Raw genomic sequence first — 56,412 nt, forward strand, 5'->3', positions numbered from 1 at the left:
GTGTCAGTGGAACTTTGGCAGCAGTGCGTGGAGCTTTTGCGCGATGAGCTGCCTGCCCAACAATTCAACACTTGGATCCGTCCACTACAGGTCGAAGCCGAAGGCGACGAGTTGCGTGTCTATGCGCCCAATCGTTTTGTTCTGGACTGGGTCAACGAAAAGTACCTGGGGCGTGTTCTCGAATTGCTCGATGAACACGGCAATGGCATGGCGCCTGCGCTTTCCTTATTAATAGGTAGCAAACGCAGTTCGGCACCCCGTGCCGCGCCCAATGCTCCCCTGGCTGCCGCGGCTTCCCAGGCGCAGGCTGCTCAAGCGCCCGCCAGTCCGCCGCCGGCATCTGCCGCCGCGTCGACCAAACGTGCGACGCAAAAAGTGGCCGAGGTCACCGAGGAAGAACCTTCCCGCGACAGCTTCGACCCGATGGCCGGCGCCAGTTCGCAACAGGCTCCTGTGCGCGCCGAGCAACGTACCGTGCAGGTCGAAGGTGCGCTCAAGCACACCAGTTACCTGAACCGCACCTTTACCTTTGAGAATTTCGTTGAAGGTAAATCCAACCAGCTGGCGCGTGCCGCCGCCTGGCAGGTGGCAGACAACCCCAAGCACGGTTACAACCCGCTCTTCCTTTATGGTGGCGTCGGCCTGGGTAAAACCCACTTGATGCACGCTGTGGGTAACCATCTATTAAAGAAGAACCCGAATGCCAAGGTCGTATACCTGCATTCCGAGCGTTTCGTGGCGGACATGGTCAAGGCCCTGCAACTGAACGCGATCAACGAGTTCAAACGCTTCTACCGTTCGGTGGATGCGTTGCTGATCGATGACATTCAGTTCTTCGCCCGCAAGGAGCGTTCCCAGGAAGAGTTTTTCCACACCTTCAACGCCCTGCTTGAAGGTGGCCAGCAAGTCATTCTCACCAGTGACCGCTACCCGAAGGAAATCGAAGGCCTTGAAGAACGTCTCAAATCCCGCTTTGGCTGGGGCCTGACCGTAGCGGTCGAGCCGCCGGAGCTGGAAACCCGCGTGGCGATCCTGATGAAGAAGGCCGATCAGGCCAAAGTCGAGCTGCCGCACGACGCCGCGTTCTTCATTGCCCAACGCATTCGCTCCAACGTCCGTGAGCTGGAAGGCGCGCTCAAACGCGTGATCGCCCACTCGCACTTCATGGGCCGCGATATCACCATCGAGCTGATTCGCGAATCCCTTAAGGACTTGTTGGCGTTGCAGGATAAACTGGTCTCTGTGGATAACATTCAGCGCACTGTCGCCGAGTACTACAAGATCAAGATCTCCGACCTGCTGTCCAAACGCCGTTCGCGTTCGGTCGCTCGTCCGCGTCAGGTCGCCATGGCGTTGTCCAAGGAACTGACCAACCACAGCCTGCCGGAAATCGGCGATGTGTTTGGCGGTCGCGACCATACAACGGTCTTGCACGCGTGCCGCAAGATCAACGAACTTAAGGAATCCGACGCGGACATCCGCGAGGACTACAAGAACCTGCTGCGTACGCTGACCACTTGATGAACACCAGCGCAGCTTATTAAGGCAAGGGACTAGACCATGCATTTCACCATTCAACGCGAAGCCCTGTTGAAACCCCTGCAACTGGTCGCAGGCGTCGTCGAACGCCGACAGACCTTGCCGGTACTTTCCAACGTGCTGCTGGTTGTCGAAGGCCAGCAATTGTCGCTGACCGGTACCGACCTGGAAGTCGAGCTGGTTGGTCGTGTTCAACTCGAAGAGCCGGCGGATCCGGGCTCTATCACCGTGCCGGCGCGCAAGCTGATGGACATCTGCAAAAGCCTGCCGAACGATGCGCTGATCGACATCAAGGTTGACGAGCAGAAGCTTGTGGTCAAGGCTGGCCGTAGCCGCTTCACCCTGTCGACACTGCCGGCCAACGACTTCCCTACCGTGGAAGAAGGCCCGGGTTCGCTGACCTGCAGCCTGGAGCAAAGCAAGCTGCGCCGTCTGATCGAACGCACCAGCTTCGCCATGGCCCAGCAGGACGTGCGTTACTACCTCAACGGCATGCTGCTGGAAGTTTCCGCTGGCGTGATCCGCGCCGTGGCCACCGACGGTCACCGTCTGGCCATGTGCTCGATGCAGGCCGATATCGGTCAGCCGGATCGTCACCAGGTCATCGTGCCGCGCAAAGGTATCCTCGAACTGGCACGCCTGCTCACCGAGCCGGACGGCAATGTCAGCATCGTGTTGGGTCAGCACCACATCCGCGCCACCACCGGTGAGTTCACCTTCACCTCGAAGCTGGTCGATGGAAAATTCCCGGACTACGAGCGTGTTCTGCCTAAAGGCGGCGACAAGCTGGTACTTGGCGATCGTCAGGCTCTGCGTGAAGCGTTCAGCCGTACCGCGATTTTGTCCAACGAGAAATACCGTGGTATCCGTCTGCAACTGGCCAGCGGTCAGCTGAAGATCCAGGCGAATAACCCGGAGCAGGAAGAAGCGGAAGAAGAAGTGGGCGTTGAATACAACGGCGGCTCTCTGGAAATCGGCTTCAACGTGAGCTACCTGCTCGACGTACTGGGCGTGATGACCACCGAGCAGGTTCGTCTGATCCTGTCCGACTCCAACAGCAGTGCGCTGGTGCAGGAATCGGATAACGACGACTCGGCCTACGTTGTCATGCCGATGCGTCTGTAATCATGCTCAGCAGAAGCTAGATGTCCTTAAGTCGCGTCTCGGTCACCGCGGTGCGCAATCTGCACCCGGTGACCTTCTCCCCCTCCCCCCGCATCAATATTCTTTACGGCGCCAACGGCAGCGGCAAAACCAGTGTTCTGGAAGCCATCCATCTGCTGGGGCTTGCCCGTTCGTTTCGCAGCACCCGTCTGTTGCCGGTCATTCAATACGAACAGCTTGCCTGTACGGTATTTGGCCAGGTTGAACTGGCGGAGGGTGGGCACAGCGCTTTGGGCATCTCACGGGATCGACAAGGCGAATTCCAGATCCGAATCGATGGACAGAATGCGCGCAGCGCCGCGCAACTGGCCGAGATTCTTCCACTGCAGCTGATCAATCCGGACAGCTTTCGATTGCTGGAAGGTGCGCCGAAGATTCGCCGGCAGTTTCTCGACTGGGGTGTGTTCCACGTGGAACCGCGCTTCATGTCAACCTGGCAGCGCTTGCAGAAGGCCCTGCGCCAGAGAAACTCTTGGCTGCGGCATGGTACACTTGACGCCGTTTCGCAAGCGGTTTGGGACAGGGAACTGTGCCAGGCCAGCGCTGAAATTGATGAATACCGCCGCGCTTATATCAAAGCCTTGAAACCAGTCTTTGAACAAACCTTGAGCGATCTGGTTGAGCTTGAAGGCTTGACGCTCAGCTATTACCGCGGCTGGGACAAGGACCGTGAACTGAGTGCCGTGCTCGCTGGGTCTCTTCAGCGGGACCAGCAAATGGGGCATACCCAGGCCGGACCACAACGTGCTGATTTGCGGCTCAGACTGGGCGCGCATAACGCTGCGGACATCTTGTCCCGTGGCCAGCAGAAGTTGGTGGTTTGCGCATTACGGATTGCCCAAGGGCACTTGGTCAGCCAGGCTCGACGCGGTCAGTGTATTTATCTGGTGGATGACTTGCCGTCCGAGCTGGACGAGCACCACCGTCGCGCGCTTTGCCGCTTGTTGGAAGACTTACGCTGCCAGGTCTTTATCACCTGTGTAGATCACGAATTATTGAGGGAAGGCTGGCAGACGGAAACGCCAGTCGCTCTGTTCCACGTGGAACAGGGCCGTATCACCCAGACCCACGACCATCGGGAGTGAAGGCATTGAGCGAAGAAAATACGTACGACTCAACGAGCATTAAAGTGCTGAAAGGCCTGGATGCCGTACGCAAACGTCCCGGTATGTACATTGGTGACACCGACGATGGCAGCGGTCTGCACCACATGGTGTTCGAAGTGGTCGATAACTCGATCGACGAAGCTCTCGCCGGCCACTGCGACGACATCAGCATCATCATTCACCCGGATGAGTCCATCACCGTTCGTGACAACGGTCGTGGCATCCCGGTAGACGTGCACAAAGAAGAAGGTGTTTCGGCAGCCGAGGTCATCATGACCGTACTGCATGCCGGCGGTAAGTTCGACGACAACTCCTACAAAGTATCCGGTGGCCTGCACGGTGTAGGTGTGTCGGTGGTGAACGCACTGTCCAAAGAACTGGTCCTGACCGTTCGCCGCAGCGGCAAAATCTGGGAACAGACTTACGTCCACGGTGTTCCACAAGAGCCGATGAAAATCGTTGGTGAGAGTGAAACCACCGGCACCCAGATTCACTTCAAGCCATCGGCCGAGACGTTCAAGAACATCCACTTCAGCTGGGACATCCTGGCCAAGCGGATTCGTGAACTGTCCTTCCTCAACTCCGGTGTCGGCATCGTCCTCAAGGATGAGCGCAGCGGCAAGGAAGAGTTGTTCAAGTACGAAGGCGGCCTGCGAGCGTTTGTTGAATACCTGAACACCAACAAGACTGCGGTCAACCAGGTGTTTCACTTCAACATTCAGCGCGAAGACGGCATCGGCGTGGAAATCGCCCTGCAGTGGAACGACAGCTTCAACGAGAACCTGTTGTGTTTCACCAACAACATTCCACAGCGCGATGGCGGTACTCACCTGGTGGGTTTCCGTTCCGCACTGACGCGTAACCTGAATACCTACATCGAAGCCGAAGGTCTGGCGAAGAAGCACAAAGTCGCCACCACCGGTGACGATGCCCGTGAAGGCCTGACCGCGATCATTTCGGTGAAAGTGCCGGATCCGAAGTTCAGCTCCCAGACCAAAGACAAGCTGGTGTCTTCCGAAGTGAAGACCGCGGTCGAACAGGAAATGGGCAAGTACTTCTCCGACTTCCTGCTGGAAAACCCGAACGAAGCCAAACTGGTCGTCGGCAAGATGATCGACGCGGCCCGTGCTCGTGAAGCGGCGCGTAAAGCCCGTGAGATGACCCGTCGTAAAGGCGCGCTGGACATCGCCGGCCTGCCGGGCAAACTGGCTGACTGCCAGGAAAAAGACCCTGCCCTTTCCGAACTGTACCTCGTGGAAGGTGACTCTGCTGGCGGCTCTGCCAAGCAGGGACGTAACCGTCGGACCCAGGCCATCCTGCCGCTGAAGGGCAAGATCCTGAACGTCGAGAAGGCGCGTTTTGACAAGATGATCTCTTCGCAAGAAGTGGGCACCTTGATCACCGCGCTGGGCTGCGGCATCGGCCGCGACGAGTACAACATCGACAAGCTGCGTTACCACAACATCATCATCATGACCGATGCTGACGTCGACGGTTCGCACATCCGTACCCTGCTGCTGACCTTCTTCTTCCGTCAGTTGCCGGAGCTGATCGAGCGTGGCTACATCTACATCGCCCAGCCGCCGCTGTACAAGGTCAAGAAAGGCAAGCAAGAGCAATACATCAAAGACGACGACGCCATGGAAGAGTACATGACGCAGTCGGCCCTTGAAGATGCGAGCCTGCACCTGAACGAAGAAGCACCTGGCATTTCCGGTGAAGCCCTCGAGCGTCTGGTGACTGACTTCCGTCTGGTGATGAAGACCCTCAAGCGTCTGTCGCGCCTGTACCCACAGGAACTGACCGAGCACTTCATCTACCTGCCAGCGGTGAGCATGGAGCAACTGTCCGATCACGCAGCGATGCAAGATTGGCTGGCTCAGTACGAAGTTCGCTTGCGCACCGTAGAGAAGTCCGGCCTGGTTTACAAAGCCAGCCTGCGTGAAGATCGTGAACGTAACGTCTGGCTGCCAGAGGTCGAACTGATCTCCCACGGCCTGTCGAACTACGTCACCTTCAACCGCGACTTCTTCGGCAGTAACGATTACAAGACTGTCGTTTCGCTAGGCGCTCAACTGAGCACCCTGCTGGACGACGGCGCGTACATCCAGCGTGGCGAGCGCAAGAAGCCGGTGACCGAGTTCAAGGAAGCCCTTGAATGGCTGATGGCTGAAAGCACCAAGCGTCACACCATCCAGCGATACAAAGGTCTGGGCGAAATGAACCCGGATCAGCTGTGGGAAACCACCATGGACCCAAGCCAGCGCCGGATGCTCAAAGTGACCATTGAAGACGCCATTGGCGCGGACCAGATCTTCAACACCCTGATGGGTGATGCGGTCGAACCTCGCCGTGACTTCATCGAAAGCAACGCCCTGGCGGTGTCCAACCTGGACTTCTGATCCCGGTCGATGCCAACGAAAAGGCCAACGCATTGCGTTGGCCTTTTTTATTGTCTGCGTTTTACTCGCTCGCCGGAGCAACGCGCGGTCCCGTTGCGGCTCCTGTCTCACGACCTGCGGGCGAATCGAGTGTCGGAGTGAGTTGGGTGGGATAGACATTCAGGCTGCAATTTCCGCTGTTTACAGAATGAAAGCGAGCGATTCAGGTAGACCTGTCATGTCGACAGTCTGCGATTGTTCCGGGCATAAAAAAACCGGCTATATCAGCCGGTTTTTTTACGTCCGAAAAAAACTTATGCACGCTTTTATGGTTTTTATCTCTCTGAGAAATATGTAAAAAAATCATAAAGTTACGTACAAATAACGACGTTTTTCAATGAAACGGTACACAGGTTATCCACAGAATCTCAGACAGCCACCCGATCGTTTGAAACCGGCGCTTGCGGAGCCGGTGGCAGCGAGCCCATTTCCCGTTGCATCTGCTCATTCCACGCCTGAACCCGGTCGTTCAATTCGGCAATGGCTCGCGGTCCGGTGCCTGCGGCATACATCGGCTCGCCAATGATCACAGTGATGACGCCCTGCTTCTTCGCCCAACCGGTTTTCGGCCAGAACTTGCCTGCGTTGTGCGCAATCGGCAGCACCGGCAATTCGGCGTTGACCGCCAAGGCGCTGCCACCGCGCGAGAACTTTCCGACGGTGCCGAAAGGAACGCGCGTACCTTCGGGGAAGATCAGCACCCAGACATTGTCCTTGAGCAACTCATCACCTTTTTGCGCCACATGCTTGAGTGCGGCTTTCGGGTTGCCGCGATCGATGGCGATCGGTCGCAGCATGGCCATGGCCCAACCGAAGAACGGCACATAGAGCAATTCACGTTTGAGCACCTGGCTCAGCGGCGAGAAGTAGGCCGAGAGAAAGAACGTCTCCCAGGTGCTCTGGTGGTTTGACTGAATGACGCAAGGCCGTTCAGGTACGTTCTCGGCACCCTTCACTTCGTAGCGGATGCCCAGGAACACTTTGCTCAGCCACAGGGCGCAGCGGCACCAGTACACGTTGATAAAGCGATAACGTGCCTTGAATGGCAGAAACGGCGCGATAAAAAAACTCAGGCTGCACCACAGCAAGGAGCTGGTGCCCAGCAGCAGGTAAAAGAGGAAGGTTCTGATGGCCTGCAGTATCGACATGGTGACGTTTACCGTTGCGGGCAATACCCGCCTGTATAAAGCGCACTCCTGATCAATCCTTTATCAGGAAATATCAGAAGCACTCTAATTGTGGATAAGTTCTGCGGCAATCGCCGCCAGATCGTCAAAAATCAATGTGCCAACCGGAAGGGTTTTACCCAAAGTCTTTTCGCCTTTCCCGGTCTTTACCAAAACTGGCTGTGAATCGACGGCTTTGGCGGCTTCCAGGTCACCAAGGCTGTCGCCGACGAACCAGAGATTGGTCAGCGACACGTTGTAATGAGCGGCGATGGTTTTCAACATCCCGGGTTTCGGCTTGCGGCAATCGCAGCCTTCGTCCGGCCCGTGCGGGCAGTAGACGATCAGCCCGACTTCACCGCCCTGCTCCGCCACCAGCGCGCGCAAGCGCTCGTGCATGGCATCCAGGGTGGCGAGGTCGTAATAACCGCGAGCGATGCCCGACTGGTTGGTAGCGACCGCTACCGTCCAGCCGGCCTTGCTCAACTGCGCGATGGCTTCGATCGAACCGGGGAGTGGAATCCACTCCTCCACCGACTTGATGTAAGCGTCGGAGTCGTAATTGATCACACCGTCCCGATCGAGAATCAGCAGTTTCAACAGCAATCCCTCAACCCAGCAGCGAAATGTCAGCGACGCCGAGGAACAACCCACGCAGACGCGCCAGCAACGCATAACGGTTGGCGCGAACCTTGGCGTCTTCGGCGTTGACCATCACGGCTTCGAAGAACGCATCCACCGGCTCGCGCAGTGCAGCCAGGCGTGCCAGGGATTCGCTGTACTGACGCGAGGCGGCCATTGGCTGTACAGCCTGGTCAGCCTGCTGGATCGCCGAGTACAGGGAGAACTCGTTGGCGTTGTCGAAGTACTTGGCTTCCACGACTGTCGGAACGGAGCCTTCGACCTTGCTCAGCAGGTTCGACACGCGCTTGTTCACGGCGGCCAGGGCGGCGGCTTCCGGCAGTTTGCGGAAGGCCTGTACCGCTTGCACGCGCTGATCGAAGTCCAGGGCCGAACCCGGCTTCAGGGCACGTACCGACAGGTAGGTCGCGACATCGACACCTTCGTCTTCGTAACGGGCACGCAGGCGGTCGAAGATGAATTCCAGCACCGATTCGTTCAGGCCGGCAGCCTTGACCTTGGTCCCGAATGCATTCACAGCGAAGGCCACGGCGTCGTTCAGGTCCAGATCCAGTTGCTTCTCGATCAGGATACGCAACACGCCCAGTGCGGCACGGCGCAGGGCGTACGGGTCTTTGCTGCCGGTCGGCAGCATGCCGATACCGAAGATACCCACGAGGGTGTCGAGCTTGTCGGCGATGGCCACGGCCGCACCGGTCAGGGTGCTCGGCAGTTCAGCGCCAGCACCGCGCGGCATGTACTGCTCGTTCAGCGCCAGTGCGACATCTTCCGGCTCGCCATCGTTGAGGGCGTAGTAGTAACCGGCGACACCTTGCATCTCCGGGAACTCGCCGACCATCTCGGTCGACAGGTCGCACTTCGACAGCAGGCCTGCACGGGCTGCCCATGCAGCGTTGCCGCCGATGCGCTGAGCGATGAACGCGGCGAGTCTGGAAACGCGCTCGGCCTTGTCGTAGACGCTGCCGAGTTTTTCCTGGAACACCACGTTTTGCAGGCGCAGGTTGAAGTCTTCGAGCTTCTGCTTCTTGTCTTGCTTGAAGAAGAACTCGGCGTCGGTCAGGCGTGGGCGAACCACTTTCTCGTTACCGGCGATGATCTGCTGCGGGTCTTTGCTCTCGATGTTGGCCACGGTAATGAAACGTGGCAGCAACTTGCCGTCGGCATCCAGCAGGCAGAAATACTTCTGGTTGTCCTGCATGGTGGTGATCAGGGCTTCTTGCGGCACGTCGAGGAAGCGCTCCTCGAACGAGCACACCAGTGGCACCGGCCATTCGACCAGCGCGGTCACTTCATCGAGCAGGGCTGGCGGAACGATTGCCGTGCCTTCCTGACGGGTGGCCAGCTCTTCGGTGCGCTTGCTGATGATCTCGCGACGCTCGTTGGCGTCGGCCAGAACGTAGGCGGCACGCAGGTCGGCCAGGTAGCTGGACGGCGAACCGATGCGCACGTTTTCCGGGTGATGGAAGCGGTGACCACGGGAGTCGCGGCCGGCCTTCTGGGCGAGGATGGTGCAATCGATGACCTGGTCACCGAGCAGCATCACCAGCCACTGGGTCGGACGAACGAATTCTTCCTTGCGCGCGCCCCAACGCATGCGTTTCGGGATCGGCAGGTCGTTCAGGGAATCTTCGACGATGGTCGGCAGCAGGCTCGCGGTCGCCTTGCCGGCGATGCTCTGGCTGTAGCGCAGTTTCGGGCCGCTCTGATCGATTTCGCTCAGCTCGACGCCGCACTTCTTGGCAAAGCCCAGTGCCGCTTGGGTCGGGTTGCCTTCGGCATCGAACGCGGCCTGACGTGGCGGGCCGTCGAGGTTGATGCTGCGATCCGGCTGCTGGGTGGCCAGTGCGGTGATCAGCACGGCCAGGCGGCGCGGGGCGGCGTAGACGGTTTTGCTCTCGTAGTTCAGGCCGGCAGCTTGCAGGCCCTTGTCGATACCGGCGAGGAACGCCTCGGCCAGGGTGTTCAGGGCTTTGGGTGGCAGTTCTTCAGTGCCCAGTTCAACCAGAAAATCCAGAGCACTCATTGTGCAGCCTCCAGCTTGGCCAGTACTTCGTCACGCAGGTCCGGGGTCGCCATCGGGAAGCCCAGCTTGGCGCGAGCCAGCAGGTAGGCTTGCGCAACGGAACGCGCCAGGGTGCGTACACGCAAGATGTATTGCTGACGCGCGGTCACCGAGATCGCCCGGCGCGCATCCAGCAGGTTGAAGGTGTGGGAAGCCTTCAACACCATTTCGTAGCTCGGCAACGGCAGCGGCTGGTCGAGTTCGATCAGGCGCTTGGCTTCGCTTTCGTAGAAATCGAACAGTTCGAACAGTTTGTCGACGTTGGCGTGTTCGAAGTTGTAAGTGGACTGCTCCACTTCGTTCTGGTGGAACACGTCGCCGTAGGTCACTTTGCCCATCGGGCCGTCAGCCCAGACCAGGTCGTAGACCGAGTCCACGCCTTGCAGGTACATGGCCAGACGCTCGAGACCGTAGGTGATCTCGCCGGTCACCGGGTAGCACTCGATGCCGCCCGCTTGCTGGAAGTAGGTGAACTGGGTCACTTCCATGCCGTTGAGCCAGACTTCCCAGCCCAGACCCCAGGCGCCGAGGGTCGGCGATTCCCAGTTGTCTTCGACGAAGCGGATGTCGTGGACCAGTGGGTCCAGGCCGACGTGCTTGAGGGAGCCCAGGTACAGTTCCTGGAAGTTGTCCGGGTTCGGCTTCAGGACCACCTGGAACTGGTAGTAGTGCTGCAGACGGTTCGGGTTTTCGCCGTAGCGGCCGTCAGTCGGACGGCGGCTTGGCTGCACGTAGGCAGCGTTCCAGGTTTCCGGGCCGATGGCGCGCAGGAACGTTGCGGTGTGGAAAGTGCCGGCGCCTACTTCCATATCGTAGGGCTGAAGTACCACACAACCTTGCTCGGCCCAGTATTGCTGGAGGGCGAGGATCAAGTCTTGGAAGGTACGCACGGCTGGCGTAGGCTGGCTCACGAAATTCACCTGTTTCTTGGGCTGCGATTTAAAGAGCGGGAGTATACCCGATTCATTGCTGCGCACGCCCCCTGGAGCCTTATGCCACGCTGCTTTTGGTGTTCCGAAGATCCGCTGTACATGGCATATCACGATCAGGAGTGGGGCACGCCGCTACGCGATGCGCAGGGTTTGTTCGAGTTGCTTTTGCTCGAAGGGTTCCAGGCCGGGCTTTCCTGGATCACGGTGTTGCGCAAACGCGAGCATTATCGCCAGGTGATGTTCGGGTTTGATGTCCAGCGCGTGGCGCAGATGAGCGATGCCGAAATCGACGAGTTGATGCTCGATCCGGGGATCATCCGCAACCGCCTCAAGCTCAACGCGGCCCGGCGCAATGCCCAGGCCTGGCTGGCGCTGGAGGACCCGGTGGAGTTTCTCTGGTCGTTCGTCGGTGGCGTGCCTGTGATCAATCATTTCAAGGATCGCAGCGAAGTCCCGGCCGTGACGCCGACCGCCGTGGAAATGAGCAAAGGCCTGAAAAAAGCCGGTTTCACGTTCGTCGGCCCGACCATTTGCTACGCGCTGATGCAGGCCTCGGGCATGGTCATGGATCACACCCGGGACTGCGACCGCTACGCGCAGTTGGCGAACGGCGGTTAGAATGGCCGCCTCGCGCACAGCACAAAATCAGGAGTGACCTGTGGATAAGTTGAAAGGCGCCTTGCTGGTAGGCGCTCTGCGGCTGTTTGCCCTGCTTCCGTGGCGGGCCGTGCAGGCCGTGGGCTCGGCGATTGGCTGGGTCATGTGGAAAACCCCGAACCGTTCCCGCGACGTGGTACGGATCAATCTGTCCAAGTGCTTTCCGGACATGGACCCTGCCGAGCGTGAACGCCTGGTGGGCCAGAGCCTGAAGGACATCGGCAAGTCCCTGACCGAAAGCGCCTGCGCCTGGATCTGGCCGGCCCAGCGTTCCATCGACCTGGTGCGCGAGGTCGAGGGCCTCGACATATTGAAGGACGCCCTCGCCTCCGGCAAAGGCGTGGTCGGCATCACCAGCCACCTGGGCAACTGGGAAGTGCTGAACCACTTCTATTGCAGCCAGTGCAAACCGATCATTTTCTACCGCCCGCCGAAGTTGAAGGCGGTGGATGAGTTGCTGCAAAAGCAGCGGGTGCAGTTGGGTAACAAGGTCGCCGCTTCCACAAAAGAAGGCATCCTCAGCGTTATCAAGGAAGTGCGCAAAGGTGGTGCAGTGGGCATTCCCGCTGACCCGGAACCGTCCGAATCCGCCGGGATCTTCGTGCCGTTCTTCGCCACCCAGGCGCTGACCAGCAAATTCGTGCCGAATATGCTCGCGGGTGGCAAAGCGGTCGGCGTGTTCCTGCACGCCCTGCGCCTGCCGGACGGTTCTGGCTACAAAGTGATCCTTGAAGCTGCGCCAGAGGCCATGTACAGCACCGATACGGCGCAGTCCTGTGCGGCCATGAGCCAGGTGGTCGAGCGCTATGTGCGGGCGTACCCGAGCCAGTACATGTGGAGCATGAAGCGCTTCAAGAAGCGTCCACCGGGTGAAGAGCGTTGGTATTGAATCGATTGGCATGATCTGTGGATAACCCTGGAGTCGGGGTTATCCACAACCGTTCATTCAAGGGCGCAGAAGATGTCCGAACACCGCAAGTCATTGCGCATCAAGATCAGTCACGAAAGCTTTGGCGATTGCCTGGGGCAGACGCGCAACCTGTCTACCACCGGTGTTTACGTCAAGCATCCGCAACTGTCGGCGCTGCCCCGGGGGGCGGTGGTATACGGTCAGGTGCAGGACTTACCCACAGGCGCGCCGCGGGTGCGCATGGAAGTGGTGCTGGTGGATGCCGAGGGCATCGGTTTGCGTTATCTCTGATCAGTGCGCCTGACGGTCAAGCTTCTTCAGGAACACCGTCATTTCCTTCTCTGCCTGCTTGTCGCCATGGCCGCGAGCGGCTTCCAGGCCTTGCTCCCAGGCCTGCCGCGCGGCCGTAAAGTCCGCCAGCGCCAGATGGGCCTTGCCCAGTAGTTTCCACGCTGCCGAATACTTCGGATCGAATTCGACGCAGCGCTGGAAATGCTCCGCAGCCTTGGCGTTTTCCCCCAGATCCAGATAACCCTTGCCCAGGCCGAAGCGTAGCAAAGCGTTATCCACACCCTTGGCGAGCATTTTTTCCAGGGATTCGATCATCAGTGGATTCCTTTTGCGCTGTGTCAGCGGTTGATTTGTTGGCGTGAGACCGCATTCGCGAGCAAGCCCGCTCCCACATTGGTCCCTGTGGGAGCGGGCTTGCTCGCGAAGAGGCCTGACCCAACCCTGCAAAATCCGGATCAGAAGAAGCTCAACCCCACATGGAACAACTTCTCCACATCGCGAATATGCTTTTTATCCACAAGGAACAGAATCACATGGTCACCCGCTTCGATCACGGTGTCGTCGTGGGCGATGATCACTTCTTCGTCGCGGATAATCGCACCGATGGTGGTGCCCGGCGGTAGGCCGATGTTCTCGATGGCCTTGCCGATCACCTTGCTCGATTTCGCATCGCCATGGGCAATCGCCTCGATGGCCTCCGCCGCGCCCCGGCGCAGTGAATGCACGCTGACGATGTCGCCCCGGCGCACGTGGGCCAGCAAGGTGCCGATGGTCGCCAATTGCGGGCTGATGGCGATGTCGATGTCGCCGCCTTGGATCAGATCGACATAGGCCGGGTTGTTGATGATGGTCATCACCTTCTTTGCGCCCAGGCGTTTGGCCAGCAGCGACGACATGATGTTGGCTTCGTCGTCGTTGGTCAGGGCCAGGAACAGGTCGGCGTCGGCGATGTTCTCTTCCATCAGCAGGTCGCGGTCCGAAGCACTGCCCTGCAACACCACTGTGCTGTCCAGTGTGTCGGAGAGATGACGGCAGCGTGCCGGGTTCATCTCGATGATTTTCACCTGATAACGGCTTTCGATGGCCTCGGCCAGACGCTCGCCGATCTGCCCGCCACCGGCGATGACGATGCGTTTATAGGTTTCGTCGAGACGGCGCATTTCGCTCATCACCGCACGAATGTTCGCCTTGGCAGCGATGAAAAATACTTCGTCGTCGGCCTCGATCACTGTGTCGCCCTGGGGCAGGATCGGCCGGTCACGACGGAAAATCGCCGCGACGCGGGTTTCCACGTTCGGCATGTGCTCGCGCAACTGCCGCAGTTGCTGGCCCACCAGCGGCCCGCCGTAGTACGCCCGCACCGCCACCAGTTGCGCCTTGCCTTCGGCGAAGTCGATCACCTGCAAGGCACCGGGATGCTGGATCAGGCGCTTGATGTAGTTGGTGACCACTTGTTCCGGGCTGATCAGCACGTCCACCGGAATCGCTTCGTTCTGGAACAACTGCTCTTCGCGGGTCAGGTACGCGGCTTCGCGAACCCGGGCGATTTTGGTCGGGGTATGGAACAAGGTGTGGGCGACTTGGCAGGCGACCATATTGGTTTCGTCGCTGTTGGTCACCGCGACCAGCATGTCGGCGTCATCCGCTCCGGCCTGGCGCAACACGGTCGGGAACGAGCCACGACCTTGTACCGTGCGGATGTCCAGGCGGTCACCGAGGTCGCGCAGGCGCTCACCATCAGTGTCGACCACAGTAATATCGTTGGCTTCGCTGGCCAGGTGTTCCGCCAGCGAACCGCCGACCTGCCCTGCACCGAGGATGATGATTTTCATCCAGTCACTCCATTGAATCCATTTAACCGCGCGCGGCGGCGATCTTGATCAGCTTGGCGTAGTAGAAGCCATCGTGGCCACCTTCCTGGGCCAGTAACTGGCGACCATGGGGCTGCTTGATGCCGGCCGCCGTGGCGAGGTCCAGTTCCCGGGCACCCGGCGTACGGGCGAGGAAGGCTTCGATGACTTCGGTGTTTTCGGTCGGCAGCGTGGAACAGGTGGCGTACAGCAGGATGCCGCCAACCTCCAGGGTTTTCCACATGGCATCGAGCAACTCGCCCTGCAGCAGCGCCAGCGCGGCGATGTCGTCGGGTTGGCGGGTCAGCTTGATATCCGGGTGACGACGAATCACGCCGGTGGCCGAACATGGCGCGTCCAGCAGGATGCGCTGGAACGGTTTGCCGTCCCACCATGCCTGAGTGTCGCGACCGTCGGCGGCAATCAGTTCGGCGCTCAGTTTCAAGCGTTCGAGGTTTTCCCGCACCCGTACCAGCCGCTTGGCTTCCAGGTCTACCGCCACGACGCCGGCCAGTTTTGGCTCGGCTTCGAGGATGTGGCAGGTCTTGCCACCTGGCGCACAGCAAGCGTCGAGCACCCGTTGGCCTGGCGCCAGGTCGAGCAGATCGGCAGCCAGTTGCGCGGCTTCGTCCTGCACACTGATCCAGCCCTCGGCGAAACCCGGCAGGCTGCGCACATCGGCGGCGGCGTCGAGCACGATGCCGTCGCGGCTGTACACACAAGCTGTGGCGGCGATTCCCGCCTCAGTCAGCAAACCGAGGTAGGCATCCCGGGTGTGATGGCGACGGTTGACCCGCAGGATCATCGGCGGATGCGCATTGTTCGCCGCGCAAATGGCTTCCCATTGCTCCGGCCAGAATGCCTTGAGGGATTTCTGCAGCCAGCGCGGGTGAGCGGTGCGCACCACCGGATCACGCTCCAACTCGGCGAAAATCGTTTCGCTTTCGCGCTGAGCATTACGCAGAACAGCGTTGAGCAAGGCCTTGGCCCAAGGCTTTTTCAGCTTGTCGGCGCAACCGACGGTTTCACCAATGGCGGCATGGGCCGGGACGCGGGTGTAGAGCAGCTGATAGAGACCGACCAGCAACAGCGCCTCGACATCGGCGTCGGCGGCCTTGAACGGTTTCTGCAGCAGCTTGGCCGCCAGTGCCGACAAGCGTGGCTGCCAGCGCGCGGTGCCGAACGCCAGGTCCTGGGTGAAGCCGCGATCACGGTCCTCGACCTTGTCCATCTGCGTTGGCAGCGAACTGTTGAGCGAGGCTTTTCCGTTCAGGACGGCAGCGAGTGCCTTGGCGGCGGCCAGACGTGGGTTCATTGAACGTCCGCCGCTTGACCGAGGACAGTGCCGGTGGCGAATTTCTCACGGCGGCTGTTGAACAGGTCGCTGAAGCTCAACGCCTTGCCGCCGGGCAATTGCAGACGGGTCAGGCACAAGGCCTGCTCGCCGCAGGCGACGATCAGACCGTCCTTGCTGGCGCCGAGGATTTCACCCGGGGCGCCTTCGCCTTCAGCCAGATTTGCGGCCAGCACTTTCAGGGCTTCGCCGTTCAAGGTGCTGTGGGTGATCGGCCACGGGTTGAAGGCACGGACCAGACGCTCCAGCTCAACCGCCGGGCGACTCCAGTCGATGCGTGCTTCGTCCTTGTTCAATTTGTGCGCATAAGTAGCGAGGCTGTCGTCCTGCACTTCGCCCTCCAGGTTTCCGGCGGCGAGGCCGGCAATCGCCTGGACCACGGCCGGCGGGCCCATTTCGGCCAGACGATCGTGCAGGCTGCCGCCGGTATCTGCGGCGCTGATCGGCGTGGCGACTTTCAGCAGCATCGGCCCGGTGTCGAGGCCCGCTTCCATGCGCATCACGGTCACGCCGCTTTCGGCGTCACCTGCCTCCACGGCGCGCTGGATCGGCGCCGCACCACGCCAGCGCGGCAGCAGCGAAGCGTGACTGTTGATGCAACCCAGGCGCGGAACATCCAGTACCACTTGCGGCAGGATCAGGCCGTAGGCGACCACCACCATCAAGTCCGGCTTCAGTGCAACCAGTTCAGCCTGAGCATCTTCGTTGCGCAAGGTGGGCGGTTGCAGCACCGGGATATTGTTCTCCAGAGCAAGCTGCTTGACCGGGCTCGGCATCAGTTTTTGCCCGCGACCGGCCGGACGATCCGGTTGGGTGTAGACCGCGACGATCTCGTAAGGGCTGTCGAGCAGGGCCTTGAGGTGTTCGGCGGCGAATTCGGGGGTGCCGGCAAAGACGATGCGCAGTGGCTCAGTCATGGGTGACGTCTCTTGAAAAGAAAAAGGCTTGCCGCAGCAAGCCTTTGAAGATGGGCATCAGGCGTTCTGGCGATGAAGCTTTTCCAGTTTCTTCTTGATGCGGTCGCGTTTGAGCGTGGACAGGTAATCAACGAACAATTTGCCGTTAAGGTGGTCGCATTCGTGCTGGATGCACACGGCGAGCAAATCTTCGGCGATCAGTTCGTAAGGCTGGCCGTCGCGGTCCAGCGCCTTGACCTTGACCCGTTGCGGGCGATCGACGTTTTCGTAGAAACCCGGCACAGACAGGCAGCCTTCCTGATACTGGCCCATCTCGTCGGTCAGCGGTTCGAACTCGGGGTTGATGAACACTCGCGGTTCGCTGCGGTCTTCGGAGAGGTCCATCACGACGATACGTTTGTGCACGTTGACCTGGGTAGCGGCGAGGCCGATGCCAGGCGCTTCATACATTGTTTCAAACATGTCGTCGACCAACTGACGCACTTCGTCGTCCACTACGGCCACTGGCTTGGCGATAGTGCGCAGACGCGGATCAGGGAATTCGAGGATGTTTAAAATGGCCATAAGCTTGATTAGTGCACGTGTGAAGTAAGGTCGGGTCGATGGCCTGACGGGTCCGAAGAAATGCAGGCTACCGTTGTAAAACGTAGTTCCCTTCTCTTGATAAGCAAGCTGGGAGCGAGCCTCTGACGGCTCTGGCGTTTCACGCGAATGCACATAATAAAGGGATTCACCGCATGAGGAAATCACTACTCGCCCTGCTGCTCCTGGCTTCGGCCGGCCTGGCGTACGGGCAAGTGCAACTTCGGGAAGATATTCCCACCATAAAGCTGTCACCTCAGGTGCGTAGCAGCCCGGTGACCGAGGCTATCCCTGGCATTGCGCTGAAATCGATCAACAGCTTTCTGCTAAGCAATCGTATCGTCGACAAGGCCGAGGATTTCGACAAAGCGCCTTATATCGTCGCTGGCAATGCCGAACGGGTGCTCAGCGGCGCGGGTGACCGCATCTTTGCCCGCGGCCATTTTGATCCGACGCAACCGGCGTACGGCATCTTCCGCCAAGGCAAGGTCTACACCGATCCGCAGAGCAAGGAAATTCTTGGGATCAACGCCGACGACATCGGCGGCGGCGAGGTCGTGGCGATCGAAGGTGACGTCGCCACCCTGGAGTTGCAACGCACGACCCAGGAAGTCCGCCTCGGCGATCGCTTGTTCGGCGGTGAAGAGCACGCGATCAACTCGACCTTCACGCCCAGTGCACCGAGCCACGATATCAACGGTTTGATCATCGATGTTCCGCGTGGGGTCACGCAGATCGGCGAGTTGGACGTGGTTACGCTGAACAAGGGGCTGCGCGACGGTCTCGCCGAAGGCAATCTGCTGGCGGTGATGAAAACCGGCGAAACCGTACGGGACCGGATCACCGGTCAGCCGTTGAAAATTCCCGATGAGCGCGCCGGTCTGCTGATGGTTTTCCGTACCTACGACAAACTCAGTTATGGGCTGGTGCTGAGCGCTTCGCGCTCGCTGTCGGTGATGGACAAGGTGCGAAATCCGTAAGAGTGCTTCACAAGTTACCAACAGAGTTATCCACAGCTTATTCCATTTTGTACGGATGCTCATAACGATCAAGGATGATCCATGTCGCTGTCTGCCGTTACACCGGTTTCCCCCGCGGAACTGGAAGCTCGTTTACGTCTGCATCGTTTGCCGGAACTTGGTCCTGCACGGTTCAAGAAGCTGCTTGAAGCCTTTGGCTCGGCGTCCAAAGCGATCAGCGCACCGGCCGGTGCCTGGCGCGCGCTGGGTTTGCCATTGGCCTGTTCCGAGGCCAGGCGTAGCACTGAGATCCGTGACGGCGCCAGTCATGCATTGGCCTGGCTGGAGCATCCGGCCCAGCATTTACTGATGTGGGACCAACCGGACTACCCCGCCCTGCTGGCACAAATCAGCGATGCACCACCGCTGTTATTTGTCGCGGGCGATCCGGGCATTCTGGAAAAACCACAACTGGCGATGGTCGGCAGCCGCCGCGCGTCCCGACCGGGGATGGACACCGCTGCCGCGTTTTCCCGCAGCCTGGCAGGTGCCGGTTTTGTCATTACCAGCGGCCTGGCCCTGGGCATTGACGCTGCCGCGCACCAGGCCGCGCTCGACGTCGGCGGGCAAACGGTCGGTGTGCTCGGTACGGGGCTCGAGAAGTTTTATCCACAGCGAAACAGACGCCTGGCGGACGCCATGATCGCTTCGGGCAGCGCAGTGCTTTCGGAGTTTCCGCTGGATGCAGGCCCCAGCGCCGGCAACTTCCCCCGGCGCAACCGGATCATCAGTGGTTTGTCTCTCGGGGTGCTGGTGGTCGAAGCCAGTGTCGCCAGCGGATCATTGATCACAGCGAGGCTGGCGGCGGAACAGGGGCGCGAGGTGTTTGCGATGCCCGGGTCGATTCATCACCCCGGCGCCCGCGGCTGTCATCAGTTGATCCGGGACGGTGCGGTGCTGGTGGAAACCATCGAACATATCCTCGAAGCCTTGCGCGGCTGGCAACGACTCTCGTTGTCCACAGAAACCTTCGCTCCTGCAACGACTCACCCACTGCTGAAACTGCTGCATGCCGCGCCTCTCACCAGTGAAGCGCTGGCAGACGCAAGCGGCTGGGCCTTGCCGAAAGTGCTGGCGGCGCTGACGGAACTGGAAATGGATGGCCGCGCCGTGTGCGAAAGCGGGCGCTGGTTTGCGCGGGTGAGCTAGGTTTTATAAACAAGATCGGTAAACTGCGCAGAGCCTTAGTCTGGAGTGTTTTTCATGGTCAACAGTTGGCGTGTGCAACAAGCCGCGCAAGCAATTCGCGCCGGGGCGGTGATTGCCTACCCAACCGAAGCAGTCTGGGGCCTGGGTTGCGACCCTTGGGACGAGGAAGCGGTGGAGCGTCTGCTGCTGATCAAGGGCCGGTCTGTGGACAAGGGGCTGATTCTGGTCGCCGACAATATCCGTCAGTTCGATTTCCTTTTCGAAGACTTCCCCGAGTTGTGGATGGACCGCATGGCCAGCACTTGGCCTGGTCCGAACACCTGGCTGGTGCCGCACCAGAACCTGCTGCCGGAGTGGATTACCGGCGTGCATGAAACCGTGGCGCTGCGAGTCAGCGATCACCCACTGGTGCGGGACTTGTGTGCGCTGGTCGGGCCGCTGGTGTCGACGTCGGCCAACCCGCAGGGGCGCCCGGCGGCACGTACGCGGATTCGCGTCGAGCAGTACTTCCGTGGCCAGGTGGATCTGGTGCTGGGTGGCAATCTGGGCGGGCGCAAGAACCCGAGCGTGATTCGCGATCTGGCGACCGGCAAGGTTTTGCGCCCGGACTGATAGCGCATTGAGGCCATTCGCGAGCAAGCCTGCTCCCACATTTAATCTGTGTCGAACATAAACTCTGTGTTCACTGGAGATCTATTGTGGGAGCGGGCTTGCTCGCGAAGAGGCCCTAACAGTCAGCGAAAATCTCAGGGCAATAACACTACCGAGCCCGTCGTGCGCCGCGCCGACAACTCGGTCTGCGCCTTCGCCGCGTCAGCCAGTGGATAGCGCTGGCTGATGTCCACGGTCAGCTTGCCGCCGATGATCATCTCGAACAGCTCGTCGGCCATGCGTTGCAGGTTCTCGGCGTTGTTCGCATAAGTGCCCAGGGTTGGCCGGGTCACGTACAGCGAGCCTTTCCCTGCCAGGATCCCCAGGTTCACTCCGTCGACCGCGCCGGACGCATTGCCGAAACTCACCACCAGCCCACGCGGCGCGACGCAGTCGAGTGAAGTCAGCCAGGTGTCCTTGCCAACGCCGTCGTACACCACCGGGACTTTTTTGCCATCGGTCAATTCCAGCACGCGCTGAGCGACGTTTTCGTGGCTGTAGTCGATGGTCGCCCAGGCACCGTTGGCCTTGGCCAGCGCGGCTTTCTCCGCCGAGCTGACGGTGCCGATCAACTTGACGCCCAAGGCTCTGGCCCATTGGCAGGCCAGAGAACCGACCCCACCGGCCGCGGCATGGAACAGGATGGTTTCGCCACCCTTGAGTTCATAAGTCTGACGCAGCAGGTACTGCACGGTCAGGCCCTTGAGCATCACGCCGGCGGCCTGTTCGAAACTGATGGCGTCCGGCAGTTTCACCAGATTGGCCTCGGGCAAGACGTGAACATCGCTGTAGGCGCCCAGAGGGCCGCTGCCATAGGCCACGCGATCGCCGATCTTGAAGCGGGTCACGTCGCTGCCCACCGCCTCGACCACGCCTGCACCTTCTGAGCCGACACCCGACGGCAGGGACGGCGGTGGATACAGACCGCTGCGGTAATAGGTATCGATGAAGTTCAGGCCGATGGCCTTGTTGGTCACGCGCACTTCCTTCGGACCTGGCTCGGCGGGTTGGTAATCCACATATTCGAGTACTTCGGGGCCGCCATGGGCGCGGAACTGGATACGCTTTGCCATCAGAACTCTCCATAGGTCGTTTTACCAAGCGCCCTATCGGACTCCTAAGCTTGATCTTCGTCAACTGCGAAGGGGTAACTTGCGATGTTATGCTACGGGCCCATTTGCGCAGGCTGAGCTCCAATGGAGCGCCGCGTTGTTTTGCCCGATTCAAGGTGATGACATGACGACCCGCACCGAGGCCGTAAAAGCCTACCTGCTCGACCTGCAAGACCGTATTTGCGCCGCCCTGGAAGCCGAAGACGGTGGCACGCAATTCGTCGAAGACGCCTGGACCAGGCCGGCCGGCGGTGGCGGTCGCACCCGCGTGATTGAAAACGGCGCGGTGATTGAAAAGGGTGGCGTCAACTTTTCCCATGTCTTTGGCAGCGGTCTCCCGCCCTCCGCCAGCGCTCATCGACCGGAACTGGCGGGCCGTGGCTTTGAAGCCTTGGGCGTGTCGCTGGTGATTCACCCGCACAACCCCCATGTGCCGACTTCCCACGCCAATGTGCGCTTTTTCATCGCTGAAAAAGAAGGTGAAGAACCGGTCTGGTGGTTTGGTGGCGGCTTCGACCTGACCCCGTATTACGGCAACGAAGAAGACTGCATCCACTGGCACCGCGTCGCCGAGCAGGCCTGTGCGCCATTCGGCCCGGATGTTTACCCGCGTTACAAGGCCTGGTGCGATAGCTACTTCCACATCAAGCATCGTCACGAGCCGCGTGGCATCGGCGGGTTGTTTTTCGACGACCTGAACGAGTGGGACTTCGACACCAGCTTCGCTTTCATGCGCGCCATCGGCGACGCGTACATCGACGCTTATCTGCCGATCGTGCAGCGCCGCAAAAACGATGCGTTCACCGCCCAGCAGCGTGAGTTCCAGGAATTCCGCCGTGGCCGCTACGTTGAATTCAACCTGGTCTATGACCGCGGCACGCTGTTCGGCCTGCAATCGGGTGGGCGTACGGAGTCGATCTTGATGTCGCTGCCACCGCAAGTGCGCTGGGGTTACGACTGGAAGGCTACGCCTGGCAGCGAAGAAGCGCGCCTGACCGAGTACTTCCTGCAAGACCGCGATTGGTTGGCCGAAGCCTGAACGAGGAATACTGATGGACCGTTATGTCGTATTCGGTAATCCGATTGGCCACAGCAAGTCGCCGTTGATCCATCGCCTGTTCGCCGAGCAGACCGCGCAAAAGCTGGACTACAACACGCTGCTGGCGCCACTCGACGACTTTTCCACCTGTGCCCGGACGTTTTTCCTCGAGGGACGCGGCGCCAATGTAACGGTGCCATTCAAGGAAGAAGCCTATCGGCTGGCGAACAACCTGACGGCGCGGGCGCAACGGGCGGGAGCGGTGAACACCCTGAGCAAACTGGCCGACGGCAGTCTGCTGGGCGACAACACCGACGGTGCCGGGTTGGTGCGCGACCTGACGGTCAATGCCGGGTTCAGCCTCAAGGGCAAACGCATCCTGCTGCTCGGTGCCGGCGGCGCGGTGCGCGGTGCTTTGGAGCCGTTGCTGGCCGAGCAGCCGGCATCGGTGATCATCGCCAACCGCACGGTGGAAAAGGCCGAGTTGCTGGCGGAACTGTTCTGCGATCTGGGGCCGGTCTCGGCCAGCGGCTACGACTGGTTGCAGGAGTCGGTGGACCTGATCATCAACGCGACGTCGGCGAGCCTGACCGGCGATGTGCCGCCGATTGCTGCCAGCCTGATCGAACCGGGCAAAACGGTGTGCTATGACATGATGTACGGCAAGGAACCGACCTCGTTCTGCCGCTGGGCCAGCGAACACGGGGCTGCGGTGGCGATGGATGGCTTGGGGATGCTGGCCGAGCAAGCGGCGGAGGCGTTCTTCCTGTGGCGCGGTGTGCGACCGGATACGGTGCCGGTGCTGGCTGAATTGCGTCGACAGTTGGCCCTTTAAAAGCTTCGTCGGATCGCCGTCCGGAGCAAGCCCGCTCCCACACTGGATCTGTGTCGTGCACAAACCAATGTGGGAGCGGGCTTGCTCGCGAATGACATCAACACCGATGCCGGATCAGTCCTCAAACCGGATCGGGCACTTCTGCGCCCCTTCCAGCTTCCTCAGCTCTTCCACCACCTGTGGCCGGGCCCGGCGCAAGGTCAGGCTGCGGTCCTGGCGAAGCAGGCGCCGCGCTTCCTGGTGCAGCATTTCCACCCCGGAATAGTCGATGAAGTTGATCTGCTGCGCCTCGATCACCACGCGCGCGCCGTGCATGCGTTGCAGGCGCACTTGCAGGTAATGGCTGGCGCCGAAAAAGATCGAGCCGCCCACCCGCAGAATGTCTTCCTCGCCATCCCGCACATGCTGCACCCGTGGTTGCGATGTGCGCTTGAGGTAGAAAAAAAGCGAGGCCAACACGCCGGCGTAGATCGCCGTTTGCAATTCCAGCAACAGCGTGGCGACGCAGGTCAGCGCCATGACCACGAATTCGGCGCGGCTGACCCGCAACAATGCGCGAATGCCGCGATGGTCCACCAGCCCCCAGGCGATCAACAGAATGCTGCCGGCCATGGCCGGAATCGGGATGTGCGCGATCAGGCTCGCGCCGAAAATTGCAAACAACGCGACCCACAATGCCGAAAAAATCCCCGCGAGTGGCGAACAGGCCCCCGCTTCATAGCTCAGGCCTGAGCGAGTGAAAGAGCCGGCGGACAGCGATCCGGAAAAAAACGCACCGACGATATTCGACAGGCCTTGGGCACGAACTTCCTGATTCGCGTCGAGTAATTGCTGCGAACGTGCAGAAATCGAACGGGCAATCGACAGGCTGGTGACCAGCCCGAGCATGCCCACTGCCACGGCGCTGGGTAGCAGGCGCAGGATCAGATCGAGGTCCAGCGGCAACGGACTGAAGGGCGGCAGTTTGCCAGTGAAGGCGCTGACCAGTTGCACATGGCCGAACATTGATGGCCAGAGCCAAACCAGCAAACCGCCGAGAATCAGGGTGATCAAGAGCGTCGGCCAGCGTGGCAACCACTGCTTGAGGATCACGCCCACCACCACCGTCGCCAGCCCCAGCGCCAGCGAAGGTTTGTCCATTTCGCCGAGATGGCGCAACAACGTGATGAAACTGTCCAGCGCGGTAACCTGGCTGGGCAAGTCCAGCCCCAGCAGGTTAGGCAATTGACCGATGGCAATCACCACGGCGGCACCCAGGGTGAAGCCGAGTACCACCGAGTGAGAGACGAAATTAACCAGTGCGCCAAACCGCAGCAAACCCAGCAGCCACTGAAAGAGGCCGGCAAGAAACGTCAGCAACAGGATCAACATGACGTAGTCCTGTGACGCTGGAACGGCCAGAGGACTGACGCTGGCGTACAGGACAATGGAGATGGCTGCCGTAGGACCGCAGATCAAATGCCACGAAGAACCCCACAGGCAGGCGATCAATACCGGGATGATTGCCGCGTACAGGCCGTATTCCGGAGGCAGGCCGGCAATCAGTGCGTAGGCAATGGATTGCGGCAACGCGAGAATCGCGCCGCTGAGGCCAACGATCAGGTCACGACCGACACTGGCGCGGGTTTGCCGGGGTAGCCAGGTGAGGAAGGGGAAGAGTGAATGGCGGCTGGGCAGGGCCATGGGGCCTCTCGGGTGGGGTTTTTGCGCAAGGGTAGCAGGACATGACCTGTGGGAGCGGGCTTGCTCGCGAATGCGTAGTGTTAGTCGACATAAATGCCGGATCTGATGGCCCCTTCGCGAGCAAGCCCGCTCCCACATGGGTTCTAAAGCTTGGCTTTGACCGCCGGCAACGCATCCTTGCCATCCACGGTCTTCACCCCATCGAGCCATTTATCCAGCACCGCCGGGTTGGCCTTGATCCACGCCTTGGCCGCATCGGCATTGCTGACCTTCTTGTTCACCACCTCGGCCATGATGCTGTTCTCCATGTCCTGGGTGAAGCTCAGGTTGGTCAGCAGTTTGCCGACGTTCGGGCAGGCCTGTGCATAACCTTTGCGGGTCAGGGTATGCACGCTGCCGGTGTCACCGAAGTATTTCTCGCCACCCTTTAGATAGTGCATTTTCAGCTGCACGTTCATCGGGTGCGGGGTCCAGCCGAGGAAGGTCACGAATTTCTGTTTTTTCACCGCGCGGGACACTTCCGCCAGCATCGCCTGCTCGCTGGATTCGACCAGTTTCCACTGACCCATGTCGAAATCGTTTTTCTTGATGATCTCTTGCAGTGAGATGTTCGCCGGGGCGCCGGAGCCGATACCGTAGATCTTGCGGTCGAACTTGTCGGCGTATTTGTTCAGGTCGGCAAAGTCATGCACGCCCGCGTCCCACACGTAGTCCGGAACGGCGAGGGTGAATTCGGTGCCGTCGAGGTTCTTCGCCAATTGGGTGACATCGCCGTTGGCGACGAACTTGTCATAGAAACCCTGCTGCGCCGGCATCCAGTTACCCAGGAACACATCGACCTGGCCATCCTTGAGCCCGCCAAAGGTGATCGGTACCGCGAGAGTGTCGACCTTGGCCTTGTAGCCCATGCCGTCCAGCAGAAACCCGGTGATGGCATTGGTCGCGGCGATGTCGCTCCAGCCCGGGTCGGCCATTTTCACGGTCTCGCAACTCTGCTCGGCAAACGCCGATGCACTGCCCAGAGCCAGGAGCCCGACCGTCAGAACTGTGGATAACCTTTGCATGGACTTCCCCTTAACATTATTGGTTTTGGCAGGGTTGTGGATAACGTGCTTTACGCTCCAGATCGTCGAGGTCGATGTGGTTGCGCATGTACTGCTGGCTGGCGTCCACCAGCGGCTGGTGATCCCAGCTCTTCAGCTTGCCGAGGGTCAGTGCCTCGGCGACGAAGCGTCGGCGCCGCTGGCTGGCGAGCACCTGCTGGTGAATCGCCGGGATGTTCCATTTGGCCCGCGCTTCGGCGAGAAAATCGTTGAACAGCTGGCGATGTTGCGGCGAATGGCTGAGTTCTTCCAGTTCGTGAGGGTCATTGTGTACGTCGAAGAGTAGGCAAGGGTCGTCTTCGCTGTAGATGAATTTGTAGGCGCCGCGGCGGATCATCATCAACGGACTGATGGTGCCTTCGGCCATGTATTCACCGAACACTTCATCGTGGCCACCCTGCCCTTGCAGGTGCGGGACCAGCGAGCGGCCGTCCAGCGGCAAGCCCGGTTCCAGCGAGCCGCCGGCCAGTTCGACGAAGGTCGGCAACAGGTCTGCCGTGGAAACACTGGCGCTGACCCGGCCGGCGCCGAACTGCCCTGGTGCGCTGATCAGCAGAGGCACCCGTGCAGCCATTTCGTACCAGTGCATTTTGTACCAGAGGCCACGCTCGCCGAGCATGTCGCCGTGGTCACCGGAGAACACGATGATGGTGTTCTCGATCAGCCCGGTATCCTCGAGGGTTTGCAGGAGTTTGCCGACGTTGCTGTCGATATAGCTGCACGCGCCGAAATAGGCACGACGGGCATCGCGGATCTTATCCACAGGCAGCGGCTTGTCCCACAGGTCGTAGACCTTGAGCAGACGTTGCGAGTGCGGATCGAGGGCATGCGGGTCCGGGGTTGTAGGCAGCGGAATGTCGGCATCGTCGTACAAATCCCAGAAAGCCTTGGGAATGGTGTACGGATCGTGTGGGTGAGTCATCGAAACGGTCAGGCAGAACGGCTGGTCGCCATCCTCGCGGATATGGTCGAACAGGTACTGCTGGGCCTTGAACACCACCTCTTCGTCGAAATCCAGTTGATTGGTACGCACGCATGGGCCGGCTTGCAGCACCGACGACATGTTGTGATACCAGGTCGGGCGCACGTCCGGTTCATCCCAGTTCACCGCCCAGCCGTAGTCGGCCGGGTAGATGTCACTGGTCAGGCGTTCTTCGTAGCCATGCAGCTGGTCCGGGCCGCAGAAATGCATCTTGCCCGACAGGGCCGTGCGGTAGCCGAGGCGGCGCAGGTAATGGGCGTAGGTCGGAACGTCGGCGGGGAAATCGGCGGCGTTGTCGTAGGCGCCGATCTTGCTCGGCAACTGGCCGCTGACCAGGGTGAAACGCGACGGTGCGCACAATGGGCTGTTGCAATAAGCCGAGTCGAACACCACGCCTTGTGCGGCGAGGCGGCTGAGATGAGGCAGTTTGATGGGCGATGGGCCGTAGAACGGCAACATTGGCGCGGCCATTTGATCGGCCATGATGAAAAGAATGTTCTTGCGCTTCATGTGATCGCGGCATTCCATAGTGGATGTTTATGCGAGAGTGCTGGCTTCGAGAATGAAACCCCAGCACCTTGCGGTAAAGCCCATGCACGGCAATGACTAGGATAAGTACAGCTTATGTATGACGCCCTTGGTGACCTGTCACTGGATCTGCTTCGCGCCTTCGAAGCGGCGGCCCGTCAGCGCAGCTTCACCGCGGCGGCGGTTGAACTGGGCACCACGCAACCGGCCATCAGCCAGCAGATCAAGCGCCTGGAAGAACAACTGGCGACACGCCTGTTCGACCGCATTTATCGTGGAATCGAACTGACTGAGGCTGGGCAGATTCTTTTCGAGCAGGTTCAGTTCGGATTGCAGAACATCGACGCAGGATTGAGCGCAATCAGCGCACAGCAACAGCATGAAGTGCTGCAGGTGGCCACGGATTTTGCCTTCGCCGCCTATTGGTTGATGCCGCGTCTGCACCGCTTTCACGCGGCCAATCCGCAGGTGGATGTCAGCCTGGTCACCAGTGAACGCAGCCATAACATGCTACGTACCGATATCGATGTGGCGGTACTGTTCGGCGACGGCCGTTTCAAACAGGGTGAGAGCCATTGGCTGTTCAGCGAAGAAGTGTTTCCGGTGTGCAGCCCGCAGTTGTTGAGCGAGCGTCCACTGCCCTTGCCGGCCCAGGCATTGCTGGAGTTTCCGTTGCTGCACCTGCGTGGGGAACACAGCAGTAATTGGTTCGACTGGAGTGGCGTGTTCCGCGAATTGGGCATCACTTCGCCCCCGGCGCCCGGGCAGTTGCGCTTCGACAACTACACCCTGCTGATTCAGGCGGCGATTGGTGGCCAGGGTGTGGCGATTGGTTGGCGGCACCTTGTGGATAACTTGCTGGCGCAAGGGTTGTTGTGTCGACCGATCGGCGAAACGGTGATGTCGAGGCTGGGTTACTACGTGGTGCTGCCCCAGCGCAAACGACGCGGAGCATTGATCCAGCAGTTTGTGGATTGGTTGATGGCCGAACAGGCCAGCAGTGCGCAATCGCTCAACGGCCTGACGCTGCCGTCCATTGCGGTTTAGCTGTCGGTGGCGATGAAGTTGACGTGCTCTCGGATGTGCAGGTTCAAGTGCAATTCATCGGCAATGCCCACGGCAGTGCGGGCCAGCCGTCCGAGCGGTTCGGCCAGCCCCGGCTCGAGATTGCCACCGATCTGGGCAAAATGTTCGATGGTCAGCCCCGCTACCCCACGCGGTTCGTTAACCAGCGTCCACTTCAAAGGACTGCTTTGCAGTGCCTCGCGGATTTCCTCGGCGGCGTGACGTTGCAAGCTGTCCTCGGTTTCTGGATCGTCCAGCACGTCGAAATCACCCACCAGAAACAATCGGGCGATGTTTGCTGCCTGCATGCCATCGATCAGCGCATCCACTGCCAGTACCTGCTCGACCGGACCCGGTACGATGTTTTTTTCCACGTGTTCGCTGTTGAACGGTAAACCTGGAGCGTCCAGTAAGCAGATGACCACGGAGCTGCCAGCCACACTCTGCTTGACCCGTTGCGCGTCGAACAGGTCGCCAGTCTTGGTACGCAGCCCCGGACGGGGTGCCAGCGCATTGAGGTCATCGAGTACCGCGATCACTTCATGCTGGCGCCGCAGCATTTCAGCCATCAGCGCACTGCCCAGGCTGCTCATGGCACCATAAAGCACCACTTTCACGACGGGGGTTTCGGCATTTTTCATGGCTGGGCTTCCCGTTTTCCAGCGCCTATATGATGTTTGACCCGCAGGAACCGGCGAGGGTTCGAACAGTTTTCAGAGGGGTTCAGATGCAGCAGATCACGGGTTACCACGCCCACGTTTATTTCGATGCCAGCACGATCGGGCAGGCGCGGGCCTTGTGTGAACAGGCTGCGCAATTGTTTCCACTGAAAATGGGCCGTGTGCACGAGCGCCCGGTCGGTCCGCACCCGGACTGGAGCTGCCAGTTGGCGTTCGAGCCGCAGGTGCTGGGCGACGTGTTGCCGTGGCTGGCGCTCAACCGCAAGGGGCTGGTGGTGTTTTTGCACCCGGACACCGGCGACGATCTGCTCGACCATACCGAGCACGCGATCTGGATGGGCGCTATTCGGCCGCTGGACTTGTCTGTTTTTTGATCAGAGTGTTTCTCCAGCCTCGCCGGGTAAGTGTTCGTCCAGGTGCAGCCACGGCAAGCGGCTGTCGGTCCAGATGTGCCGCTCGGCCGGTGCTTGCTCGGGATGGTCGAGGGTGGCGATGGTCAGGTCGATGCTTTCCGGGCTCAGCTGCGTCACCAGCGCCAGTTGCGCCCCACAGTGGCCGCAGAAATATCGCGCGCAGGTCGATGAAGAATCGTACCGCGACGGCGTCCCGGCCAGCCATTGAAAGGCCGATGCCGGCACGGTGATCCAGGTGGTCACAATGCCGCCGCTGACCCGTCGGCAAATCGAGCAATGGCAGTGGGCAATATCGTGCAGCGGCCCGCTGAATTGATAGCGCAGTTGCCCACAATGGCAGCCGCCGGTGTGAATTTTGTTCATGGCATTCCTCCTGTTGCGTAATTACCGACGAAGGCCGTAACTCGGTTCACCTCCATGCCCCAGTCCGACGACCGGTTGTACTTCCGGTCAACGCGTTCATCGCCGAAAGCTGGCTGAAAGCTTCCCCGATTAGGATCGCCCCCACTGCCGGCAACAGACCGGTTGGCCAATGCCAGCGTTTTATCGCTCGCACAGCCCATTTAACAACAACAATGGTGATTCTGATGTCCTCTTCTACCCGCCGCTTCGCTGCAACTCCGCCCGTACGTCTCGTGCTTCCCGTTCTGCGCTGATCCCGCCCGATCCGCCCATTCCCTAGCCGCGCTACGCCTGGAGTATTCCCATGCTGACTTTCCTTGGCTTCGCCATGGTCATCACGTTCATGTTCCTGATCATGACCAAGCGCCTGTCCGCGCTGATCGCCCTGATCATCATTCCAATCATATTTGCCCTTTTCGGCGGTTTTTCGCCGAAGATAGGCCCGATGATGCTCGAGGGCATCACCAAGCTTGCGCCAACTGGCGTGATGCTGATGTTCGCTATCTTGTACTTCGCCCTGATGATCGACTCCGGCCTGTTCGACCCGGCCGTGCGCAAGATCCTCAAACTGGTCAAGGGCGACCCGCTGAAAGTTTCGGTCGGAACCGCCGTACTGGCGCTCGTCGTTTCCCTCGATGGTGACGGCGCGACCACTTATATGATCTGCGTGGCCGCCATGCTGCCGCTCTACAGCCGTATCGGCATGAGCCCGCGGATCATGGCCGGCCTGATCATCCTCGCCGGTGGCGTGATGAACATGACCCCGTGGGGTGGCCCGACCGCTCGCGCAGCCAGTGCGTTGCATGTGGACCCGTCCGATATCTTCGTACCGATGATTCCCGCGATGCTGGCCGGTGTGGTGGCGATCCTGGTCATTGCCTACTTCTACGGCAAGCGTGAACGTGCACGCCTGGGTGAACTGCACCTGGTGGGCGATGAAATCGACCACAGCGAAATCAGCGTTTCGCAGTTCCCGGATGCCCGTCGTCCGAAGCTGATCTGGTTCAACGGCGCCCTGACCCTGGCCCTGATGTGCACCCTGATCGCCGGCCTGCTGCCGTTGCCGGTACTGTTCATGGTGGCGTTCAGTATCGCCATGATCGTCAACTATCCTTGCCTGCAACAGCAGAAGGATCGTGTCGCGGCTCACGCCGGTAGCGTGCTGGCGGTGGTCGGGTTGATCTTTGCGGCCGGTATCTTCACCGGTATCCTGACCGGCACCGGGATGGTCGACGCCATGTCGAAAAGCCTGTTGGCGGTGATTCCGGATTTCCTCGGCCCGTACCTGGCTGTGATCACGGCGCTGGTAAGCATGCCGTTCACTTTCTTCATGTCGAACGATGCATTTTATTACGGCGTGTTACCGGTACTTGCCGAGGCCGCCAGCCATTACGGTATAACCGCGGTGGAAATGGCACGTGCCTCGATCGTCGGTCAGCCCGTCCACCTGTTGAGCCCGCTGGTTCCATCGACCTACCTGTTGGTGGCCCTGGCCGGTATCGATTTCGGTGACCACCAGCGCTTCACTCTCAAGTGGGCAGTGCTGGTTTGTATCTGCATACTGATTGCTGCACTGCTGTTGGGGACTTTCCCGGTGTTCAGCACTCTATAAGCCCAAGACTCACCACTTCGGGTCCAGGCTTCGCTGTTTGAAGCCCGGGCCCGTTGTGGTTTAACAATCGCTCAAAGGAATACACATGGAATGGCTGACCAACCCTGAAATCTGGGTTGCCTTCTTCACCCTGACCGCCCTGGAAATCGTCCTGGGTATCGATAACATCATCATGATTTCGATCTTGGTCAGCCGCATGCCCAAACACATGCAGGCGCGCACCCGGATTTTCGGTCTGGCGCTGGCCATGATCACGCGGATACTGTTGCTGCTGTCGATCACCTGGGTCATGCGCCTCACCGCCGACCTGTTCGAAGTGTTCGGCCAGGGTATTTCCGGACGCGACCTGATCCTGTTCTTCGGTGGTCTGTTCCTGCTGTGGAAAAGCTCGCAAGAGATGTACCACGCGCTGGAAGGTGAAGATGAAAGCAACGACGAACCTTCGGGCAAGGGCGGCAACTTCCTCTACACCATCATCCAGATTGCGATCATTGACATCGTGTTCTCCCTGGACTCGGTAATCACTGCGGTCGGCATGGTGTCCCACGTACCGGTCATGGTCGCGGCAATCATCGTGGCCGTGCTGGTGATGATGTGGGCATCGGGCACCATCAGTGAGTTCATCGACAAGCACCCATCGCTGAAGATGCTGGCGTTGTCGTTCCTGCTGTTGGTCGGCACCGTGCTGATTGCCGAATCCCTGGACGTGCACGTGCCAAAAGGCTACGTCTACTTCGCCATGGCGTTCTCGCTGGCTGTGGAAGCGATCAACATCAAGATGCGCACCGCCATCGCGAAAAAGAGGAAACAGCAGGATCCGGTAAAACTGCGCAAGGACATTCCGGGCCAGTGACCCGGTAGTACGCAACACCCTGTGGGAGCGGGCTTGCTCGCGAAGACGGAGTGTCAGTCAACATCAAAGTTGCCTGGTACACCGCTTTCGCGAGCTGGCTCGCTCCCACTTTGCTTTTGGCTGGCTACATGAATCTGTTTCCATGACAGTTTTGTTTCAATCCCTTCTTTGGCTATGCGATGCTGGCGCGCAGACCGTTAGCCAACTACAGCTTAAGTACAGAACGTAGAACGTCGCGCGGTACCGTCAACTTGCTCCTTTGGGGCGCTACACCACAGGGGGTCTTTATGCTCACCCTGCTCAATTTACTTTCTGCCGTGGCCCTGCTGATCTGGGGCACGCACATCGTCCGAACCGGCATCCTGCGGGTCTACGGCACCAATCTGCGCCATGTCATTGGCCACAACATGTCCAAACGCTGGCTGGCTTTCGCCTCCGGGATCGCCGTGACAGCGATGGTCCAGAGCAGCAACGCCACCGCCATGCTCGTCACCTCCTTTGTCGGCCAGGGCCTGATGACGCTGACCCCGGCGCTGGCCACCATGCTTGGCGCGGACGTCGGTACGGCGCTGATGGCGCGGGTGCTGACGTTCGATCTGTCGTGGCTGTCGCCGTTGCTGATTTTTGTCGGGGTGATTTTCTTTCTGTCGCGCAAGCAGACCCGACTCGGGCAGATGGGTCGTGTCGCCATTGGCTTGGGGCTGATCATTCTGGCGCTGCAACTGATTGTCGAAGCGGCGCATCCGATTACCCAGGCCAAAGGGGTGAAGGTGATTTTCGCCTCGCTCACCGGCGACATCCTGCTTGACGCCCTGGTCGGCGCGCTGTTCGCGATGATTTCCTATTCCAGCCTGGCCGCTGTGCTGCTGACCGCGACCCTGGCGGGTGCCAACGTGATCAGTCTGCCGGTGGCCATCGGGCTGGTGATCGGCGCCAATATCGGCAGCGGTGTACTCGCCTTCCTCAGCACCAGCATGCAGAACGCCGCCGGGCGCCAAGTGGCGCTGGGCAGCCTGCTGTACAAACTGATTGGTCTTTTATTGATCATTCCGGTGCTCGATCCGCTGGTGCACTGGCTCGATGGCCTGGATTTCAGCCCTCAGGAAATGGTCATTGGCTTTCACCTGCTCTACAACACCGTGCGCTGCCTGATCCTGCTGCCCAGCCTCGAACCGATGGCGAGGTTTTGTGCCTGGGTGCTGCCGGAGCGCCAGCAGGCCAACGGCACGGCCAAGCCCCGGCATCTTGACCCCACGGCATTGGTCACGCCCGGTCTGGCGCTGGCCAACGCGGCCCGGGAAACCCTGCGCATGGGCGACCTCATCGACAACATGCTCGAAGCCATGCTCGACGTGTTGCGCGGCAAACAGACCGCCGTCACCCAGGAAATCCGCCGCCTGACCGACGATGTGGAAGCGCTCTACAGTGCGATCAAGTTGTATCTGGCGCAAATGCCCCGGGAAGATCTCAGCGATCAGGACAGCCGGCGCTGGGCGGAAATCATCGAACTGGCGATCAACCTGAAACTCGCCAGCGACTTGATCGAACGCATGCTGCGCAAGATTCAGCAGCAGAAAACCTCGCAGCGCCGGTCGTTTTCCGAAGTCGGGCTGGACGAATTGACCGGGCTGCATGCGCAGTTGATTTCCAGCCTGCGGCTCGGGATGTCGGTGTTTCTCAGTGGCGACCCGGAAAGTGCCCGCCAGCTGGTGCGTGAAAAACGTCGTTTCCGCGCACAGGAACGGCGTCTGGCCCACGCTCATGTCAGCCGCTTGCAACGTAAAATCGTGCAAAGTATCGAAACCAGTTCGTTGCATCTGGAGCTGATCGCCGACATGAAGCGTCTGAATTCGCTGTTTTGCAGCAGTGCCTACGTGGTGCTGGAAACATCGGACACCGGTGCGCTGGTGGTCGACGATTTGAGCGACATTACTCATTCACCCTGAACGTCCACAATTGCCTGAAGTCTGTAGAACTTACGCTAGTCGTATGGAAACCCGTTATGCGTTGTCTGTTGTTCGCCTGCCTGTTGCTTGGTTCATTCCCGTCATTTGCCCTGGATCGCTTCCAGGTCGAGGGCTACACCCTGCGCAATGGTTTGCAGTTGTTGCTCAAACCCGGCACCGACCGCGGGCATGTGGCGATCCGGCTGGTGGTCGGCGTTGGCCTGGACGATTTCAAATGCGAAGAAAAGGAGTTGCCGCATCTGCTGGAACACCTGCTGTTCAGCGGCATCGACGCCAGCGGCGAAGGTGGCCTGGAAGAACGCATGCAAGCTCTGGGCGGTGAGTGGAACGCGTTCACCAGCAATGCCGATACGACTTTCGTCATCGAAGCCCCGGCGAAAAACCAGCGCAAGGTGCTCGACCTGCTGCTGGCACTGCTGACCCAGACCCGTTTCGACGACAACGCCATCAACGCGGCCAAGCAAGTGGTCGAGCGTGAAGACGGCGGCCACTACTCGCACCTGCAGCGCTGGCTCGATCGTCAGGACCTCGGCCACACGGCCAGCAACCAACTGGCCGTGGAGCTGGGCCTCAAGTGCCCGGAGCGTGCGCAAGTCGATGACCTGACCCATGAGCAACTGGAGCACGTGCGCAAGGACTGGTACGCGCCGAACAACATGACCCTGATCGTGGTCGGCGATCTCGACAAGTTGCTGCCGGCTTATCTGGAGCGGGCGTATGGCGCGCTGGAAGCGATCCCCCCTGGCGAGCATCCGCCGCTGCCGCAAATCCAGGCCAGCGCCGCCCATGAGCGCACCCTGGCCCGCGGTCTGGTCGGCAACGGCGCCAAGTTGCACTGGCTGGTGCCAGAGCCGGTACTGGAGGACCAACACGACGAAACCTTCGATTTGCTCAAGGACTATCTGGATTGGGCGCTCTATCGCCAGCTGCGCCTGGCTCACGGTTTGTCCTACGGCCCGTGGGCGGAACGCGAGGTGTTCGGCGGCGTGGGTTTCATGAGCCTCAATGCCGACCTGGAACGCGACGACGTGACCGATGCCGAACAAGTACTCGATGACTTGAAGGCCGGACTGCTCAAGAACGGCCTCAATGCCGACACCTTCAACCGCCTCAAGCAGGCCGCGATCGCCCGCCAGGCCTGGGCCGTACAAGGCAACAGCGCGTTGGCCGACTACTACTGGAGCGCCATAGGCAACTACGAAGATGGCCACTTCGCCAACCCGGCCCGGGAGCTGCAAGAAGTGACGCTGGAAGAAGCGAACAAGGCCGTGCGTGAATTGCTCCTGCAACCGGGGTATTTGCGGATCGAGAAGCCGTTGTTCAGTTATGACCAAGTGATGTGGCTGGTGGTCGGTGGGGTGGGCTTGATCGTGTTGATGCTGGTGGGTTGGCGTTTGCAGCGCAAGAAGTAACCATTCCATGTGACAACGGACTGAGAGGCCTTGCCGGTTCCCTGTGGGAGCGTGGTGTAACTGACCGTGAACCCTCGCCACAGCGCCGCACCAGCGGTACCCTGTCGAGGTTTTTTCCTACGACGACTGTGAAACCGCCGAATGCAAAACCTGACCCTTTTCGTACAGCGCATCCTCGAATTGATGAAGCGGTACCCTGGGGTCATTGCGCTCTTTGGTTTCATCTCCGGGGTGGGCAGTTTCATTCTGGTCGATCGCCAGCAAGGCCTGGCGAGCTGGATCACCACCATCATGCTGATCAGCTGGATCTGGCTGATGCTGGAAAACAGCCTGACCAAGCTGTTCGCGCGCATCTTCAAGCGCGAAATACCGGAACCCTTGCTGCGTTACGCAACGCAGATGATCCATCAGGAAAGCCTGTTCTTTGTCCTGCCGTTCTTCTTCATCACCACGACGTGGAACAGCGGCCAGTTGTTTTTCACCGGGCTGCTGGGCGTCGCGGCGCTGATTTCGATCATCGACCCGCTCTACTACAAATGGCTGGCTCCACGGCGCTGGGCGTTTCTGGCCTTGCACACCCTGACCCTGTTCGCCGCGCTGCTCACTGCGTTGCCGGTGATCATGCACCTGACCACCGCGCAAAGTTTCAAATGGGCACTGGGTATCTCGGTGCTGTTGTCGTTCCCGAGCCTGGCGTCGATCTTCCCGATTCGTACCCTGCGCAATGCGCTGGCGATCTTGAGTATCACCCTGGGCATCGGCGCCATTGGTTGGGCGCTGCGCTCGTGGGTGCCGCCGGCGACGCTGTGGATGACCGATGTGGCCATCAGCACGCAGATGCAAGACCGCACGCCTGGCGCCAGCCTCGACGAAGTCAGCGCCGAGCAGATTCGCAATGGCGGGCTCTACGCGTACACCGCGATCAACGCTCCACGTGGCCTGGACGAACGGATTTATCACGTCTGGAAATTCAACGGTAAAGAGGTCGACCGCATCCCTCTGGATATTCGTGGCGGGCGCAAGGAAGGTTACCGGGCCTGGACCCACAAGCAGAATTTCCCGGGCAACCCGGCCGGCAAATGGCAGGTTCGGGTGCTGACCGAGGATGGCCAGGTCATCGGCGTGCTGCGCTTCAAAGTCACGGACAGCACAGCGATCAAAGAAAAGTAGTCCGGTTCGTGCTATTACGTAGAGCTGCGTAATCACTGAACAAGCACGGAGCTTATGATCAGCAGCACAATGGCCGGCAATGCCCGATTGGACACGTCGATTACCCCTGCGCGGTTGCGGGTGACGGGCGACTGGACGCTTGCCCATTACGCTGACCTCAAGCTGTTGAGCGAAAAACTCCACGGCCAGTACGACGCCAACACCCCCATCGACCTCAATGGACTGGGCGCCCTCGACACCGCCGGCGCCTCGCTGTTGGTCGAGCTGCTCGGCTCCGAGCGCCTCGGCCGCTCCGCCGAACATCCTGATTGCACACTCTCCGCTGCCGATCGTGCATTGCTGCAAACCGTCTACTGCTCGTTGACCGATTTCTGCGTACCGATCAAGGAACCGGAAGTCAGCGTTTCCATTCAGTTACTGACCCGCATTGGCCGCGCGGTGGACGCCGTCTGGCAGGACACCCTGCAACTGCTGGGTTTCGTCGGCCTGATCATCGAAACCATCGCCCGTGGCCTGTTCCGTCCCAAGCGCTGGCGCGTCACGCCGACGATCGCCCACATCGAACAGACCGGTCTCGACGCCGCCCCCATCGTTGCGTTGCTGACTTTTCTGGTGGGCGCTGTGGTGGCGTTTCTCGGGTCGACGGTGCTGGCCACTTTCGGCGCCACCGTCTTCACCGTGGACCTGGTGGGGTTTGCCTTCCTGCGCGAATTCGGTGTGTTGCTGACCGCGATCCTGATGGCCGGGCGCACCGCCAGTGCGTTCACGGCGCAAATCGGTTCGATGAAGGCCAACGAGGAAATCGACGCCATCCGCACCTTGGGCCTTGATCCCGTGGAGTTGCTGGTGGTGCCGCGGGTCCTGGCGTTGCTGATCGCCCTGCCGATGCTGACCTTCCTGGCGATGCTGTCGGGGATTATCGGCGGTGCCGTGGTCTGCGCGGTGGCGCTGGATATCTCGCCGGCGATGTTCCTGTCGCTGCTGCAAACGGACATCGGCGTTCAGCACTTTCTGGTGGGGATCGTCAAAGCGCCGGTGTTCGCCTTCCTCATCGCCGCCATCGGTTGCCTGGAAGGCTTCAAGGTCAGTGGCAGCGCCGAGTCCGTCGGTGCCCACACCACGTCGAGCGTGGTGCAGTCGATTTTCGTAGTGATCGTGATGGATGCGATCGCCGCGATGTTTTTCATGGAGATGGGATGGTGAGTCGTGTACCCCGAGCGCCCTCCGAGGCGGTGATTGAAGTCCGTGGGCTGTGCAACCGCTTTGGCCGCCAGAGCGTGCACGAGAACCTCGACCTGGACTTGTACAAGGGCGAGATCCTCGCCGTAGTCGGCGGCTCCGGCAGTGGCAAGTCGGTGCTGTTGCGCAGCATTGTCGGGTTACGCCAGCCCAGTGAAGGCGTGGTGAAAGTCTTCGGGAAAAACCTGCCGACCTTGTCCGAACACGAGCGTTCGCTGGTGGAGCGGCGATTCGGCGTGCTGTTCCAGAAAGGCGCGTTGTTCTCTTCACTGACGGTGACCGAGAACGTCGCCCTGCCGCTGATCGAACACGCAGGCTTGAGCCGCAACGACGCCGAGCACCTGGCGGCAGTGAAAATGGCCCTGGCCGGATTGCCGCTGTCGGCGGCGGAGAAGTACCCCTCGTCGCTGTCCGGCGGCATGATCAAGCGTGCCGCGCTGGCCCGGGCGTTGGCGCTGGACCCGGACATTCTGTTTCTCGACGAGCCCACCGCCGGTCTCGACCCGATCGGTGCCGCCGCGTTCGACCAATTGATCCTGACTTTGCGCGATGCTTTGGGCCTGAGTGTCTTTCTGGTGACCCACGACCTCGACACGCTCTACACCATCACCGACCGGGTGGCGGTGCTGGCGCAGAAAAAAGTGCTGGTGGCGGACGCCATCGACAAGGTCTCGGAAACCGACGATGCGTGGATTCACGAATACTTCCATGGCCCCCGCGGCCGCGCGGCATTGACAGCCGCCCAACAGCTCAAAGAGGTCTGACATGGAAACCCGAGCCCATCATGTATTGATCGGCCTGTTCACCGTGATTGTGGTGACGGCCGCGTTGCTGTTCGGCCTGTGGCTGGCCAAGTCCAGTGTCGACACCGAGTTCAAGGACTACGAAGTCGTGTTCAACGAGGCGGTCAGCGGTTTGTCCAAGGGCAGTTCGGTGCAGTACAGCGGGATCAAGGTCGGCGACGTGATCTTGCTGCGGCTGGACCCGAAAGACCCGCGTCGGGTGCTGGCGCGAATTCGCCTGGCCGGCGATACCCCGGTCAAGGAAGACACCCAGGCCAAACTGGCCCTGACCGGCGTCACCGGGACCTCGATCATCCAGCTCAGCGGCGGCACGCCACAGAGCCCGACGCTCAAGGGCAAGGACGGCAACCTGCCGACCATCGTCGCCTCGCCCTCGCCCATCGCCCGCCTGCTCAATGACAGCGAAAACCTGATGGCCGGGGTGACCACGCTGATGCATAACGTCAACCTGATGTTCTCCACGGAAAACATCGAGCGCATCAGCAACACCCTGGAGCACCTGGAGCAAACCACCGGGGCCATTGCCGAGCAGCGCGGCGATATCCGTCAGGCCATGCAGCAACTGGCTTCGGTGGGTAAGCAGGCCAACACCATGCTGGAGCAGACCACGGCGCTGATGCGCAATGCCAACGGGCTGCTCAATGATCATGGCAAGGAAGCGCTGGGCAGCGCCGAGCAGGCGATGAAGTCGCTGCAGGAGAGCAGCGCCACCCTCAACAAATTGATCACTGCCAATCAGGATTCGCTCAACAGCGGCATGCAAGGTCTCAATGGCCTTGGCCCGGCCGTGCGTGAGATGCGCGAAACCCTGAGTTCGTTGCGCACCATTACCACACGCCTGGAAGCCAACCCCAGCGGTTACCTGCTGGGTAGTGAAAAGACCAAGGAATTCACGCCATGAAGCTGATTCGGATTGCCCTTCTCGCTGGCTTCACGCTGATCGGTTCGTGCTCGATCCTGCCCAAGCCCGAGCCCTTCGAGGTCTATCGATTGCCGTCGGCCCAGAGCACATCGGCCAGCCATGGCACGCCGCAGCGCTGGTCGCTGCGCCTGAGTAAATTCCAGTCCAGCGAAGCGTTGAACAGTCCGAACATTGCAGTGATTCCCCAGGGCGATGTGATCAGCCACTACAAGGGCTCACGCTGGAGCGACCCGGCGCCGGTGCTGGTGCGCAATCGCTTGCTGGAAGGTTTCCAGCATGATGGACGGGTGCCGCTGTTGAGCACCGATGACAGCATTTTCCAGACCGATCTTGAATTGGGCGGCAGCCTGCAGGCGTTCCAGACTGAATACCAGGGTACGAATGCCAGCGCGGTCGTGCGTCTGGACGCATTGCTGGTGCGCAGTTACGACCAGCGCATCCTCGCCAGCCGCCGCTTTGAAGTGCGCCAGTCACTCAGCGATGTGCAGGTCCCGGCGGTGGTGGTCGGGTTCGGTCAGGCGAACGATCAGTTGACCACGCAGGTGGTGAGCTGGGCGGTTGAGCAAGGACAGAAACTCGCCCCGCCGCCCAGATCTTGAGGAAGAACACAGCCCCCTGTGGGAGCGGGCTTGCTCGCGAAGAGGGAGTGTCAGTCGACATTAATGTTGCCTGATACACCGCCTTCGCGAGCAAGTCGGATCGCCGCACCGCCGCTCCCACAGTTGATTTGTGTCGACCGTATCAGCGCTGCGAAAACGCCTGATGCAGCTCAGCCAGCGTTTCAAAGTGATACGCCGGCGCTTCGGCGCTCAACTCTTCATGGCTGCCGAACCCGTAACCCACCGCCGCCGCGTCCAGGCCATTGCTGCGCGCGCCGATCAGGTCGTGCTTGCGGTCACCGATCATCAAGGTGTTGGCCGGGTCCAGGTTTTCTTCGGCCATCAGGTGAGCGATCAGCTCGACCTTGTTGGTCCGGGTGCCGTCCAGTTCGCTGCCGTAAATCACCTTGAAGTGTTTGGCAAAGTCGAAATGCCGGGCGATTTCCCGGGCGAACACCCACGGTTTCGAGGTAGCGATGTATAGCTGCCGCCCTTGTCCGCTCAGGCTTTCCAGCAGCGGCGCGACACCATCGAATACGCGGTTTTCGTAAAGACCGGTGACCTTGAAGCGCTCGCGATAGAAATTCACAGCCTGCCAGGCCCTGGCTTCATCGAAGTCGTAGAACTGCATGAACGCCTGCAACAGCGGCGGGCCGATGAAGTGTTCGAGTTTCGCCAGGTCCGGCTCATCGATACCCAGTTTGCCCAAGGCGAACTGGATCGAACGGGTGATGCCCTCGCGCGGGTCGGTGAGGGTGCCATCGAGGTCGAACAAAACGGTTTGGTAATGCATGTCGAATCCTGAATAAGGGGGCCGGGTCAAAGCTGGTCGTAGCCTTCGGCCAGATGCAGGTCCTTGAGCTTCACGTAGTTCGCCGCGCTGTAGGTGAAAAAGGCGCGTTCCTTGTCAGTCAGCGGGCGGATCTGCTTCACCGGGCTGCCCACATACAGGAAGCCGCTTTGCAGATGCTTGCCCGGCGGCACCAGGCTGCCGGCACCGATGATCACATCATTGTCGACCACCGCGCCGTCCATGACGATGCTGCCCATGCCGATCAATACCCGGCTGCCTACCGAACAACCATGCAGCATGACCTTGTGGGCGATGGTCACGTCATCGCCGATCAGCAACGGATAGCCGTCCGGGTTGAACGGCCCGGCGTGGGTGATGTGCAACACGCAGCCATCCTGCACGCTGGTGCGCGCGCCGATGCGGATGCGGTGCATGTCGCCACGGATCATTGTCAGCGGCCAGACCGAGCTGTCTTCGCCAATTTCAACGTCGCCGATCACCACCGCCGAGCCATCGACAAAAGCGCCTTTACCCAGCAGCGGCGTGTGGTTCTGATACTTGCGAAGGTTCACGATAGGGTTTCTCTCTGTTGCTGATAGCTGCGGTGAACGTCGATTGTAATTAAGATGGCTGCATGTTTCTCCAGCCAAGGTATCAACCGTGAGCGTGAACAACCCTCTTTTGCAGTCCTATGACCTGCCGCCGTTCTCCGCCATCCGCGCTGAACACGTACAACCGGCCATTGAACAGATCCTGGCTGACAACCGTGCCGCCATCGTCGAGATCCTCAAGACCCAGGTCAAACAGCCAACGTGGGCTGGCCTGGTGCTGGCGATGGACGAACTCAATGACCGCCTGGGCGCCGCCTGGAGCCCGGTCAGCCACCTCAACGCGGTGTGCAACAGCGCCGAACTGCGTGAAGCCTACGAGTCGTGCCTGCCGGCCTTGAGCGCCTATTCCACCGAATTGGGCCAGAACCGCGAACTGTTCCAGGCTTTCGAAGCCCTGGCCAGCAGCCCGGAGGCCGCCGGTTTCGACGTGGCGCAGAAAACTATCCTGGAACACTCCCTGCGTGACTTCCGTCTGTCGGGTATCGACCTGCCGGAAGCCGAACAGAAGCGTTACGCCGAAGTGCAGAGCAAGCTGTCCGAACTGGGCAGCCGTTTCTCCAACCAATTGCTCGATGCCACTCAGGCCTGGACCAAGCACATCACCGATGAAGCCGCCCTCGCCGGCCTGACCGATTCGGCCAAGGCGCAAATGGCTGCCGCAGCTCAAGCCAAGGATCTGGATGGCTGGCTGATCACCCTGGAATTCCCGAGTTATTACGCGGTGATGACCTACGCCCAGGACCGCGCACTGCGTGAAGAAGTCTACGCCGCGTACTGCACCCGTGCGTCGGACCAAGGCCCGAATGCCGGCCAGAACGATAACAGCCCGGTCATGGAAGAAATCCTCGACCTGCGTCAGGAGCTGGCCAAGCTGTTGGGGTTCAGTAGTTTCTCCGAGCTGAGCCTGGCGACCAAAATGGCCGAATCCAGCGATCAGGTGCTGAGTTTCCTGCGCGACCTGGCCACGCGCAGCAAGCCGTTCGCTGCCCAGGATCTGGAGCAGCTCAAGGCTTACGCCGCCGAACAAGGCTGCCCGGATCTGCAAAGCTGGGACAGCGGTTTCTACGGCGAAAAACTCCGTGAACAACGCTACAGCGTGGCCCAGGAAGCCCTGCGCGCCTACTTCCCGATCGACAAGGTGCTCAGTGGCCTGTTCGCCATCGTCCAGCGCCTGTACGGCATCGAGATTGCCGAGCTCAAAGGCTTCGACACCTGGCACCCGGATGTCCGCCTGTTTGAAATCAAGGAAAACGGCCAGCATGTCGGTCGCTTCTTCTTTGATCTCTACGCCCGCGCCAACAAGCGTGGAGGTGCGTGGATGGATGGCGCACGCGACCGTCGTCGCACCGCTGGCGGTGTATTGCAAAGCCCGGTGGCCAACCTGGTGTGCAACTTCACTCCGGCCGACAGCGGCAAGCCTGCGCTGCTGACCCATGACGAAGTCACCACCCTGTTCCACGAGTTTGGTCACGGCCTGCATCACCTGCTGACCCGCGTCGAGCATGCTGGCGTGTCCGGCATCAACGGCGTGGCCTGGGATGCGGTCGAGTTGCCGAGCCAGTTCATGGAAAACTGGTGCTGGGAACCGGAGGGCCTGGCGCTGATTTCCGGTCATTATGAAACCGGCGAACCGCTGCCTCAGGACCTGCTCGGGAAAATGCTCGCGGCGAAAAACTTCCAGTCCGGCCTGATGATGGTCCGCCAACTGGAGTTCTCGCTGTTCGACTTCGAACTGCACGCCACCCACGGTGACGGCCGTAGCGTGCTGCAAGTGCTCGAAGGCGTGCGCGACGAGGTTTCGGTGATGCGTCCACCGGCTTACAACCGCTTCCCCAACAGCTTTGCGCACATCTTCGCTGGCGGTTACGCCGCGGGTTACTACAGCTACAAATGGGCTGAAGTGCTGTCCGCCGATGCGTTTTCGAAGTTCGAAGAAGAAGGCGTGCTCAACGCCGACACCGGTCGCGCCTTCCGCGAAGCAATCCTGGCCCGTGGCGGTTCCCAGGAACCGATGGTGCTGTTCGTCGACTTCCGTGGTCGTGAGCCATCAATTGACGCACTCTTGCGCCACAGCGGTCTGAGTGAGGACGCGGCAGCATGAGTGAGGGACCTGTGATTACGAAAAAACGCTTTATCGCCGGGGCGGTCTGCCCGGCATGCAGCGAGCCGGACAAATTGATGATGTGGAATGAAGACCAGATCCCGCACCGTGAGTGCGTGGCCTGCGGGTACTCCGACACGCTCAATGAACAAGGGCTGTCGGTGCCCAAGGAGTTGGGTACGCGGGTTAATACCAGCGCACTCAAACCAGCCGACACCAAGGTTCAGGCGGTTCAGTTCTTCCCGAACCCGAAACTGAAGAAAAAACCGGACGAACAAAACTGAGTGAAAAAAGCCCCCGTTGCGCCATGCTACGGGGGCTTTTTTTATTCAATGTGAGCGGACTTGAACCAGCTTTTCATCGAACACGCGGCGAACGGGCTGGTGCTGCAATCGCCATTGGCCAGGGCCGTGCGCAGTTTTTCCACGTCGGCCTGCATCATGTAGCGAATGCCGTCCTTGAAGTGGGTGCTGTCGCCAAAGTCGCCCTGGGTCATTTCGTTCAGGGCCTCCTCCTTGGTCCAGCCCTGGATGACAACCCGGTACATAGCTGCCATCAGGCCGGTACGGTCGGAACCGTGTTTGCAATGCATCAACACCGGGCCTTTGGCTTCGGCAGCCTTGATGGCACGCAAGGCCTTGAGCACATCGGCGTCATCCACATGGTTGGTGCGATAAGGCAGTTGTACTTGCGTGATGCCTGGCGTGGACAACCAACTGGAGTCCGCTTCAGGCAAGAAGTTGATTACCGTCCCGACCTTGAGTTTCTCCAGCAGCGGCACTGCCCCGTTGTCCGGCAAGGCGCTGCGATAGAGGGTTGGCGACATTTGAAAGAGGTTGTATTGCTTCTCGACCGGTTGGGCCCAGTCTGCCGGACGCTGCATCACACTGTCGTCAGCAAGTGCCGATGTCAGGTTAACGAGTGCGACCAGCGACAGGCATATTGCAGATAAAAAACGTGGTAAAGGCATGCTTGAGCGACCGTTCAGAAAGGGACGGGAAGATGGTGGCAAGGATCAGTCATGCACGGTCAAAGGCCTGTGAGCGGACCGTCAAAGAATCGTGAAGTCCGCGCTCAGGTTACAGTTTCAGTTTGATGAATGCTTTGAGCAACTCGTTCAGTGCGGTCCCATAGTCAAACACCTGTCCAGTTTCAGGGTTGCGCTCACTACCTTTAAAAGGCGAGCCGGAATCCGCAGATTTGGTTTCGTACACACCGAGGCTATACAGTTGGTGATCCTCTTCATCAATGTCGAATACCTCAACATCTACTCGACGCTCGGGTGGTTCAGCGGGAAGGCGATAAAGATACGCTATGCCCTCTGGAGCAATTATTTGTTGATGATAAAAAGCGAGTGCAAGTTGTGTAAGGGCGGCAATGTCCTTTTCGTCGATGCTATTGTCTGGAATGACATTGATATCGGACCATGGATCAAAATCGAGCGTTGAAATCTTGCCGTCATCTTTTATATGGAGTGTCATGGAGGGAGCGCTTGCGAGAACATCAGCGAACTGCTCCATTGTTTTGTTCGGATACTCGCCGGCCCTTATTAGCTTGATAACTACCTGCACATCTTCCGGCGTTTCTATTTGTTGTAGATAAGCACCGGTTTTTATGGGCGTAGACATTTTTTATCCTCGTGGATGTCTGGAATGCATGCGGGAGCCCGCATGCATTCGGCATAGCGCTTTCCAGTGATTGGAAAGTCAGGGCTCAGGGATTGACGATACTGGCATAAGCCTTTGCCAGCGCCTGTAACTTGGCTTTGTCGTCGGCACCGATGTTTCCGTCTCCATCGACATCCTTGCCAACGGCCCTGATGCTGAACGAGTCGCCACTGTCTGTGGATACTGCGGTGTAAAAAGTCGAGTCAACGAGTGTTTCAACTTGCACTTCGTTAACAGCATCCCAACTTAATTCTTTGCGGGCCAGTTGTAGCGAAACCAGTGTGTTGGGCTCCGAAGGACTCGGTTGCATGAGTTGCAGAAAGATGCCGCGCTGATTAAAGAAAGACATTAATAAATCCTTTTATTTGATCGCTATTGAGGGTGTTGCTTTTCGGGCTGAATATACGGGCGGGTATTGGATCTAACCACTGACTATATGTTTCCTTAGTTTTCTCATCATTGATTAACAAGTAAGCTCATGAGGCCATGAGGCCATGAGGCCATGAGGCCATGAGGCCAGATGAAGGGCTGAGTGGTACTGGTCGATTCGCAGCAGGTCGGATACTGTATGAATATACAGACCAAGGAATCCGCCGATGGTTAGCCCTCTGCCTCCCCGTGGCCGCGGCACCGCAACCAACCCGCACAACCGCTTTGCACCCAGCCAGTCGGTGGCCGAAGACGACGGCTGGTATCAGGAGGTGCCGCTTACCCAAGGCACCGAGGTGAGCATCGAAAGGGCAAAAACCATCATTACCCGTAACACTTCACCGGACTTGCCCTTCGACCGCTCGATCAATCCCTACCGCGGCTGCGAGCATGGCTGCATCTATTGCTACGCACGTCCCAGTCACGCCTATTGGGACATGTCGCCGGGGCTGGATTTCGAGACAAAACTGATTGCCAAGACCAACGCCGTGGATGTGCTGGAGGAGCAGCTGTCCAAACGTGGCTATCAATGTGCGCCGATCAACCTCGGCTCCAACACCGACCCCTATCAGCCGATTGAGCGTGAATACAAGATCACCCGGCAAACCCTCGAAGTACTCCTGCGTTACCGGCACCCGGTGACCATCGTCACCAAGGGATCGCTGATTCTTCGCGACCTGGACTTGCTGACCGAGCTCGCCAGCCAGAGACTGGTGGCGGTAATGATCAGCCTGACCACCCTGGACGACGAGCTCAAGCGCATCCTCGAACCCCGCGCGGCGGCGCCCAAAGCCCGGTTGCGGGCGATCAGGGTCATGCGCGATGCAGGCATTCCGGTGGGCGTGCTGTGTTCACCGATGATTCCGATGATCAACGACAGCGAACTCGAAAGCCTGCTCACCGAGGCCCATGCGGCCGGGGCGCAGAGTGCTGCTTACATGATGTTGCGCCTGCCCTTGGAAGTGGCGCCGCTGTTCGAAGAATGGCTGGGTGCCCACTATCCGCAACGGGCGGCGCATGTGCTGAGCCTGATTCGTCAGAGCCGTGGCGGTGAATTCTACGACAGCCGCTTTGGTGCTCGAATGCGCGGCGAAGGCCCCTTCGCCGACCTGCTGGCACAGCGCTTTGCCAAAACCATCAAGCGCCTGGGGCTCAATCGACGGGAAGGCTTTGACCTGGACTGCAATGCCTTTTGTCCGCCCGGTCGCCAAATGTCGTTGATTTGAGGACAATTGGCCTATGGTTGAGTACTGAAGAGCGCGCTCAGGCCTTAGGCTGGTCACGTTTTTTGTGACCTGGAACACGCGTCCTAGAGCGTTTTATTCAGTTTCAATTAAGATTCGGCCGCTACCTTGTTCATCGAGTGACTGATGGGTCGAGATGTTTGACCTGGATGTTTTTTAACCAGCCACTGGCTTCACACCGGACCACACGGGAAGATTCCCTGACTCCGCCAATGAGGATGAATCATGAGTGACAAGGATAAACAGCCGTTGGCTGCGTCGGCTTCAGCCCAACCCGAGGCGGAAACCGCCGATGCAGCGTTGCAGCACATCGTTGACGGCTTTTTGCATTTTCATCATGAGGTCTTTCCCCAGCAGGAAGAGCTCTTCAAGAAACTCGCCACGGCCCAGCGGCCACGAGCGATGTTCATTGCCTGCGCCGATTCGCGCATCGTTCCCGAGTTGATCACCCAGAGCTCCCCCGGCGACCTGTTCGTGACCCGTAACGTCGGCAACGTCGTGCCGCCTTATGGGCAAATGAACGGTGGTGTTTCCACGGCCATCGAGTACGCCGTACTGGCTCTGGGGGTGCATCACATCATCATTTGCGGGCATTCCGACTGCGGCGCCATGCGCGCGGTGCTCAACCCGGACAGTCTGGAAAAAATGCCCACGGTCAAAGCCTGGCTGCGTCATGCCGAAGTGGCCAAAACCATGGTGCAGGAGAACTGCAACTGCTCTAGCGAAAGCGAAAGCATGCACATTCTTACCGAAGAGAACGTGATCGCCCAATTGCAGCATCTGCGTACCCATCCGTCGGTGGCCTCGCGCATGGCCAACGGTCAGCTATTTATTCACGGCTGGGTCTACAACATCGAAACCAGCGAAATCAAAGCGTACGACGCCGATCAAGGTTGTTTCCTGCCGCTCAATGGCAGCCTGCCAATTCCCGTGGCGACGCCCAAAGCGCGCTTCTAAACCCTCCTAAATCGTTGTGTGGTTCAGCCGAGGCTGCCGTTCAGGCAGCCTGGCTTTGCCATGCCTGAAGAAAACTTCGGGAGACTCACCATGCGTGCTGCTCGACTCAAAGCTGTTTTGCCACGGGAGCTGCTGGCTTCGGTGGTTGTTTTTCTGGTCGCCCTGCCCCTGTGCATGGGCATCGCGATTGCCTCGGGGCTGCCGCCAGCCAAAGGTCTGATCACCGGCATTATCGGTGGTCTGGTGGTCGGCTGGTTGGCCGGCTCGCCGCTGCAAGTCAGCGGCCCGGCGGCGGGCCTGGCCGTTCTGGTATTCGAACTGGTCCGCCAGCACGGCATCGCCATGCTTGGGCCCATACTGTTGTTGGCAGGTTTTCTGCAACTGGTGGCTGGCCGTTTGAAGCTGGGCTGCTGGTTTCGGGTGACGGCACCCGCGGTGGTGTACGGCATGCTGGCCGGGATTGGCGTGCTGATCATCCTGTCTCAGGTGCATGTGATGCTGGATGCCGTGCCCAAACCCTCGGGCCTGGATAACCTGGCGGCTTTCCCGGCGGCGCTGGTTCAGGCGTTGCCCACGTTTGGCTGGCAAGCCGGGTTGCTCGGTTTGTCGACGATCGCCGTCATGTGGCTGTGGGAGAAATTCCGTCCGCAATCCCTGCGCTTCGTTCCTGGCGCGCTACTTGGCGTCGGTCTGGCCACGCTTGCCAGCCTGGTGCTGGCGTTGCAGGTCAAACGGGTCGAGGTGCCGGCCAACCTGACGGAGGCCATCGACTGGCTGAAGCCAGCGGATCTGCTCAACCTGGCTGATCCGACCTTGCTGATTGCGGCGTTTGCCGTGGCCTTCATCGCCAGCGCCGAAACCTTGCTCTCAGCCGCCGCGGTTGATCGCATGCACAGTGGTCAGCGCTCGGACTTCGACCGGGAATTGTCGGCGCAAGGTATCGGCAACATGCTGTGTGGCCTGCTGGGGGCTTTGCCTATGACCGGCGTTATCGTGCGCAGCTCGGCGAACGTTCAGGCCGGAGCAACCACGCGGTTTTCGACCATTTTCCACGGCCTGTGGTTGTTGGCGTTCGTGCTGTTGCTGTCCAGCGTGCTGCAAAGCATTCCGGTGGCGAGCCTGGCGGGCGTGCTGGTGTACACCGGTTTCAAACTGGTGGATCTCAAGGTCTTCCGTGGTTTGGGCCGGTATGGTCGGGCGCCGATGTTCACCTATGCGGCAACTGCGCTCGCCATCGTTTTCACGGACCTGCTGACCGGCGTGTTGATTGGCTTCGGCCTGACGCTGGTGAAACTGGCGCTGAAAGCTTCGCGGTTGAAAATCAGCCTGATCGACCTGCCACAGGAAGGGGAAATGGAATTGCGCCTGGCAGGCGCGGCGACCTTCCTCAAAGTGCCGGCGCTGACCCAGGTGCTGGGTAGTATTCCACCAGGCGCGACGGTGCATGTGCCACTCAATAATCTGAGCTACATCGATCACTCGTGTCTGGAGTTGCTGGAGGAATGGGGTCGGGCGAATGCGGCCAAGGGTTCGAAGCTGATGATTGAATCGCGGGGGTTGAAGCGCAGACTTGAGGGGCGGGTGCGGACGAATACCGGCGTCGGCGCGGCCGGGTAGATAACAGTGTGGGAGCGGGCTTGCTCGCGAAAGCGGTGGATCAGCCAACACATATGTTGGATGTGAAACCGCATTCGCGAGCAAGCCCGCTCCCACAGGGGATTGTGTTTACCGATGGATCAAGCCGCCGGCTGATCCAGTTCCAGGCCTACGCCCAAGCGGCGGGACATGCACGGCCAGCGTTTCCACGCGGCGCCGGTGTCCGGGCTGTTGAGCTTCTCGCGGTAGGCTTCCACCGATTCCAGTGCGAAGCTTTCGTCGTTGAGCATCTCGTCGATGGCGTGATGCACCACTTCGTCCAGTTGGTTGGCGAACGACTCACCGATCAATTGGTGAGCGATCAGGTTGGCGACAGTCATGTCCAAGGGGATCAGTGGCTGGCCGAAATGCTTGATGTACAGGTCATTGACCTCTTCGACAAACCGGTGCGCCAGATAGGCTTCATCCAGCAGGCTGTCGAGCCCGACATGGCCGGCCATGATGGCTGGCGGCTGGAGGAAGTACTGCTCGGCGATTGCCAGCACCGGTTTGATCTGTGACTCAATGCCCGCTTCCCTGGCGACTTCATTGGCTGCATCCAGCAGATCGGGCACTTCTTCGATGTAGGCGGCGACAAATCGCGTCAGTACGCCGTTGGTATCGGTCTCCGGCAATTGGATCGCCGGGTGCAGATGAGGCAGTTTACTTTCCAGCTGACGCGTCAGCAGGCCGGTCTCGGCTTCGTGTTGTTGGGCTTTTTGGATCTGCTCGCGCAATGCGGCGGTGTTCATGAAAACTCCAGGAAACAAGGCAATGAAATAGGGAAGACATAACTTAGCTGGCTTACGAAAAATGCTAAGACGCATTTGTCATAATTATTTCATCCTTGAGACGGCCCCGTTATATCGATTAGCCACCACTCGTCTGCATCCTTCTCCATTCGTACCCTGCAAAGCAAGTTAATGCTGTTTCAGATGATTTACGCCTTCGCATTGCGAGGTCAGAGGTGCTGTCTATACTCGGGTTGGAATGGAGTTAGCTGATGACGCCCGACTGCATATGCAGCAAGGCCCGGTGCTCAAGTTCGTAGTCTGATGCAGCCGCTCCCTTGCCGCAGGTGAAAGCCGGCGGGATAACAAGAACGATAAGGGGAACCCGCAATGATGCGACATCCACATGTCTGGATGGGCCTCCTGTTGTGGTCGATTTTCAGTCAGGCGCAAGCGGCCTGGACTGTGAATATGGCGCCTGGAGCGACTGAAATCAGTCACGCAGTATTCGACCTGCACATGATCATTTTCTGGATCTGTGTGGTGATCGGCATCATCGTTTTTGGTGCCATGTTCTGGTCGATGATTCTCCACCGCCGCTCGACCGGGCAGGTGGCCGCCAAATTTCATGAAAGCACCACCGTCGAAATCCTCTGGACCATCGTGCCCTTCCTGATCCTGGTGGCCATGGCGATTCCCGCTACCGCGACCCTGATCAAGATGTACGACGCCAGCGAGCCGGAAATCGATATCCAGATCACCGGCTACCAGTGGAAGTGGCACTACAAATACCTGGGCCAGGACGTCGAGTTCTTCAGCAACCTGACCACCCCCCAGGATCAGATCCACAACAAGGAAGCCAAGGGCGAGCATTACCTGCTCGAAGTCGACAAGCCATTGGTGCTGCCGGTCGGCGCCAAAGTGCGCTTCCTTGTGACCTCCGCCGACGTGATCCACTCTTGGTGGGTGCCGGCTTTCGCGGTCAAGCGCGATGCGATTCCCGGGTTCGTCAATGAAGCCTGGACCCGTATCGACAAGCCCGGCATCTACCGTGGCCAGTGCGCCGAGTTGTGCGGCAAGGATCACGGCTTCATGCCGACCGTGGTCGAGGTCAAGGAAAAGGCCGATTACGAAAAATGGCTGGCCGATCGCAAGACCGAGGCCGCGCAGCTCAAAGAGCTGACCAGCAAGGAATGGACGCTCGATGAGCTCAAGGAACGCGGCGACAAGGTCTATCACACCACCTGCGTGGCCTGTCACCAGGCCGAAGGCCAGGGTCTGCCGCCGATGTTCCCGGCACTCAAGGGCTCGAAAATCGCCACCGGACCGAAAGACGCTCACCTGAGCATTGTCTTCCACGGCAAGCCTGGCACTTCCATGGCCGCATTCGGCAAGCAACTCTCGGAAGTCGATATCGCGGCGGTCGTGACCTATGAACGTAACGCCTGGGGCAACAACAAGGGCGACATGGTCACGCCTAAGGAAGTGCTGGAGCTGAAACAGGCGGAAAGCAAATGACCCGGTCTATTGCGCACTTAAGGAATCGGTCGGGGCTACGTACCCCGGCCTGCCCAGCCCATCTGTTTGCAGGAGACAGAACATGACTGCTGTAATCGATGAGCATGCTCATACCGCCACCGACCACGCCCACGGCCCCGCCAAAGGCCTGATGCGCTGGGTGCTGACCACCAACCACAAGGACATCGGTACGCTGTACCTGTGGTTTGCATTCTCCATGTTCCTGCTTGGCGGTTCGTTCGCGATGGTGATTCGCGCCGAGCTGTTCCAGCCGGGGCTGCAGATTGTCCAGCCGGAATTCTTCAACCAGATGACCACCATGCACGGTCTGGTGATGGTCTTCGGTGCGGTGATGCCGGCCTTCGTCGGCCTCGCCAACTGGATGATCCCGCTGATGATCGGCGCGCCGGACATGGCCCTGCCGCGCATGAACAACTTCAGCTTCTGGCTGTTGCCGGCGGCGTTCCTGATGCTGGTGTCGACCCTGTTCACTCCGAGTGGCGGGCCGAACTTCGGCTGGACGTTCTATGCGCCGCTGTCGACTACCTATGCGCCGGAAAGCGTGACCTTCTTCATCTTCGCCATCCACTTGATGGGGATCAGTTCGATCATGGGCGCGATCAACGTGATCGCCACCATCCTCAACCTGCGCGCCCCCGGCATGACGCTGATGAAAATGCCACTGTTCGTCTGGACCTGGCTGATCACCGCGTTCCTGCTGATCGCGGTGATGCCGGTACTGGCGGGGTGCGTGACCATGATGCTGATGGACATCCACTTCGGCACCAGCTTCTTCAGTGCCGCCGGTGGCGGAGACCCGGTGCTGTTCCAGCATGTGTTCTGGTTCTTCGGTCACCCCGAGGTGTACATCATGATCCTGCCGGCCTTCGGTGCCGTCAGTTCGATCATTCCGGCCTTTTCGCGCAAGCCACTGTTCGGTTACACCTCGATGGTCTACGCCACGGCGAGTATCGCGTTCCTGTCGTTCATCGTCTGGGCGCACCACATGTTCGTGGTCGGCATTCCGCTGGTGGGCGAGTTGTTCTTCATGTACGCCACGCTGCTGATTGCGGTGCCAACGGGCGTGAAGGTGTTCAACTGGGCCAGCACCATGTGGCAAGGCTCACTGACCTTCGAGACGCCGATGCTGTTTGCCGTGGCGTTCGTGATCCTGTTCACCATCGGTGGTTTCTCCGGGTTGATGCTGGCCATCGCCCCGGCGGACTTCCAGTACCAGGACACCTACTTCGTGGTCGCGCACTTCCACTATGTGCTGGTGCCGGGGGCGATCTTCGGGATCTTCGCCTCGGCCTACTACTGGCTGCCGAAATGGACCGGCCACATGTACGACGAAACCCTGGGCAAGCTGCATTTCTGGCTGTCGTTCATCGGCATGAACCTGGCCTTCTTCCCGATGCACTTCGTGGGGCTGGCGGGCATGCCGCGACGGATTCCGGACTACAACCTGCAGTTCGCCGACTTCAACATGGTGTCGTCGATCGGCGCATTCATGTTTGGCGCCACGCAGATCTTCTTCCTGTTCATCGTGATCAAGACCATTCGCGGCGGCCCGCCGGCACCGGCCAAGCCGTGGGATGGGGCTGAAGGCCTGGAGTGGAGCATTCCGTCACCGGCGCCGTATCACACCTTCACTACGCCGCCGGAAGTGAAATGAAACGCCTCGGTCCTGTGGGAGCTGGCTTGCCTGCGATGCATGCGACGCGGTGTGTCAGGCAGGCCGCTATCGCGGGCAAGCCCGCTCCCACAGGGTTCTGCGTGGAGGGCTTGGCCCATGGCTGACTCGATTTCGTTGAAGAAACTGGTCACGCGCCTGCTGACCGTGGTGGTGGCAATGTTTGTCTTCGGCTTTGCGCTGGTGCCGATCTACGACGTGATGTGCAAGGCCTTCGGCATTAATGGCAAGACCGGCGGGCAGTACGAGGGTGAGCAAACGGTCGACACCTCGCGCCAGGTGCGCGTGCAGTTTCTGTCGACCAACACCGCCGACATGCCGTGGGACTTTTACCCCAAGCATGACGAATTGACCGCGAACCCGGGGGCGGTGAACGAAATGATATTCATCGCCCACAACCCCACCGATAAACCGATGAGCGCCCAAGCCGTGCCGAGCATCGCGCCCAGCAACGCGGCGGCGTACTTCCACAAGACCGAATGTTTCTGCTTTACCCAGCAAGTGCTGCAGCCCGGTCAACGGATCGAGATGCCGGTGCGTTTCATCGTTGACCGTGACATGCCCAAGGATGTGAAGCACCTGACGCTGTCTTACACGCTGTTCGATATCACCGCCCGACATCCACCGGTAGCTGTAAACACTGGCGGCTGAGCGTGCCCGATAAGGAGAACAATAAATGGCAACTCATGAACATTATTACGTCCCGGCCCAGAGCAAATGGCCGATCATCGCCACGGTCGGCATGTTCGTCACGGTGTTTGGCCTGGCCACCTGGTTCAATGATCTGAAAGCAGCGCGTCCGGAATCCCACGGCCCGCTGATCTTTTTCGTCGGTGGCCTGTTGCTGGCCTACATGCTGTTCGGCTGGTTCGGTACGGTGATCAAGGAAAGTCGCGGCGGCTTGTACAGCGCACAGATGGATCGCTCGTTCCGCTGGGGCATGAGCTGGTTCATTTTCTCGGAAGTGATGTTCTTCATCGCCTTTTTTGGCGCGCTGTTTTATGTCCGTCATATCTCCGGGCCGGCGCTCGGTGGTGAAGGTGCCAAAGGCATCGCGCACATGCTGTGGCCGAACTTCCAGTTCACCTGGCCGCTGCTGAGCAACCCCGACTCGAAACTGTTTCCGCCGCCCAAGGAAGTCATCAGCCCCTGGAGCCTGCCATTGCTCAATACCGTGTTGCTGGTGAGTTCCAGCGTGACCGTGACCATTGCCCACCACGCTTTGAAAAAGGGCCATCGCGGCGCACTGAAACTCTGGCTGGCGCTCACCGTAGTGTTGGGCTGTGCGTTCCTCACCTTCCAGGCCGAAGAGTACATGCACGCATACCGCGAGCTGGGTCTGACCCTGGGTTCGGGCATCTACGGCGCGACATTCTTCATGCTCACCGGATTCCACGGCGCCCATGTGACCATCGGCACCATCATCCTGTTCGTGATGCTGATGCGGATCATGCGCGGGCACTTCGACAGCGAGCACCAGTTCGGCTTCGAAGCGGCGAGCTGGTACTGGCACTTCGTGGATGTGGTGTGGATCGGGCTGTTCGTTTTCGTCTATGTGCTTTAAAGCGGCTTGAAGGAGCGAGCTTGCTCGCTCCTACAGCTACCACGGGACATTGGAAACCAGTTGGCCGCTGAAAAAACCCCAGGCGATCAGGCCGAGGGTAAGGGCGGCCAGCGTCACTCGCACACTCAAGGCAATGACGAGGCGGTTTGAGCGGCTGTCGTCCTTGACCAGAAAAAACAGGCCGCTGAACAGGCTGACAACCGTGGCAATCAGCATCAGGACGATGGCTGCTTTGAGCATGGTGAGACTCCAGGGGGGCAAGCGATGCACTTGAGTATAGCTCTCGCGATGACCGACTTTCTGGCGATGCCATGAAGCGCTTTCGGCCGGGTATCGTGCCAACATTGGTGGTCGCGCTGTTGCTGCCGCTACTGGTGTCCCTGGGGTTCTGGCAATTGAGTCGGGGGACGGAGAAAGGTGCGCTGCTGCAAACCTACGCCGAACGCCGGGCCGCCGAGCCGATGGCCAGTACCGAACTGCAACACACGACAGACCCGGCCTTCCGTCGGGTTCACCTGTACGGCCAGTTCGATGCCGAACACAGCCTGCTGCTGGATAACAGTCAACGCAACGGCAAGGTCGGCGTCGAGCTGTTGCAACCCTTTCACGATCAGGCCT

The 56,412-nt window shown here is 59.8% G+C and carries 55 protein-coding genes (1 of these 55 only partly in view); 33 read left to right on the top strand and 22 right to left on the bottom strand.

The features are described from left to right. The 4 genes from dnaA to gyrB are packed head-to-tail and all read left to right on the top strand — an operon-like array spanning position 1 to position 6,211. On the top strand, positions 1 to 1,521 hold the full coding sequence (gene dnaA / locus AC3IT6_RS00005) for a chromosomal replication initiator protein DnaA (protein ID WP_223443612.1): 1,521 nt from the start codon (positions 1 to 3) through the stop codon (positions 1,519 to 1,521). Positions 1,522 to 1,560: 39 nt separating this feature from the next. Beyond that, positions 1,561 to 2,664 carry a DNA polymerase III subunit beta gene (dnaN, locus tag AC3IT6_RS00010; protein ID WP_007969885.1) on the top strand — a complete coding sequence of 368 codons (1,104 nt, stop codon included), beginning with the start codon at positions 1,561 to 1,563 and terminating at the stop codon, positions 2,662 to 2,664. 20 nt (positions 2,665 to 2,684) lie between these two features. Further along, positions 2,685 to 3,788 (top strand): DNA replication/repair protein RecF, encoded by a 1,104-nt coding sequence (gene recF / locus AC3IT6_RS00015; protein ID WP_007985068.1) that lies wholly within the window; start codon positions 2,685 to 2,687, stop codon positions 3,786 to 3,788. A 5-nt stretch (positions 3,789 to 3,793) separates the two neighbouring features. Then, on the top strand, positions 3,794 to 6,211 hold the full coding sequence (gene gyrB, locus AC3IT6_RS00020) for a DNA topoisomerase (ATP-hydrolyzing) subunit B (RefSeq protein ID WP_095943029.1): 2,418 nt from the start codon (positions 3,794 to 3,796) through the stop codon (positions 6,209 to 6,211). 407 nt (positions 6,212 to 6,618) lie between these two features. Here the strand turns inward: gyrB and AC3IT6_RS00025 are convergent, their stop codons facing one another. From AC3IT6_RS00025 to glyQ, 4 genes are all read right to left on the bottom strand, one after another. Further along, positions 6,619 to 7,398 carry a lysophospholipid acyltransferase family protein gene (locus tag AC3IT6_RS00025; RefSeq protein WP_489353903.1) on the bottom strand — a complete coding sequence of 260 codons (780 nt, stop codon included), beginning with the start codon at positions 7,396 to 7,398 and terminating at the stop codon, positions 6,619 to 6,621. Between the two features lie 84 nt (positions 7,399 to 7,482). Next, a complete protein-coding gene (gene gmhB, locus AC3IT6_RS00030) occupies positions 7,483 to 8,022 on the bottom strand; it encodes a D-glycero-beta-D-manno-heptose 1,7-bisphosphate 7-phosphatase (RefSeq protein ID WP_165798734.1) in 540 nt (179 codons plus the stop codon). 4 nt (positions 8,023 to 8,026) lie between these two features. Next, on the bottom strand, positions 8,027 to 10,081 hold the full coding sequence (glyS, locus tag AC3IT6_RS00035) for a glycine--tRNA ligase subunit beta (protein ID WP_489353904.1): 2,055 nt from the start codon (positions 10,079 to 10,081) through the stop codon (positions 8,027 to 8,029). Further along, positions 10,078 to 11,031 (bottom strand): glycine--tRNA ligase subunit alpha, encoded by a 954-nt coding sequence (gene glyQ, locus AC3IT6_RS00040; protein WP_025112261.1) that lies wholly within the window; start codon positions 11,029 to 11,031, stop codon positions 10,078 to 10,080. Before glyQ ends, glyS begins: the two co-directional genes overlap by 4 nt. Positions 11,032 to 11,112: 81 nt before the next feature. Between glyQ and tag the strand changes: the two genes are divergently transcribed. The 3 genes from tag (at position 11,113) to AC3IT6_RS00055 (ending at position 12,910) form a co-directional block, all read left to right on the top strand. Continuing rightward, on the top strand, positions 11,113 to 11,670 hold the full coding sequence (tag, locus tag AC3IT6_RS00045) for a DNA-3-methyladenine glycosylase I (RefSeq protein ID WP_223443608.1): 558 nt from the start codon (positions 11,113 to 11,115) through the stop codon (positions 11,668 to 11,670). Between the two features lie 40 nt (positions 11,671 to 11,710). After that, positions 11,711 to 12,598, top strand: a complete 888-nt coding sequence (locus tag AC3IT6_RS00050; RefSeq protein WP_008045719.1) for a lysophospholipid acyltransferase — start codon at positions 11,711 to 11,713, stop codon at positions 12,596 to 12,598. A 72-nt stretch (positions 12,599 to 12,670) separates the two neighbouring features. Then, positions 12,671 to 12,910 (top strand): PilZ domain-containing protein, encoded by a 240-nt coding sequence (locus AC3IT6_RS00055; RefSeq protein WP_489353905.1) that lies wholly within the window; start codon positions 12,671 to 12,673, stop codon positions 12,908 to 12,910. Here the strand turns inward: AC3IT6_RS00055 and AC3IT6_RS00060 are convergent, their stop codons facing one another. The 5 genes from AC3IT6_RS00060 to def all read right to left on the bottom strand — a co-directional run bounded on the left by AC3IT6_RS00060 (position 12,911) and on the right by def (position 17,595). After that, positions 12,911 to 13,228 carry a tetratricopeptide repeat protein gene (locus AC3IT6_RS00060; protein ID WP_489356695.1) on the bottom strand — a complete coding sequence of 106 codons (318 nt, stop codon included), beginning with the start codon at positions 13,226 to 13,228 and terminating at the stop codon, positions 12,911 to 12,913. A gap of 137 nt (positions 13,229 to 13,365) precedes the next feature. Beyond that, on the bottom strand, positions 13,366 to 14,742 hold the full coding sequence (trkA, locus tag AC3IT6_RS00065; RefSeq protein WP_008045725.1) for a Trk system potassium transporter TrkA: 1,377 nt from the start codon (positions 14,740 to 14,742) through the stop codon (positions 13,366 to 13,368). 22 nt (positions 14,743 to 14,764) lie between these two features. Beyond that, a complete protein-coding gene (gene rsmB / locus AC3IT6_RS00070; RefSeq protein WP_489353906.1) occupies positions 14,765 to 16,075 on the bottom strand; it encodes a 16S rRNA (cytosine(967)-C(5))-methyltransferase RsmB in 1,311 nt (436 codons plus the stop codon). After that, positions 16,072 to 17,031: a methionyl-tRNA formyltransferase gene (gene fmt / locus AC3IT6_RS00075; protein ID WP_489353907.1), complete on the bottom strand. Its 960-nt coding sequence runs from the start codon at positions 17,029 to 17,031 to the stop codon at positions 16,072 to 16,074. The genes rsmB and fmt overlap by 4 nt, the downstream gene beginning before the upstream one ends. A 57-nt stretch (positions 17,032 to 17,088) precedes the next feature. After that, a complete protein-coding gene (def, locus tag AC3IT6_RS00080) occupies positions 17,089 to 17,595 on the bottom strand; it encodes a peptide deformylase (RefSeq protein WP_008045730.1) in 507 nt (168 codons plus the stop codon). Between the two features lie 173 nt (positions 17,596 to 17,768). Here def and AC3IT6_RS00085 point away from each other — a divergent pair, with 173 nt between their 5' ends. The 3 genes from AC3IT6_RS00085 (at position 17,769) to tsaC (ending at position 20,393) form a co-directional block, all read left to right on the top strand. Continuing rightward, positions 17,769 to 18,593, top strand: coding sequence for a peptidoglycan-binding protein (locus AC3IT6_RS00085; RefSeq protein ID WP_489353908.1), 825 nt, complete (start codon positions 17,769 to 17,771; stop codon positions 18,591 to 18,593). Between the two features lie 81 nt (positions 18,594 to 18,674). Continuing rightward, positions 18,675 to 19,781 carry a DNA-processing protein DprA gene (gene dprA, locus AC3IT6_RS00090; RefSeq protein WP_489353909.1) on the top strand — a complete coding sequence of 369 codons (1,107 nt, stop codon included), beginning with the start codon at positions 18,675 to 18,677 and terminating at the stop codon, positions 19,779 to 19,781. Between the two features lie 54 nt (positions 19,782 to 19,835). Continuing rightward, positions 19,836 to 20,393: an L-threonylcarbamoyladenylate synthase type 1 TsaC gene (gene tsaC / locus AC3IT6_RS00095; protein ID WP_223443592.1), complete on the top strand. Its 558-nt coding sequence runs from the start codon at positions 19,836 to 19,838 to the stop codon at positions 20,391 to 20,393. Between the two features lie 134 nt (positions 20,394 to 20,527). On the opposite strand, the gene AC3IT6_RS00100 is transcribed toward tsaC, so the two are convergent. Then, entirely contained in the window at positions 20,528 to 21,505 is a 978-nt protein-coding gene (locus AC3IT6_RS00100; protein WP_489353910.1) for an NADPH:quinone reductase, read from the bottom strand. A 163-nt stretch (positions 21,506 to 21,668) separates the two neighbouring features. Between AC3IT6_RS00100 and hemF the strand changes: the two genes are divergently transcribed. Both hemF and aroE read left to right on the top strand, forming a co-directional pair. After that, positions 21,669 to 22,583 (top strand): oxygen-dependent coproporphyrinogen oxidase, encoded by a 915-nt coding sequence (gene hemF, locus AC3IT6_RS00105; protein ID WP_150728134.1) that lies wholly within the window; start codon positions 21,669 to 21,671, stop codon positions 22,581 to 22,583. Positions 22,584 to 22,596: 13 nt separating this feature from the next. Beyond that, positions 22,597 to 23,418 (top strand): shikimate dehydrogenase, encoded by an 822-nt coding sequence (gene aroE / locus AC3IT6_RS00110; protein WP_489353911.1) that lies wholly within the window; start codon positions 22,597 to 22,599, stop codon positions 23,416 to 23,418. Between the two features lie 114 nt (positions 23,419 to 23,532). On the opposite strand, the gene AC3IT6_RS00115 is transcribed toward aroE, so the two are convergent. The 3 genes from AC3IT6_RS00115 to betC form a co-directional block, all read right to left on the bottom strand. Next, positions 23,533 to 25,101, bottom strand: a complete 1,569-nt coding sequence (locus tag AC3IT6_RS00115) for a SulP family inorganic anion transporter (protein ID WP_489353912.1) — start codon at positions 25,099 to 25,101, stop codon at positions 23,533 to 23,535. Positions 25,102 to 25,244: 143 nt separating this feature from the next. Next, positions 25,245 to 26,165 carry a choline ABC transporter substrate-binding protein gene (gene choX, locus AC3IT6_RS00120; protein WP_489353913.1) on the bottom strand — a complete coding sequence of 307 codons (921 nt, stop codon included), beginning with the start codon at positions 26,163 to 26,165 and terminating at the stop codon, positions 25,245 to 25,247. 16 nt (positions 26,166 to 26,181) lie between these two features. Further along, on the bottom strand, positions 26,182 to 27,696 hold the full coding sequence (betC, locus tag AC3IT6_RS00125; RefSeq protein ID WP_458370530.1) for a choline-sulfatase: 1,515 nt from the start codon (positions 27,694 to 27,696) through the stop codon (positions 26,182 to 26,184). Between the two features lie 114 nt (positions 27,697 to 27,810). Between betC and AC3IT6_RS00130 the strand changes: the two genes are divergently transcribed. Further along, positions 27,811 to 28,761: a choline sulfate utilization transcriptional regulator gene (locus AC3IT6_RS00130; RefSeq protein ID WP_489353914.1), complete on the top strand. Its 951-nt coding sequence runs from the start codon at positions 27,811 to 27,813 to the stop codon at positions 28,759 to 28,761. Here the strand turns inward: AC3IT6_RS00130 and AC3IT6_RS00135 are convergent. Beyond that, complete coding sequence (locus tag AC3IT6_RS00135; protein ID WP_458370532.1) at positions 28,758 to 29,420, bottom strand: NAD(P)-dependent oxidoreductase; 663 nt, start codon at positions 29,418 to 29,420, stop codon at positions 28,758 to 28,760. The two genes, AC3IT6_RS00130 and AC3IT6_RS00135, sit on opposite strands and share 4 nt — an antisense overlap. A gap of 86 nt (positions 29,421 to 29,506) precedes the next feature. Between AC3IT6_RS00135 and AC3IT6_RS00140 the strand changes: the two genes are divergently transcribed. Continuing rightward, entirely contained in the window at positions 29,507 to 29,833 is a 327-nt protein-coding gene (locus AC3IT6_RS00140) for a DOPA 4,5-dioxygenase family protein (RefSeq protein ID WP_057397350.1), read from the top strand. Here AC3IT6_RS00140 and AC3IT6_RS00145 read toward each other — a convergent pair whose 3' ends face one another. Beyond that, positions 29,834 to 30,235, bottom strand: coding sequence for a GFA family protein (locus tag AC3IT6_RS00145; protein WP_489353915.1), 402 nt, complete (start codon positions 30,233 to 30,235; stop codon positions 29,834 to 29,836). A 343-nt stretch (positions 30,236 to 30,578) separates the two neighbouring features. Here AC3IT6_RS00145 and AC3IT6_RS00150 point away from each other — a divergent pair, with 343 nt between their 5' ends. From AC3IT6_RS00150 to AC3IT6_RS00190, 9 genes are all read left to right on the top strand, one after another. Beyond that, on the top strand, positions 30,579 to 31,886 hold the full coding sequence (locus AC3IT6_RS00150) for a CitMHS family transporter (RefSeq protein WP_008045759.1): 1,308 nt from the start codon (positions 30,579 to 30,581) through the stop codon (positions 31,884 to 31,886). A gap of 85 nt (positions 31,887 to 31,971) precedes the next feature. After that, a complete protein-coding gene (locus tag AC3IT6_RS00155) occupies positions 31,972 to 32,739 on the top strand; it encodes a TerC family protein (RefSeq protein ID WP_489353916.1) in 768 nt (255 codons plus the stop codon). Between the two features lie 287 nt (positions 32,740 to 33,026). After that, entirely contained in the window at positions 33,027 to 34,685 is a 1,659-nt protein-coding gene (locus AC3IT6_RS00160) for a Na/Pi cotransporter family protein (protein ID WP_150728144.1), read from the top strand. 56 nt (positions 34,686 to 34,741) lie between these two features. After that, complete coding sequence (locus AC3IT6_RS00165; RefSeq protein WP_489353917.1) at positions 34,742 to 36,118, top strand: M16 family metallopeptidase; 1,377 nt, start codon at positions 34,742 to 34,744, stop codon at positions 36,116 to 36,118. A gap of 141 nt (positions 36,119 to 36,259) precedes the next feature. Further along, the gene (locus tag AC3IT6_RS00170; protein WP_489353918.1) at positions 36,260 to 37,288 is read left to right on the top strand and encodes a DUF5924 family protein; all 1,029 of its coding nucleotides are present in this window, start codon (positions 36,260 to 36,262) and stop codon (positions 37,286 to 37,288) included. 54 nt (positions 37,289 to 37,342) lie between these two features. Continuing rightward, the gene (locus tag AC3IT6_RS00175) at positions 37,343 to 38,491 is read left to right on the top strand and encodes an ABC transporter permease (protein WP_489353919.1); all 1,149 of its coding nucleotides are present in this window, start codon (positions 37,343 to 37,345) and stop codon (positions 38,489 to 38,491) included. Next, positions 38,485 to 39,291: an ABC transporter ATP-binding protein gene (locus AC3IT6_RS00180; RefSeq protein ID WP_223443567.1), complete on the top strand. Its 807-nt coding sequence runs from the start codon at positions 38,485 to 38,487 to the stop codon at positions 39,289 to 39,291. The genes AC3IT6_RS00175 and AC3IT6_RS00180 overlap by 7 nt, the downstream gene beginning before the upstream one ends. Before the next feature lies 1 nt (position 39,292). Next, positions 39,293 to 40,231, top strand: a complete 939-nt coding sequence (locus AC3IT6_RS00185) for an MlaD family protein (protein ID WP_489353920.1) — start codon at positions 39,293 to 39,295, stop codon at positions 40,229 to 40,231. Continuing rightward, positions 40,228 to 40,851: an ABC-type transport auxiliary lipoprotein family protein gene (locus AC3IT6_RS00190; RefSeq protein ID WP_489353921.1), complete on the top strand. Its 624-nt coding sequence runs from the start codon at positions 40,228 to 40,230 to the stop codon at positions 40,849 to 40,851. Before AC3IT6_RS00185 ends, AC3IT6_RS00190 begins: the two co-directional genes overlap by 4 nt. Positions 40,852 to 40,993: 142 nt before the next feature. On the opposite strand, the gene AC3IT6_RS00195 is transcribed toward AC3IT6_RS00190, so the two are convergent. Next, complete coding sequence (locus AC3IT6_RS00195) at positions 40,994 to 41,644, bottom strand: HAD family hydrolase (RefSeq protein WP_489353922.1); 651 nt, start codon at positions 41,642 to 41,644, stop codon at positions 40,994 to 40,996. Positions 41,645 to 41,670: 26 nt separating this feature from the next. Then, positions 41,671 to 42,216, bottom strand: a complete 546-nt coding sequence (locus tag AC3IT6_RS00200; protein ID WP_489353923.1) for a gamma carbonic anhydrase family protein — start codon at positions 42,214 to 42,216, stop codon at positions 41,671 to 41,673. An 88-nt stretch (positions 42,217 to 42,304) separates the two neighbouring features. Between AC3IT6_RS00200 and prlC the strand changes: the two genes are divergently transcribed. Continuing rightward, positions 42,305 to 44,356 carry an oligopeptidase A gene (gene prlC, locus AC3IT6_RS00205; protein ID WP_489353924.1) on the top strand — a complete coding sequence of 684 codons (2,052 nt, stop codon included), beginning with the start codon at positions 42,305 to 42,307 and terminating at the stop codon, positions 44,354 to 44,356. Further along, the gene (locus AC3IT6_RS00210) at positions 44,353 to 44,640 is read left to right on the top strand and encodes a YheV family putative zinc ribbon protein (protein WP_489353925.1); all 288 of its coding nucleotides are present in this window, start codon (positions 44,353 to 44,355) and stop codon (positions 44,638 to 44,640) included. The genes prlC and AC3IT6_RS00210 overlap by 4 nt, the downstream gene beginning before the upstream one ends. 41 nt (positions 44,641 to 44,681) lie before the next feature. On the opposite strand, the gene AC3IT6_RS00215 is transcribed toward AC3IT6_RS00210, so the two are convergent. The 3 genes from AC3IT6_RS00215 to AC3IT6_RS00225 form a co-directional block, all read right to left on the bottom strand. Continuing rightward, the gene (locus AC3IT6_RS00215; RefSeq protein ID WP_223443551.1) at positions 44,682 to 45,326 is read right to left on the bottom strand and encodes a dual specificity protein phosphatase family protein; all 645 of its coding nucleotides are present in this window, start codon (positions 45,324 to 45,326) and stop codon (positions 44,682 to 44,684) included. Between the two features lie 109 nt (positions 45,327 to 45,435). Next, on the bottom strand, positions 45,436 to 45,984 hold the full coding sequence (locus AC3IT6_RS00220; RefSeq protein WP_489353926.1) for a hypothetical protein: 549 nt from the start codon (positions 45,982 to 45,984) through the stop codon (positions 45,436 to 45,438). An 85-nt stretch (positions 45,985 to 46,069) separates the two neighbouring features. Beyond that, positions 46,070 to 46,372: a hypothetical protein gene (locus AC3IT6_RS00225; protein WP_489353927.1), complete on the bottom strand. Its 303-nt coding sequence runs from the start codon at positions 46,370 to 46,372 to the stop codon at positions 46,070 to 46,072. Positions 46,373 to 46,619: 247 nt separating this feature from the next. Between AC3IT6_RS00225 and AC3IT6_RS00230 the strand changes: the two genes are divergently transcribed. The 3 genes from AC3IT6_RS00230 (at position 46,620) to AC3IT6_RS00240 (ending at position 50,270) form a co-directional block, all read left to right on the top strand. Then, positions 46,620 to 47,678, top strand: coding sequence for a PA0069 family radical SAM protein (locus tag AC3IT6_RS00230; protein ID WP_489353928.1), 1,059 nt, complete (start codon positions 46,620 to 46,622; stop codon positions 47,676 to 47,678). Between the two features lie 243 nt (positions 47,679 to 47,921). After that, on the top strand, positions 47,922 to 48,653 hold the full coding sequence (locus AC3IT6_RS00235) for a carbonic anhydrase (RefSeq protein WP_102669518.1): 732 nt from the start codon (positions 47,922 to 47,924) through the stop codon (positions 48,651 to 48,653). Positions 48,654 to 48,743: 90 nt separating this feature from the next. Continuing rightward, positions 48,744 to 50,270, top strand: coding sequence for a SulP family inorganic anion transporter (locus AC3IT6_RS00240; protein ID WP_489353929.1), 1,527 nt, complete (start codon positions 48,744 to 48,746; stop codon positions 50,268 to 50,270). 119 nt (positions 50,271 to 50,389) lie between these two features. Here AC3IT6_RS00240 and AC3IT6_RS00245 read toward each other — a convergent pair whose 3' ends face one another. After that, a complete protein-coding gene (locus AC3IT6_RS00245; protein WP_150753741.1) occupies positions 50,390 to 51,040 on the bottom strand; it encodes a hypothetical protein in 651 nt (216 codons plus the stop codon). Between the two features lie 369 nt (positions 51,041 to 51,409). Here AC3IT6_RS00245 and coxB point away from each other — a divergent pair, with 369 nt between their 5' ends. The 4 genes from coxB to AC3IT6_RS00265 all read left to right on the top strand — a co-directional run bounded on the left by coxB (position 51,410) and on the right by AC3IT6_RS00265 (position 55,794). Further along, on the top strand, positions 51,410 to 52,537 hold the full coding sequence (gene coxB / locus AC3IT6_RS00250) for a cytochrome c oxidase subunit II (protein WP_150728159.1): 1,128 nt from the start codon (positions 51,410 to 51,412) through the stop codon (positions 52,535 to 52,537). Positions 52,538 to 52,619: 82 nt separating this feature from the next. Continuing rightward, on the top strand, positions 52,620 to 54,212 hold the full coding sequence (ctaD, locus tag AC3IT6_RS00255) for a cytochrome c oxidase subunit I (protein WP_489353930.1): 1,593 nt from the start codon (positions 52,620 to 52,622) through the stop codon (positions 54,210 to 54,212). A gap of 117 nt (positions 54,213 to 54,329) precedes the next feature. After that, positions 54,330 to 54,881: a cytochrome c oxidase assembly protein gene (locus tag AC3IT6_RS00260; RefSeq protein ID WP_223443538.1), complete on the top strand. Its 552-nt coding sequence runs from the start codon at positions 54,330 to 54,332 to the stop codon at positions 54,879 to 54,881. A gap of 25 nt (positions 54,882 to 54,906) precedes the next feature. After that, a complete protein-coding gene (locus tag AC3IT6_RS00265; protein WP_489353931.1) occupies positions 54,907 to 55,794 on the top strand; it encodes a cytochrome c oxidase subunit 3 in 888 nt (295 codons plus the stop codon). A 36-nt stretch (positions 55,795 to 55,830) separates the two neighbouring features. On the opposite strand, the gene AC3IT6_RS00270 is transcribed toward AC3IT6_RS00265, so the two are convergent. Beyond that, entirely contained in the window at positions 55,831 to 56,034 is a 204-nt protein-coding gene (locus tag AC3IT6_RS00270) for a twin transmembrane helix small protein (RefSeq protein ID WP_154909723.1), read from the bottom strand. A 71-nt stretch (positions 56,035 to 56,105) separates the two neighbouring features. Between AC3IT6_RS00270 and AC3IT6_RS00275 the strand changes: the two genes are divergently transcribed. Beyond that, positions 56,106 to 56,412: the 5' portion of an SURF1 family protein gene (locus tag AC3IT6_RS00275; RefSeq protein WP_489353932.1), read on the top strand. The gene runs 434 nt beyond the window's last position; the window shows 307 of its 741 coding nt (coding positions 1–307); it begins with the start codon at positions 56,106 to 56,108; the stop codon falls past the right edge of the window.

The sequence above is a fragment of the Pseudomonas sp. KH_017 genome (assembly GCF_057840285.1).

Coding starts and splice junctions, on each gene's coding strand:
- dnaN (WP_007969885.1), top strand. CDS start 1,561: ATGCATTTCACCATTCAACGCGAAGCCCTGTTGAAACCCCTGCAACTG.
- recF (WP_007985068.1), top strand. CDS start 2,685: ATGTCCTTAAGTCGCGTCTCGGTCACCGCGGTGCGCAATCTGCACCCG.
- AC3IT6_RS00025 (WP_489353903.1), bottom strand. CDS start 7,398: ATGTCGATACTGCAGGCCATCAGAACCTTCCTCTTTTACCTGCTGCTG.
- glyS (WP_489353904.1), bottom strand. CDS start 10,081: ATGAGTGCTCTGGATTTTCTGGTTGAACTGGGCACTGAAGAACTGCCA.
- tag (WP_223443608.1), top strand. CDS start 11,113: ATGCCACGCTGCTTTTGGTGTTCCGAAGATCCGCTGTACATGGCATAT.
- AC3IT6_RS00055 (WP_489353905.1), top strand. CDS start 12,671: ATGTCCGAACACCGCAAGTCATTGCGCATCAAGATCAGTCACGAAAGC.
- trkA (WP_008045725.1), bottom strand. CDS start 14,742: ATGAAAATCATCATCCTCGGTGCAGGGCAGGTCGGCGGTTCGCTGGCG.
- rsmB (WP_489353906.1), bottom strand. CDS start 16,075: ATGAACCCACGTCTGGCCGCCGCCAAGGCACTCGCTGCCGTCCTGAAC.
- fmt (WP_489353907.1), bottom strand. CDS start 17,031: ATGACTGAGCCACTGCGCATCGTCTTTGCCGGCACCCCCGAATTCGCC.
- def (WP_008045730.1), bottom strand. CDS start 17,595: ATGGCCATTTTAAACATCCTCGAATTCCCTGATCCGCGTCTGCGCACT.
- AC3IT6_RS00085 (WP_489353908.1), top strand. CDS start 17,769: ATGAGGAAATCACTACTCGCCCTGCTGCTCCTGGCTTCGGCCGGCCTG.
- dprA (WP_489353909.1), top strand. CDS start 18,675: ATGTCGCTGTCTGCCGTTACACCGGTTTCCCCCGCGGAACTGGAAGCT.
- tsaC (WP_223443592.1), top strand. CDS start 19,836: ATGGTCAACAGTTGGCGTGTGCAACAAGCCGCGCAAGCAATTCGCGCC.
- AC3IT6_RS00100 (WP_489353910.1), bottom strand. CDS start 21,505: ATGGCAAAGCGTATCCAGTTCCGCGCCCATGGCGGCCCCGAAGTACTC.
- hemF (WP_150728134.1), top strand. CDS start 21,669: ATGACGACCCGCACCGAGGCCGTAAAAGCCTACCTGCTCGACCTGCAA.
- aroE (WP_489353911.1), top strand. CDS start 22,597: ATGGACCGTTATGTCGTATTCGGTAATCCGATTGGCCACAGCAAGTCG.
- AC3IT6_RS00115 (WP_489353912.1), bottom strand. CDS start 25,101: ATGGCCCTGCCCAGCCGCCATTCACTCTTCCCCTTCCTCACCTGGCTA.
- choX (WP_489353913.1), bottom strand. CDS start 26,165: ATGCAAAGGTTATCCACAGTTCTGACGGTCGGGCTCCTGGCTCTGGGC.
- betC (WP_458370530.1), bottom strand. CDS start 27,696: ATGAAGCGCAAGAACATTCTTTTCATCATGGCCGATCAAATGGCCGCG.
- AC3IT6_RS00130 (WP_489353914.1), top strand. CDS start 27,811: ATGTATGACGCCCTTGGTGACCTGTCACTGGATCTGCTTCGCGCCTTC.
- AC3IT6_RS00135 (WP_458370532.1), bottom strand. CDS start 29,420: ATGAAAAATGCCGAAACCCCCGTCGTGAAAGTGGTGCTTTATGGTGCC.
- AC3IT6_RS00140 (WP_057397350.1), top strand. CDS start 29,507: ATGCAGCAGATCACGGGTTACCACGCCCACGTTTATTTCGATGCCAGC.
- AC3IT6_RS00145 (WP_489353915.1), bottom strand. CDS start 30,235: ATGAACAAAATTCACACCGGCGGCTGCCATTGTGGGCAACTGCGCTAT.
- AC3IT6_RS00150 (WP_008045759.1), top strand. CDS start 30,579: ATGCTGACTTTCCTTGGCTTCGCCATGGTCATCACGTTCATGTTCCTG.
- AC3IT6_RS00155 (WP_489353916.1), top strand. CDS start 31,972: ATGGAATGGCTGACCAACCCTGAAATCTGGGTTGCCTTCTTCACCCTG.
- AC3IT6_RS00160 (WP_150728144.1), top strand. CDS start 33,027: ATGCTCACCCTGCTCAATTTACTTTCTGCCGTGGCCCTGCTGATCTGG.
- AC3IT6_RS00165 (WP_489353917.1), top strand. CDS start 34,742: ATGCGTTGTCTGTTGTTCGCCTGCCTGTTGCTTGGTTCATTCCCGTCA.
- AC3IT6_RS00170 (WP_489353918.1), top strand. CDS start 36,260: ATGCAAAACCTGACCCTTTTCGTACAGCGCATCCTCGAATTGATGAAG.
- AC3IT6_RS00175 (WP_489353919.1), top strand. CDS start 37,343: ATGATCAGCAGCACAATGGCCGGCAATGCCCGATTGGACACGTCGATT.
- AC3IT6_RS00180 (WP_223443567.1), top strand. CDS start 38,485: ATGGTGAGTCGTGTACCCCGAGCGCCCTCCGAGGCGGTGATTGAAGTC.
- AC3IT6_RS00185 (WP_489353920.1), top strand. CDS start 39,293: ATGGAAACCCGAGCCCATCATGTATTGATCGGCCTGTTCACCGTGATT.
- AC3IT6_RS00190 (WP_489353921.1), top strand. CDS start 40,228: ATGAAGCTGATTCGGATTGCCCTTCTCGCTGGCTTCACGCTGATCGGT.
- AC3IT6_RS00195 (WP_489353922.1), bottom strand. CDS start 41,644: ATGCATTACCAAACCGTTTTGTTCGACCTCGATGGCACCCTCACCGAC.
- AC3IT6_RS00210 (WP_489353925.1), top strand. CDS start 44,353: ATGAGTGAGGGACCTGTGATTACGAAAAAACGCTTTATCGCCGGGGCG.
- AC3IT6_RS00215 (WP_223443551.1), bottom strand. CDS start 45,326: ATGCCTTTACCACGTTTTTTATCTGCAATATGCCTGTCGCTGGTCGCA.
- AC3IT6_RS00220 (WP_489353926.1), bottom strand. CDS start 45,984: ATGTCTACGCCCATAAAAACCGGTGCTTATCTACAACAAATAGAAACG.
- AC3IT6_RS00225 (WP_489353927.1), bottom strand. CDS start 46,372: ATGTCTTTCTTTAATCAGCGCGGCATCTTTCTGCAACTCATGCAACCG.
- AC3IT6_RS00230 (WP_489353928.1), top strand. CDS start 46,620: ATGGTTAGCCCTCTGCCTCCCCGTGGCCGCGGCACCGCAACCAACCCG.
- AC3IT6_RS00235 (WP_102669518.1), top strand. CDS start 47,922: ATGAGTGACAAGGATAAACAGCCGTTGGCTGCGTCGGCTTCAGCCCAA.
- AC3IT6_RS00240 (WP_489353929.1), top strand. CDS start 48,744: ATGCGTGCTGCTCGACTCAAAGCTGTTTTGCCACGGGAGCTGCTGGCT.
- AC3IT6_RS00245 (WP_150753741.1), bottom strand. CDS start 51,040: ATGAACACCGCCGCATTGCGCGAGCAGATCCAAAAAGCCCAACAACAC.
- coxB (WP_150728159.1), top strand. CDS start 51,410: ATGATGCGACATCCACATGTCTGGATGGGCCTCCTGTTGTGGTCGATT.
- ctaD (WP_489353930.1), top strand. CDS start 52,620: ATGACTGCTGTAATCGATGAGCATGCTCATACCGCCACCGACCACGCC.
- AC3IT6_RS00260 (WP_223443538.1), top strand. CDS start 54,330: ATGGCTGACTCGATTTCGTTGAAGAAACTGGTCACGCGCCTGCTGACC.
- AC3IT6_RS00265 (WP_489353931.1), top strand. CDS start 54,907: ATGGCAACTCATGAACATTATTACGTCCCGGCCCAGAGCAAATGGCCG.
- AC3IT6_RS00270 (WP_154909723.1), bottom strand. CDS start 56,034: ATGCTCAAAGCAGCCATCGTCCTGATGCTGATTGCCACGGTTGTCAGC.